This is a genomic window from Thiomicrorhabdus heinhorstiae, assembly GCF_013391765.2.
Classification (GTDB): Bacteria; Pseudomonadota; Gammaproteobacteria; order Thiomicrospirales; family Thiomicrospiraceae; genus Thiomicrorhabdus; species Thiomicrorhabdus heinhorstiae.
The window spans coordinates 1-45,799 of sequence record NZ_JACBGI020000018.1 but is presented as its reverse complement, the minus strand read 5'-3'; the positions used below and the strand labels follow the sequence as shown (position 1 = coordinate 45,799).

At 47.2% G+C, this 45,799-nt stretch carries 42 protein-coding genes; 17 read left to right on the top strand and 25 right to left on the bottom strand.

Annotated features, from left to right (window positions below; translation table 11 throughout):
• The 4 genes from H8792_RS12610 to H8792_RS08980 all read left to right on the top strand — a co-directional run.
• On the top strand, window positions 1-219 hold a 219-nt coding region (locus tag H8792_RS12610; protein WP_228767046.1), incomplete at its 5' end, for a hypothetical protein.
• A 34-nt stretch (window positions 220-253) separates the two neighbouring features.
• Window positions 254-811, top strand: a complete 558-nt coding sequence (locus H8792_RS08990; RefSeq protein ID WP_185978620.1) for a DUF2058 domain-containing protein — start codon at window positions 254-256, stop codon at window positions 809-811.
• 143 nt (window positions 812-954) lie between these two features.
• Complete coding sequence (locus tag H8792_RS08985) at window positions 955-2,592, top strand: SulP family inorganic anion transporter (RefSeq protein WP_185978619.1); 1,638 nt, start codon at window positions 955-957, stop codon at window positions 2,590-2,592.
• Window positions 2,593-2,775: 183 nt separating this feature from the next.
• The gene (locus H8792_RS08980) at window positions 2,776-3,945 is read left to right on the top strand and encodes a DEAD/DEAH box helicase (RefSeq protein ID WP_185978618.1); all 1,170 of its coding nucleotides are present in this window, start codon (window positions 2,776-2,778) and stop codon (window positions 3,943-3,945) included.
• Between the two features lie 132 nt (window positions 3,946-4,077).
• Here the strand turns inward: H8792_RS08980 and H8792_RS08975 are convergent, their stop codons facing one another.
• The 8 genes from H8792_RS08975 to H8792_RS08940 form a co-directional block, all read right to left on the bottom strand.
• Window positions 4,078-4,308, bottom strand: coding sequence for a DUF3820 family protein (locus H8792_RS08975; RefSeq protein ID WP_185978617.1), 231 nt, complete (start codon window positions 4,306-4,308; stop codon window positions 4,078-4,080).
• Between the two features lie 57 nt (window positions 4,309-4,365).
• Window positions 4,366-5,937 carry an ORC-CDC6 family AAA ATPase gene (locus tag H8792_RS08970; RefSeq protein ID WP_185978616.1) on the bottom strand — a complete coding sequence of 524 codons (1,572 nt, stop codon included), beginning with the start codon at window positions 5,935-5,937 and terminating at the stop codon, window positions 4,366-4,368.
• 125 nt (window positions 5,938-6,062) lie between these two features.
• The gene (locus H8792_RS08965) at window positions 6,063-6,335 is read right to left on the bottom strand and encodes an addiction module antidote protein (protein ID WP_185978615.1); all 273 of its coding nucleotides are present in this window, start codon (window positions 6,333-6,335) and stop codon (window positions 6,063-6,065) included.
• Entirely contained in the window at window positions 6,332-6,628 is a 297-nt protein-coding gene (locus tag H8792_RS08960) for a type II toxin-antitoxin system RelE/ParE family toxin (RefSeq protein ID WP_185978614.1), read from the bottom strand. The genes H8792_RS08965 and H8792_RS08960 overlap by 4 nt, the downstream gene beginning before the upstream one ends.
• A gap of 96 nt (window positions 6,629-6,724) precedes the next feature.
• Complete coding sequence (gene lpdA / locus H8792_RS08955) at window positions 6,725-8,503, bottom strand: dihydrolipoyl dehydrogenase (RefSeq protein WP_185978613.1); 1,779 nt, start codon at window positions 8,501-8,503, stop codon at window positions 6,725-6,727.
• A 10-nt stretch (window positions 8,504-8,513) separates the two neighbouring features.
• A complete protein-coding gene (gene aceF / locus H8792_RS08950) occupies window positions 8,514-9,836 on the bottom strand; it encodes a dihydrolipoyllysine-residue acetyltransferase (RefSeq protein WP_185978612.1) in 1,323 nt (440 codons plus the stop codon).
• Between the two features lie 24 nt (window positions 9,837-9,860).
• Complete coding sequence (gene aceE / locus H8792_RS08945; RefSeq protein ID WP_185978611.1) at window positions 9,861-12,521, bottom strand: pyruvate dehydrogenase (acetyl-transferring), homodimeric type; 2,661 nt, start codon at window positions 12,519-12,521, stop codon at window positions 9,861-9,863.
• A gap of 454 nt (window positions 12,522-12,975) precedes the next feature.
• Window positions 12,976-13,464, bottom strand: coding sequence for an RNA pyrophosphohydrolase (locus H8792_RS08940; protein WP_185978610.1), 489 nt, complete (start codon window positions 13,462-13,464; stop codon window positions 12,976-12,978).
• A 288-nt stretch (window positions 13,465-13,752) separates the two neighbouring features.
• On the opposite strand from H8792_RS08940, the gene H8792_RS08935 reads away from it, so the two are divergent.
• The gene (locus tag H8792_RS08935) at window positions 13,753-14,406 is read left to right on the top strand and encodes a histidinol-phosphatase (protein WP_185978609.1); all 654 of its coding nucleotides are present in this window, start codon (window positions 13,753-13,755) and stop codon (window positions 14,404-14,406) included.
• Between the two features lie 107 nt (window positions 14,407-14,513).
• Here the strand turns inward: H8792_RS08935 and H8792_RS08930 are convergent, their stop codons facing one another.
• Together H8792_RS08930 and ampD are read right to left on the bottom strand one after the other, a co-directional pair.
• Complete coding sequence (locus tag H8792_RS08930; RefSeq protein WP_185978608.1) at window positions 14,514-15,029, bottom strand: flavodoxin; 516 nt, start codon at window positions 15,027-15,029, stop codon at window positions 14,514-14,516.
• 530 nt (window positions 15,030-15,559) lie between these two features.
• Window positions 15,560-16,156, bottom strand: coding sequence for a 1,6-anhydro-N-acetylmuramyl-L-alanine amidase AmpD (gene ampD / locus H8792_RS08925; protein ID WP_185978606.1), 597 nt, complete (start codon window positions 16,154-16,156; stop codon window positions 15,560-15,562).
• 226 nt (window positions 16,157-16,382) lie between these two features.
• Between ampD and nadC the strand changes: the two genes are divergently transcribed.
• Together nadC and H8792_RS08915 are read left to right on the top strand one after the other, a co-directional pair.
• Window positions 16,383-17,228, top strand: coding sequence for a carboxylating nicotinate-nucleotide diphosphorylase (nadC, locus tag H8792_RS08920; RefSeq protein ID WP_185978605.1), 846 nt, complete (start codon window positions 16,383-16,385; stop codon window positions 17,226-17,228).
• Window positions 17,229-17,299: 71 nt separating this feature from the next.
• On the top strand, window positions 17,300-19,330 hold the full coding sequence (locus tag H8792_RS08915) for a cation:proton antiporter (RefSeq protein ID WP_185978604.1): 2,031 nt from the start codon (window positions 17,300-17,302) through the stop codon (window positions 19,328-19,330).
• Here the strand turns inward: H8792_RS08915 and pgeF are convergent.
• Window positions 19,300-20,070: a peptidoglycan editing factor PgeF gene (pgeF, locus tag H8792_RS08910; RefSeq protein WP_185978603.1), complete on the bottom strand. Its 771-nt coding sequence runs from the start codon at window positions 20,068-20,070 to the stop codon at window positions 19,300-19,302. The genes H8792_RS08915 and pgeF overlap by 31 nt on opposite strands.
• 10 nt (window positions 20,071-20,080) lie before the next feature.
• Complete coding sequence (gene rluD, locus H8792_RS08905; protein ID WP_185978602.1) at window positions 20,081-21,133, bottom strand: 23S rRNA pseudouridine(1911/1915/1917) synthase RluD; 1,053 nt, start codon at window positions 21,131-21,133, stop codon at window positions 20,081-20,083.
• A gap of 148 nt (window positions 21,134-21,281) precedes the next feature.
• On the opposite strand from rluD, the gene H8792_RS08900 reads away from it, so the two are divergent.
• On the top strand, window positions 21,282-22,034 hold the full coding sequence (locus tag H8792_RS08900; protein ID WP_185978601.1) for an outer membrane protein assembly factor BamD: 753 nt from the start codon (window positions 21,282-21,284) through the stop codon (window positions 22,032-22,034).
• Between the two features lie 81 nt (window positions 22,035-22,115).
• On the opposite strand, the gene H8792_RS08895 is transcribed toward H8792_RS08900, so the two are convergent.
• Genes H8792_RS08895 through sucC form a run of 3 tightly spaced genes read right to left on the bottom strand, consistent with a single transcriptional unit; the run spans window position 22,116 to window position 25,870 of the window.
• Complete coding sequence (locus tag H8792_RS08895; RefSeq protein ID WP_185978600.1) at window positions 22,116-23,744, bottom strand: NAD+ synthase; 1,629 nt, start codon at window positions 23,742-23,744, stop codon at window positions 22,116-22,118.
• Window positions 23,745-23,797: 53 nt separating this feature from the next.
• Window positions 23,798-24,685, bottom strand: a complete 888-nt coding sequence (sucD, locus tag H8792_RS08890) for a succinate--CoA ligase subunit alpha (RefSeq protein ID WP_185978599.1) — start codon at window positions 24,683-24,685, stop codon at window positions 23,798-23,800.
• 21 nt (window positions 24,686-24,706) lie between these two features.
• Window positions 24,707-25,870 (bottom strand): ADP-forming succinate--CoA ligase subunit beta, encoded by a 1,164-nt coding sequence (gene sucC, locus H8792_RS08885; RefSeq protein ID WP_185978598.1) that lies wholly within the window; start codon window positions 25,868-25,870, stop codon window positions 24,707-24,709.
• Window positions 25,871-26,034: 164 nt separating this feature from the next.
• Between sucC and H8792_RS08880 the strand changes: the two genes are divergently transcribed.
• Window positions 26,035-26,283: a PP0621 family protein gene (locus H8792_RS08880; protein WP_185978597.1), complete on the top strand. Its 249-nt coding sequence runs from the start codon at window positions 26,035-26,037 to the stop codon at window positions 26,281-26,283.
• A 29-nt stretch (window positions 26,284-26,312) separates the two neighbouring features.
• On the opposite strand, the gene H8792_RS08875 is transcribed toward H8792_RS08880, so the two are convergent.
• From H8792_RS08875 to H8792_RS08860, 4 genes are all read right to left on the bottom strand, one after another.
• Complete coding sequence (locus tag H8792_RS08875) at window positions 26,313-26,771, bottom strand: FKBP-type peptidyl-prolyl cis-trans isomerase (RefSeq protein WP_185978596.1); 459 nt, start codon at window positions 26,769-26,771, stop codon at window positions 26,313-26,315.
• Between the two features lie 100 nt (window positions 26,772-26,871).
• Window positions 26,872-27,309, bottom strand: a complete 438-nt coding sequence (locus H8792_RS08870) for a hypothetical protein (RefSeq protein ID WP_185978595.1) — start codon at window positions 27,307-27,309, stop codon at window positions 26,872-26,874.
• Between the two features lie 93 nt (window positions 27,310-27,402).
• Complete coding sequence (locus tag H8792_RS08865) at window positions 27,403-27,714, bottom strand: DUF5052 family protein (protein ID WP_228767045.1); 312 nt, start codon at window positions 27,712-27,714, stop codon at window positions 27,403-27,405.
• A 4-nt stretch (window positions 27,715-27,718) separates the two neighbouring features.
• The gene (locus H8792_RS08860) at window positions 27,719-28,012 is read right to left on the bottom strand and encodes a hypothetical protein (RefSeq protein WP_185978594.1); all 294 of its coding nucleotides are present in this window, start codon (window positions 28,010-28,012) and stop codon (window positions 27,719-27,721) included.
• 183 nt (window positions 28,013-28,195) lie between these two features.
• On the opposite strand from H8792_RS08860, the gene H8792_RS08855 reads away from it, so the two are divergent.
• Complete coding sequence (locus tag H8792_RS08855) at window positions 28,196-29,491, top strand: glycosyltransferase (RefSeq protein ID WP_185978593.1); 1,296 nt, start codon at window positions 28,196-28,198, stop codon at window positions 29,489-29,491.
• Window positions 29,492-29,582: 91 nt separating this feature from the next.
• Here H8792_RS08855 and H8792_RS08850 read toward each other — a convergent pair whose 3' ends face one another.
• Both H8792_RS08850 and hrpA read right to left on the bottom strand, forming a co-directional pair.
• Complete coding sequence (locus H8792_RS08850) at window positions 29,583-30,125, bottom strand: c-type cytochrome (RefSeq protein WP_228767044.1); 543 nt, start codon at window positions 30,123-30,125, stop codon at window positions 29,583-29,585.
• Window positions 30,126-30,300: 175 nt separating this feature from the next.
• On the bottom strand, window positions 30,301-34,278 hold the full coding sequence (hrpA, locus tag H8792_RS08845) for an ATP-dependent RNA helicase HrpA (protein ID WP_185978592.1): 3,978 nt from the start codon (window positions 34,276-34,278) through the stop codon (window positions 30,301-30,303).
• A 118-nt stretch (window positions 34,279-34,396) separates the two neighbouring features.
• Between hrpA and H8792_RS08840 the strand changes: the two genes are divergently transcribed.
• Complete coding sequence (locus tag H8792_RS08840; protein WP_185978591.1) at window positions 34,397-35,101, top strand: MBL fold metallo-hydrolase; 705 nt, start codon at window positions 34,397-34,399, stop codon at window positions 35,099-35,101.
• Between the two features lie 105 nt (window positions 35,102-35,206).
• On the opposite strand, the gene H8792_RS08835 is transcribed toward H8792_RS08840, so the two are convergent.
• Complete coding sequence (locus H8792_RS08835; protein WP_185978590.1) at window positions 35,207-35,632, bottom strand: FKBP-type peptidyl-prolyl cis-trans isomerase; 426 nt, start codon at window positions 35,630-35,632, stop codon at window positions 35,207-35,209.
• A 73-nt stretch (window positions 35,633-35,705) separates the two neighbouring features.
• Here H8792_RS08835 and dnaQ point away from each other — a divergent pair, with 73 nt between their 5' ends.
• Window positions 35,706-36,410 (top strand): DNA polymerase III subunit epsilon, encoded by a 705-nt coding sequence (gene dnaQ, locus H8792_RS08830; protein ID WP_185978589.1) that lies wholly within the window; start codon window positions 35,706-35,708, stop codon window positions 36,408-36,410.
• A gap of 16 nt (window positions 36,411-36,426) precedes the next feature.
• Here dnaQ and rnhA read toward each other — a convergent pair whose 3' ends face one another.
• Together rnhA and H8792_RS08820 are read right to left on the bottom strand one after the other, a co-directional pair.
• Window positions 36,427-36,876: a ribonuclease HI gene (rnhA, locus tag H8792_RS08825; protein ID WP_185978588.1), complete on the bottom strand. Its 450-nt coding sequence runs from the start codon at window positions 36,874-36,876 to the stop codon at window positions 36,427-36,429.
• Window positions 36,877-36,892: 16 nt separating this feature from the next.
• Window positions 36,893-37,702, bottom strand: a complete 810-nt coding sequence (locus H8792_RS08820; RefSeq protein ID WP_185978587.1) for a class I SAM-dependent methyltransferase — start codon at window positions 37,700-37,702, stop codon at window positions 36,893-36,895.
• Between the two features lie 69 nt (window positions 37,703-37,771).
• Between H8792_RS08820 and gloB the strand changes: the two genes are divergently transcribed.
• Genes gloB through H8792_RS08805 form a run of 3 tightly spaced genes read left to right on the top strand, consistent with a single transcriptional unit; the run spans window position 37,772 to window position 42,624 of the window.
• Window positions 37,772-38,548: a hydroxyacylglutathione hydrolase gene (gloB, locus tag H8792_RS08815; RefSeq protein WP_185978586.1), complete on the top strand. Its 777-nt coding sequence runs from the start codon at window positions 37,772-37,774 to the stop codon at window positions 38,546-38,548.
• 60 nt (window positions 38,549-38,608) lie between these two features.
• On the top strand, window positions 38,609-40,642 hold the full coding sequence (locus tag H8792_RS08810) for a LysM peptidoglycan-binding domain-containing protein (protein ID WP_185978585.1): 2,034 nt from the start codon (window positions 38,609-38,611) through the stop codon (window positions 40,640-40,642).
• Between the two features lie 14 nt (window positions 40,643-40,656).
• Window positions 40,657-42,624, top strand: a complete 1,968-nt coding sequence (locus H8792_RS08805; RefSeq protein ID WP_185978584.1) for a transglycosylase SLT domain-containing protein — start codon at window positions 40,657-40,659, stop codon at window positions 42,622-42,624.
• Between the two features lie 340 nt (window positions 42,625-42,964).
• Here H8792_RS08805 and cysS read toward each other — a convergent pair whose 3' ends face one another.
• The gene (gene cysS, locus H8792_RS08800) at window positions 42,965-44,332 is read right to left on the bottom strand and encodes a cysteine--tRNA ligase (protein ID WP_185978583.1); all 1,368 of its coding nucleotides are present in this window, start codon (window positions 44,330-44,332) and stop codon (window positions 42,965-42,967) included.
• A gap of 221 nt (window positions 44,333-44,553) precedes the next feature.
• On the opposite strand from cysS, the gene H8792_RS08795 reads away from it, so the two are divergent.
• Both H8792_RS08795 and H8792_RS08790 read left to right on the top strand, forming a co-directional pair.
• Entirely contained in the window at window positions 44,554-45,141 is a 588-nt protein-coding gene (locus H8792_RS08795) for a peptidylprolyl isomerase (RefSeq protein WP_185978582.1), read from the top strand.
• Between the two features lie 26 nt (window positions 45,142-45,167).
• Window positions 45,168-45,671, top strand: a complete 504-nt coding sequence (locus H8792_RS08790; protein ID WP_185978581.1) for a peptidylprolyl isomerase — start codon at window positions 45,168-45,170, stop codon at window positions 45,669-45,671.
• The last annotated feature ends 128 nt before the right edge of the window (window positions 45,672-45,799 follow it).

Genomic DNA, 45,799 nt, shown 5'->3' with positions numbered 1-45,799 from the left:
AACCAAAACCGACAACCGACAAATAAAACCTCAAAAACCCGCATTATGCGGGTTTTCCCTGTCGTACTTTATCCTTTTCAATCAATACATTCAGACACAGATTTCGTTTTATTCCTCTCTTCTTCCCGTTCTGCAAAACTCAATATTAGAATGCGGCGGTTTAAAGTTGTTTTTACCCTCACAGAAATCAGGCAAAACGACAAAATTCACGTACAATGAGCGCCCTTAAAAAATAACTTAGGAAAGCATTCAGATGGCGGGTTCTCTTTTTGACCAATTAAAAAAATCCGGTTTGGTAAACGATAAGAAGGCCAAACAGCTTCAGCGCGAAAAACAGCAACAAGCCAAGCAGAAAAATGCCAACAAGGCCAAGAAAGGCGAACGCCAGCAAAACGATGCAACCCTCCTCGCCGCCAAAGCCGCAGAGGAAAAAGCGCAGCGCGACCGTGAGCTGAACCAACAGCGCCAGCAGCAACAGGCTGAAAAAGCCAAAAAAGCCGAACTGAAACAGATTATCGAAAGTAATCAGCTAAAAGGTTATGAAGGCGATATCACCTATAACTTTGCCGATGACAGTTCCGTAAAAACCCTGAACGTCAATGCTGCGACGCAAAAAGGACTCTCCAACGACCAGATTCATATCGTGCGTTTTAACAACGGCTACACTCTGGTCAAAGCGGAACTGCTGGATAAAATCGAACAACGCGATGCTTCGGTGATTGTCCGCAATCAAAATTTGGAAACCAAGCTATCCAAAGAAGACGAAGAGTATTATTCTAAATTTGCAATCCCTGATGATTTAGTTTGGTAAAAGGAAATTGATTGAAACCGCATTCCCGCGCAAAAGCAGGGATACGAGATAAATTCAAAAATATCATCTCGTCCAATCCCTTAGCTTCCCCGACATCATCGCAAAGCGACGGAGCCATCGGCTCCCAGCTTCGGGGGGCGTTTGTGTCTGCGATTATCGCACTGCCAATCGGCTTGGCGTTGGGGATTGCCTCTGGCCTTGGGATTCAAGCAGGTATCTTCTCTGCGGTGCTGGCCGGTGCGGTTTCCGCCATTTTTGGCGGCACTCCCGGACAATATTCGGGTCCGACCGGCGCTGTCGCCGTCACCCTGGCACTCAGTCTGGCGCACTTAAGCTTACTCTATCCAAACTCCAGCCTCACGGTACTCACGCTCGGCTTAATCATTGTCGTTCTCGCGGGCCTTTTTCAAATTCTTTTCGGCTTGATGAAATGGGGCCAACTCATTGAATATCTGCCCCATTCAGTTATCTCCGGACTGCTCTCAGCGATTGGCTTGATGCTCATGCTTGAACAGTTGCCGCTTCTTTTTGGCGGTCAAATGCTCGCCAGGCCACTGGATAGCCTGTTGTCTCTGCCGGATATTCTGCAACAACCGAATTGGCTCGCCCTCGCCTTCGGTGCAACCAGTTTCATGCTGATGGTGATTTGGCCCAAATATCTGCCAAAGGTGAACCGCATTCTCCCTGCACCTGTACTGATATTAGTCTTGGGAACAGCATTGGCCTACGGATTAAGTCTGGGGGAAATGACCTATCAAGGACAAGGCTGGCAAGCCGCGGGACTGAGTATTATTGGCCCGATCACCTTTGCCTGGCCGGAATGGATTATGCCACCATTGGAAGGTTTGCCATTAGCCTTTATTGTGCAATCCGCTTTTGCCCTCGCATTGATCGGCTCGCTGGTTTCTCTACTCGGTTCTCTGGTCGCCGAACGCTTAACGCGTAAAACGCACAACCCTGATCAAGAACTGATCGGACAAGGCTTGGGCAACATCGCCAGCGGCTTAGTCGGCGGTATGCCGAGCACCGGGGCACCGATGCGAACCAATGTCGCCTTTAAATATGGCGCGCGGGATCGGTGGACTTCAATCGTTCACAGTTGTGTGATTGGAATAGTCGCTTTCAGCCTGAGTGATTTAATTTCGTTTATTCCGCTTGCGGTGTTTGGCGGCCTATTGCTGAAAATCGGCTTGGATCAAGTTGACTGGGACTATCTACGCCGCTGGTCTTCTATTCCAAAATCCGGACGAACCATGATGCTGTCGGTGATTTTCAGCGCCCTGCTGCTCGATTTAATGACCGCCTTATGGATCGGCATTTTACTGGCTAGTATCGTCTTGATGAAGCGCATGAAAGCCCTGCAAATCAAGTCGCTTATTCTCGGACGGGATTCATCCAGCCTTGGACGACTGTGGTTAACGGCGGAAGAAAAACGCCTGCTGGACGATGCGAAAGGCAAGCTGGCTTTGCTGTATTTGGATGTGCCCATGAGCTTTGGAGCGGCAAAAACCATTTCGCGTAGAATTCTCGATACCGATGCTCAGGCGTTTGTTCTTGATTTACGCTCGGTACCTTATATCGACTTCTCATCCGCAATGGTTTTGGAAGATCTGATTTACCGGCTACAAATCCAAAACAAAGAAGTCTGGCTACTGCTGATGGTTGGCGATGTACAAGACAGCCTGCAAAAACATGGTGTCCTCAAACGACTCAATCAACGAATCCTGTTTGATCGGGCAGAAGCACTTAAACAGGCAAACGACAGTCTAGTCAGTCAATAGATAAAGCGCAGAGCAATTAGAGCTGAAAAGCCTCCTGCGCGAAAGCGTAGGAATCAGACAATAAACAGGAACACCGGCTAGCATCATATAATCTAAACTGATCAGAAATCTCGCCGCTTTTTGATTACTATACACAGCATGGTGCCTTGAGCGCCCAGCAAAATTTTCCAACCTGAGGTTGCTATGTCATTTGCTAAACTCGGATTATCCGATCCCATTCTTAAAGCTCTGTCCGATTCCGGCTATCAAACGCCGACTGAAATTCAGAAAAAAGCGATTCCGCTGATTTTAAAAGGCGAAGATATTATCGCCTCAGCACAGACAGGAACCGGAAAAACCGCCAGTTTTGTTCTGCCGATTTTACAAAAGCTAAATAACGGCGAAACCGTGCGTGGTCGTTCTATTCGCGCGCTCATTCTCGTGCCAACACGCGAATTGGCGATTCAGGTTGAAAAAAGCATTCTGAACTACGGCAAACACCTCAAGCTGAGTTCGCTTGCCATCTACGGCGGAACCGATATTGAAGAAAACAAACAGCGTTTGGCAGACGGCATCGACATTCTGGTCGCCACGCCCGGCCGCCTGCTCGATATGGCCTATCAACGCGCCCTGTTTTTTAATGATCTGGAATTTCTGGTGCTGGATGAAGCCGACCGAATGCTCGATATGGGCTTTATCGACGACCTGAACAAAATTATTGACCGCCTGCCAGCCAATCGCCAGAGCATGCTGTTTTCGGCAACCTTAAATGACAAGGTTCGCTATCTGGCGGATACCGTCTATGACGACGCTGTTGAGATTAGGATCGCGCCAAAAGACAAAACCGCCAAGATTGAACAATGGATGATTGCCGTCGATAAAGACACCAAATCCGCCTTACTCAGCCATTTAATCAAAGAAAACCAATGGGATCAGGCGTTGATTTTCGTCGAGAAGAAACACTCCGCAGCCAAGCTGGTCGAACAACTTGGCAAACGCGGCATTATTGCCGACTCAATTCACGCCGGCCGTAGTCAGGCACAGCGCGAAAAAGTCTGGGATGAATTTAAAACAGGTAAACTGCAATTCCTTGTCGCGACAGGTGTTGCTGCGCGCGGTTTGGATATGCAAAACCTGAGTCGTGTCATCAACTACGATCTGCCATACCCTGCCGAAGAATACGTTCACCGCATTGGTCGAACTGGTCGTGCCGGAAACTCCGGCGAAGCCATCTCTCTGGTATCAAAAGACGACTTTAAAAACCTCTGCATGATCGAAAGCCTGCTCAACCAACTACTCGAACGCCGTGAAGTTGCAGAATTCCCTGTCCGCAAACCAGTCCCCATTTCGATTCTCAACTACCACCGCAAATAGCAAAAAACCGCCAAATGGCGGTTTTTTAAATCTAGCTAATTTCCCCGTATGCTTCAAGGGCTTGAAAAATTCTATAAGATTTACATTCTACATTTCGCAGTATTATTTCCGTAACACCTCGTCCTGCAGTATCTAAGATCCACCAGTATTTATCTCTTTTCTTAATGGGTCAAGAAGCTGTTTTAAACCATTGTGATCAAGCTCATGCATCAGAGCCAACAACTGCCCTAAATTACCCGCGGGAAAGCCTTTACTTGCAAACCAATTAAGGTAGTTTCCCGGCAAATCAGCAATTACACGCCCCTTGTATTTGCCATAAGGCATAGTCACTTCAACAAGCTTTTTTAAGTTCTCTGCATTCATAAGTTATTCACAAAAAAGGGCTGCGTCCTCTTTTCCCTCATATATGACTCCATTGATTCACCCCATTGATTCGCTGAGTATATTCTCATCCATTACTATTCTTCTAATACTTCTCTTATCATCAAATGGAACAATAAAGTCCAGTCCTGCACGATCCTCTTCTAGATCCAATTCAGGCTGTCTTGATGTCCCCAACAAATCGACATAAGTTCCATAGTCAATGGCATAAATATTATAACGAACACCTGGGTTATCTTTATCAGCATAACCCCGTTGCATATGATGTAGAACTCTTGCATCAAACATTTTTTGAATAACTTCATTCTTTTCTAAATGCCGAGGAAGCATAAATGACCTTGCTTGGCGTTTTCCTATCACTTCATCTACTATCCGTCTTAAGACACTCTGTAATAGATCATCAAGGTATTGAGCCTTATCCTGCTCGAACCATTGCTGTGCAGATTCAATTACAGCTTGCTTATCAATACTCGTTCGATTTCGGCGTTGAGCATTAAAAAAGGCTTTTGTGAATATATTTATCAAATCCCGCATAACGCCTTCAGATGCACGAGCTAATTCTGAACAAATTTTTCTTTCAGTAAATAAGCGGGAAGCAAGTTGATTTGGAGTAGAAATAGAAAATTTATCTGATAAATAATTTTCAGGCAGTTCTGCTAATAGATGCTTAAGTAATACTTCAGAATAGATGTCTGTTATTTGTTCTGGATTACGATCGTAAACAAAATAATCATCTAGATCAGGAGCTGTTGCGATATCTGCACCAAGCTCAAACCCTACTAAATTTCCAGACTTAACCTCAACAAAACGACAGCGATACTCCAATGCAGATATCTTCAACGTAGCTGCTGTTATTGGAAGAACTCCTTTTTTCAAAAACTCAGCCAAGTACGGTTGAATATCTTGAGGAATAGATGACCATTCATCTATCAAAACATAAAGTCTAGTCTCTGCAGACTTCAGAACCGAACTTAACACTCGGTGAAGCTCTGGAAAAACTATTTTATCCTCATAATCAACAGAATACTCCTTCTTCGTGCTTTCAGCGTTTGCTTCAGAGTGTTTACCATTAAAGTCCATAGTCGGCACCATACCCTTAAGCTTTGCACCTGCTCCATATTCATTTGTGAAAGATGCCTGAGCCTCAACAGAGACATGTTCTGCTTTGAGTTTTTCTAGTGGCTCAGTAATTAAAGAAGCAAGTCCTTCAACCTCATCTCGAGCTGTATTTGCATTTTTAGATGGACATTCAACTATATGTTCGAAAAGCTCATGATGAATGTTCAACAAAATATCTCTAAACAATGATAGACAACGTCTTGACATCGGTAAATCTGTGTTCGAAAACTGCGATGTGCTTCCAAGTGTTCTGCAATCTATATAAACAACCGTGTTATTCATTCCCTCACGCAACTTCGACTCTAAAACTTTCATAACATGGGTTTTACCTGTACCACGTCTTCCATAAAAAATTTGATGATTCTCGTTATTTAACTGTGGCAACAAACCTATATCAACATACGTACCCATAAGTTTCTGTACATCTTCTTGTCGCTCTGAACGTTGAATTATTTTTGACACTGCTGCCATTAATTTTGGATCTTGCAACATTGTAAATTCCTTTTTTGGTTTTTTAGAGCTTTATAACTACGTCAAAAATAACCCCGTAGATGATGCTTTCTAACTTTAAAAATAAAAGCGGGTCAGAAATAAAAGCGGGTCAGAGTAAAATTAAATCAAACCAACCGAAAATTAAGCCCCAAAGCACTCACAACTTTATAAACCGTCTCAAAACGAGGGTGTTTTCCAGTACCAAAAGACTTGTATAAGCTATGATAACCAAGGCCTGTCTTTTCTGATATTTCTTTCATTCCTTTAGAACGACTAACCACACCCAATGCATCAATAAAGAATTCTGCATCATTCTCATCTAGTGCAGCTTGTAAATATTCTTTAACATCTTCCGCTGTTTCCAAGTAGTCAGATGCATTAAATTCACTCGCTTTCATTTTATCCAACCTTTTACTTTTTCAATGTCCTTTGATTGAGTTGCTTTATTACCGGTTAAATAGAGCAAAACAAAATCATTACCTTGCTGTTGATAATAAACACGCCAACCTTTACCAACATCAATTCGTAATTCATATAAGTTACCTTCAATATTTTTGAAGTCGCCACGATTACCAAGCTCAAGTCTTCTTAACCTTGTTAAAATTCTGGCCCTAGCATGTTTATCTTTAATTTGGTTTAAGCTTTCATCAAACGGACAAAAACCATCTAACCAAAACTTCTGTATTTTCATTTTTATTTTATCTAATTGGATAATGAAAAGTAAAGTGCATAAAAAAACCCGCGTTCTAAGGCGCGGGTTTTATTTAAGCAAAATAAGTAACAATTACTATTTTTTCTTCTTAGGAGGCATTAGATCCGTAATCGTTCCTTCCGCCATCTCAGCCGCGAAGCAGATGGTTTCACTAAGCGTCGGATGTGGGTGTATGGTCAGACCGATATCTTGCATATCCGCGCCCATCTCAATCGCCAGCATCGCTTCGGCAACCAGTTCACCGGCGTTAGGACCGACAATACCGCAACCTAGCAGACGATGGGTTTCGGCACAGAACAGCGCTTTGGTCATCCCCTCATCACGACCCAGGCTCAAGCTACGACCGGAAGCGGCCCATGGGAAAGCACCCTTCTCGTATTCGATACCTTCGGCTTTAAGCTGCTCTTCGGTTTTACCTGCCCAGGCAACTTCCGGATCGGTATAAGCAACTGACGGAATCCCCATAGGAGTAAAGGCAGACGGCATACCGTTAATCACTTCAGCTGCGACCTTTCCTTCGTGAACTGCTTTGTGCGCCAGCATTGGCTGACCGACGATATCACCGATCGCGTAAATGTGATCGACATTGGTTTTCTGACGTTCGTCAACTTCGATGAAGCCCCAGTCGTTAACCATAACACCAGCTTTTTCAGCATCGATCAATTTGCCGTTCGGCGCACGGCCGACTGCTACAAGAATGCGGTCGAAAGTGTCTTTTTCAGGACATTTTTTGCCTTCAAACGTAACTTCCAAGCCATCTTCTTTGGCTTCGACATTGGTCACTTTCGAATTCAGATAGATGTTTTCATACTTCTTCTGAATCTGTTTCAGCAACGGCTTGGTAATGTCTTTATCGGCACCCGGGATAATGGTGTCGCCTAGCTCCACAACGGTGATATTGGCACCTAGAGAATCGTAAACCTGCGCCATTTCCAGACCAATGATTCCGCCACCGATAACCAACATGCGGTTTGGTACTTCTTCCAGTTCCAATGCATCGGTTGAATCCATCACGCGAGGATCGTCATGCGGAATAAATGGTAGTTTGATAACGCGAGAACCGGCCGCGATAATGGCGTTTTCAAAGGCGATGGTTTTAGTCGAACCATCCGCCATATCGACGGTAACCGTATGCGACGAGCTGAATTTACCGTAACCCTGCACGACTTCGACTTTACGCGCTTTCGCCAGACCGGCCAGACCACCGGTCAATTTACCGATAACACTGTCCTTATAGGCACGCATTTTATTGGTGTCGATTTCCGGCTCGGCAAAGGTAATACCGTGCGCACCCATTTCACGGGTTTCGTTCAGTACCACAGACATGTGCAGTAATGCTTTGGAAGGAATACAACCAACGTTCAAGCAGACACCACCGATGTTTTCGTAACGCTCGATCATCACCACTTTTTTGCCAAGGTCAGCGGCACGGAACGCGGCGGTGTAACCACCGGGACCGGAGCCCAGAACCAAGACTTCGCAGTGCATGTCGGCATCGATGCCTTCGGCAGAAACCGCTTGCGGAGCAGCTTTTTCTTCGGCTTTGGGTTCTTCAGCCGGAGCAGCAGACGCCGCAACCGAGGTTTCGACATTCGCGGCAACCGTATCGGTATTGGCGATTTCCATCTGACCGATAATTGAACCTTCGGAAACCTTATCGCCGACTTCGGCGGTTATAGAGACAACTTTACCTGCGAAAGGCGCCGGAATTTCCATCGTCGCCTTATCGGATTCCAAAGTGACTAATGAATCGTCCTGCGCGACTTCATCGCCGCCGGAAACCAATACTTCGATCACTTCGACTTCGGCGAAATCACCAATATCGGGAATAACAATATCCACCAATTTAGTCATCATCGGCTCCTTACAAAATTAGCTGACGAAGATCAGACAGGTAGTGTCCAACCGCGGTGGTGAAACGTACGCCTTCCGCACCGTCGATCGCACGGTGATCGTAAGAAACGCTGAACGGCATAATCAGACGAGGAGCGAATTCCTTACCATTCCAGACCGGCTGCATTTTCGCTTTCGACAAGCCCATAATCGCGACTTCAGGCGCATTGACGATCGGAGTAAACTGAGTACCGCCGATACCGCCCAGAGACGAGATTGTGAAGGAACCGCCGGACATATCCTTCGGTCCAAGCTTGCCGTCACGCGCTTTGGCAGAGATTTCCATCAGGTCTTTAGACAGCTCGTAAACGCCTTTCTTATCGACATCCTTAACGACCGGAACCACCAGACCGTTCGGCGTATCGACCGCGATACCGATGTTGTAGTATTGCTTGTAGATAATCGACTGACCGTCCTCCGACAGTGACGCATTGAAGCTTGGGAAGTCTTGCAAAGCTTTGACCACCGCTTTCATCACGAAAACCAGCGGAGTCAATTTAATGCCCTGCTTCTCGGCAGCCGCTTTCTGATCCTTACGGAACTGATCCATTTCGGTAATGTCGCACTCGTCGAACTGAGTAACGTGCGGTACGTTCAACCAGCTTGCATGCAGGAATTTACCGGAGATTTTCTTGATTCGTCCAAGCTCTTCAGTCGTGGTTTCACCAAACTGACTGAAATCCACACCCGGAATCGGAGGAATACCGGCGCCACCGGTAGCAGCTTGCCCCGGAGCCGCCGCCTGACCGGACATGACCGCCTTGATCGCCGCTTCAACGTCGGTCTGCTGGATACGGCCTTTCGGACCGCTTCCGCTGACTGAAGTTAGATCAACACCTAATTTACGCGCGAAAGCACGCACGGATGGCGAAGCGTGAAAAGCCGCACCCATCGCCTGTTGATTAACCGGTTTGGAAGCAGCCGATGCAGGCGCCGGTGCTGCCGGAGTCGCTTGTGGAGCAGCTGCCGCTTTAGGGGCTTCTGCAGCCGGTGCAGGTTTAGGCTCGGCCGGAGCGGCTTTTTCTTCTTTGGCTGGAGCCGGAGCTGCCGCACCGGCAGCAACTTCGATATCCAATACATAGGTGCCTTCGGAAACTTTCTCGCCAACCGAAACCGAAATCTTGGTTACGGTGCCTTTAAACGGCGAAGGAATTTCCATCGTGGCCTTGTCCGATTCAAGCGTTAGCAGAGAATCATCCACCTCTACGCTATCGCCTTCGGATACAAGAACTTCAATGACTTCAACGGCGTCGAAATCCCCGATATCCGGAATTTTAATTTGTTCAACTGACATCTTGTTCGTCCTTTTCGTTAAGACTTAAGCGTGAACCGGGAAGGTTTTCTCGCTGTCGATTCCGTATTTTTCCATCGCTTTGACAACGACATCGCTTGAGATTTCGCCCGCTTTTGCCAAAGCACTCAAAGCTTGTACCACTACGTAGTAGCGGTTCACTTCGAAGAACTTACGCAATTGCTCACGAGTATCCGAACGACCGAAACCGTCAGTACCCAGTACATGATAGTCACCAGGAACATAGGCACGGATACGCTCAGCGTAATCACGGATATAGTCAGTTGCAGCAATGAACGGACCTTGTGCACCTTGTAGAGTTTCGGTGACATAAGGAACTTTCGGCTCTTGAGTCGGATGCATCTCGTTCCAACGCGTGATTTCAATACCGTCACGACGCAACAGGTTGAAACTTGGAACACCCCAGATGTCGGCAGCAACATTCCATTCGCTTTCCAGCATTTCAGCGGCTGCAATGACTTCCAGGAAGATGGTACCGGAGCCCATCAGTTGAACTTTTTGTTTGTGTTTAGAGTCTGATTTCTTGAATGAGTACAGACCTTTCAGAATACCGTCCTCGGCACCTTCCGGCATAGCCGGGTGCGAGTAGTTTTCGTTCATACCGGTGATGTAGAAGTAAACGTCTTCCTTATCGTGGAACATGCGTTTAATACCATCACGGATAATCACGGCCATTTCGTAAGCGAAGGTCGGGTCGTACGAAATACAGTTCGGAACATGGTCAAACTGGATCAGGTTGTGACCGTCCTGGTGCTGCAAACCTTCCCCTTCCAGAGTGGTACGACCGGCAGTCCCACCAATCAGGAAACCGCGGGCGCGAGAATCACCAGCCGCCCAAGCCAAGTCACCGATACGCTGGTAACCGAACATTGAGTAGTAGATATAGAACGGGATCATGCTGACACCGTAGTTGGCGTAAGCGGTTGAAGCTGCGATCCAGTTCGCCATGGAACCGGCTTCGTTAATCCCTTCTTCGAATACCTGACCGTTGGCGGATTCTTTGTACCACATCAACTGATCGGAATCCATCGGCTGGTACAGCTGACCGGCCGGATCGTAGATACCGACCTGACGGAACAGACCTTCCATACCGAAGGTACGGGCTTCATCCGGAATGATCGGCACGACGCGAGGGCCTAACACCTTATCACGCAACAGAATCGAGATAATACGCACGAATGCCATAGTGGTCGACATTTCGCGATCAGCAGTCCCTTCTGTCAGCATTTTGAAGGTATCCAGACTTGGGACCGGAAGCGGTTCGGCATGGTCTTGACGAACCGGAAGTTCACCACCCAACTCCTGACGACGCGCTTTCATGTACTGCATGATGTCGGAGTTTTCGTCCGGACGATAGAACGGAATGTCTTTTTCCAACTCTTCGTCGGAAATCGGTACCGAGAAACGGTCGCGGAAGTATTTCAAACCTTCCTTATCCAGTTTCTTCTGCTGGTGAGCCGTGTTAGCCGCTTCACCGTAAGCACCCATACCGTAACCTTTGATGGTTTTCGCCAAAATAACATTCGGCTGACCTTTCGTCTCGGTCGCGCGCTTATAAGCATTGTAAATCTTGCGTGGCGAGTGACCACCGCGCGTCAATTTGAAAATTTCGTCGTCGGTCATGTCGGCAACCAACGCAGCCGTTTCCGGATATTTACCGAAGAAGTGTTCGCGTACAAAAGCACCGTCTTTGGCTTTATAAGCCTGGTACTCACCGTCCGGTACTTCGCCCATGCGTTCAACCAGCTTACCGGTGACGTCTTTCTGCAACAGGCGATCCCAACCTGAACCCCAGATAACCTTGATGACGTTCCAACCTGCGCCGCGGAACATCCCTTCCAATTCCTGGATGATGCTGTCGTTACCGCGAACCGGGCCGTCAAGACGCTGCAGGTTACAGTTGATAACAAAGATCAGGTTGTCCAGTTTTTCGCGTTTTGCCAACTGGATCGCACCACGTGATTCCGGTTCATCCATTTCACCGTCACCCAAGAACGCCCATACTTTACGTCCTTCCGTTTCTGCCAGACCACGCGCTTGCATGTATTTCATGAAACGAGCTTGATAGATTGCCATCAAAGGCCCAAGACCCATAGATACGGTCGGGAATTGCCAGTAGTCGCTCATCAACCAAGGGTGCGGATAGGAAGAAAGACCATTACCGTCTACTTCCTGACGGTAGTTGCGCAACTGATCGGCTTCCAGACGCCCTTCCATATAAGAACGTGCATACATACCCGGAGCGGTATGCCCCTGGAAGAAGACCATATCGGCGCCTTGTTCGTGTTTCGGGCCTTTGAAGAAGTGGTTCATCCCTACTTCATAGAGGGTACAACTTGATGCGTAAGAAGCAATGTGCCCGCCAACTTTCGTGTATTTATTGGCGCGGGAAACCATCGCCATCGCGTTCCAGCGTAACAGAGCGCGGAGTTTCTTCTCGATGGAAGTATCACCGGGATAGTTAGCTTGTTCTTCTGGTGAGATGGTGTTGATGTAAGGCGTGTTGGCCGAATACGGAATATCGATACCGTGAACACGCGCTTTTTCGATTAGGCTAGCGATAATGTGCTGCGCTTTGTCAGTCCCTTCGAAAGAAACGACTGCTTCAAGCGCATCAATCCACTCTTGTGTTTCTTGTGGATCATTGTCTACAAACTTTTCGCTCATAATAAATTGTACCTCTATGGGTTGGATCTATTTGCTTCAGGCGCTGGGTATACCTGAAGGTGAATCAGCATGAATAGGTCTTATCCTTGCCGCCAACAACTCGTCCGTTTTGGGTTCCAGCTACTTAGTATTCCAAAACGTTTACCTCGAACAGCCGTCGACAAGTTCTGAACGAGGAACTTCACGACCTTTTGCGACCGTTTAAGGCATTTAAAAGTTGATGCATAATACCATTTTTTAAGGGAAATTACAGTGAAAGCATGGTGACAGAGCGCTTGGGCACCATAACGAGAAAGAGAAGATTCGACTAAGTTTTTGATATTTTTCCAAAAGCCAAATTCAGCTCAAAGCAGACGACAGAGAAAATATTCATCATATTCCCCTTCTGCCCCTTAATAATAACCTTTCAACTTAATGAAAGTGGGTAAAAATTATTGCTCTGCAACCGGCCCGGTTAGCTACCGAGCCAAAAAATATGCAAAGCCTGTTCAAGCTCCGTTAGAGCTTGATGATAAACGGATTGTTTAAAACTTACCACTTCCTGAACCGGACGCCAATAGTCAACCCAATCCCAATCTTCAAATTCCGGCGATTCGTGCAAGTTCAGATTGATTTTACTCGGATCACCGTCAAACCCCAGCATAAACCAGATCTGCTTTTGGCCAATACACAAAGGCTGGCTGTGGTGACGAATCAGATGTTTCGGCAGATCATAGCTGATCCAATCCTGAGTTCGGCCGAGAACACGCACATCCGAAGGTTCCAGGCCGACTTCTTCTTTCAATTCGCGAAAAACGGCTTGTTGCGGTGTTTCATTGGAACGAATTCCCCCTTGGGGAAATTGCCACGCATCTTGTTGAATTCGTTTACCCCAGAACAGCTTCCCTTCTTTATTGACAATGATAATGCCGACATTTGGCCGATAGCCATCTTTATCGATCATAAAAACCTTAAATACAAAAACTACATTCAATTGTTTAATAGTGCCTAAAATCGCCATTTTTTTCAATTTAAAAAAGCGAAATAACCCGAAAAATTACGGATTATTGCGCGATTTAATTATCAAGCGGCCATTTGGAAAATCTCCGCCCACTGCAATAAAAGCACCGGAAAGAGAATATCGAACTTGTACAGTGTAATACTTTGATTTAGGATGTCTGTTTTTTCAAACCCTTGCAGATTCAAGTCTTTATCAGAATTTGAAATTATTTTAATTTAGGAAAACGTTTCAATGGCCTTAGCAATTTTCGATCTGGATAACACTCTGATTGCCGGAGACAGCGACTATCTTTGGGGAGAATTTCTGGTGCAAAAAGGCTACGTGGACGCCGATTCCTTTGCGGAAACCAACGCCGGGTTCTATGAAGACTATAAAAAGGGTTGCCTGGACATCTATGCCTACCAAAGGTTTGCTCTCAAACCCTTAAGCGAACAGACGATGGAAACGCTCAACGAGTGGCATCAGCAATTTATGGTCGAGTTTATCGAGCCGATTATTCTGCCGAAAGCGCTGGAACTGGTCGAAAAACACAAACAGCAAGGCGATGACATTATGATTGTCACCGCAACCAATACCTTTATCACTCGCCCTATCGGTTTGCGCTTCGGCATCGAAACTCTCCTCGGAACCGAAGGAGAAATCAAGGACGGCCGTTATACCGGTGAAATCGCCGGAACCCCTACCTTTCAAGAAGGCAAGGTGATCCGTCTGAATGAATGGCTCAGGGAAAATGGTAAAACGCTTAGCGGCAGCTATTTTTACTCCGACTCGCACAATGATCTGCCGTTGCTAAAGCTGGTTGACTACCCGATTGTTGTCGACGGTGACGACAAACTTTTAGCCTATGCCGAGTCAAATAACTGGCCTGCGATGTCTTTGAGATAAATATGATGGTTTAAAATCGTTATGTTCGACAATCGTTCTATCAGACATTAAAAAAGCCGCTTTTAAGCGGCTTTTTTAATTGTGTAATGGAATCGTTCAAGGATTCATTACAGTTCAAACTCTTCCTTGACCTGCGCAACCCAGTCCGTGACACGCTTTTCGGTCAGTTCCGGTTGCTGATCTTCATCGATTCCCAAACCGACAAAAAACTCACCGTCTTCCGTCACAGCTTTGGATTCATCGAATTCAAAGCCTTCGGTCGACATATAACCGGCCGGAGTCGCGCCGTTCTCGACGGCGATATCGTGCATCATACCCATGGCATCCAAAAAGTATTCCGAATAATCCGCCTGATCACCCAATCCGAAACAGGCAACGGTTTTACCGGTAAAATCGATACCTTTAAAATCATCCCAGAAGTCATCCCAGCTGCTTTGCAGCTCTCCGTAATACCAGGTCGGCTGACCTAAAATAATCTTGTCATACTGGGCAAAATCCGTGGCGCTTGCCGTTGCAACATCATGAACCTCTACAAGGTCCGCGCCCATTTTCTCTTTGATCATGTCTGCGACACGTTCAGTGTTTCCGGTATCCGTTCCGTAGAATAGGCCAACTTTGCTCATTTTCATTCCTTTATTTCAATCCGGCCTAATAAATATAGGCTGTCATAACTTGTATGAGTTCTTTTTACCAAAAAATCATTGCAGTTTAAACCGCCTCAATATATCGATTTAAGCTTTTGTTATCTACGTCAACCGGTTACATTCTTAACTTAGCTCAAGAAATTCACTGGATGCGGAGCGGGCAAACTACGAATTTTCAGCAATTTTATTATCAAAAGATTTGGGGTTAAAATTTGTGTGCCGATATTACCACAGTCGTTTCCGGCGGCCATTCACTAAATTTTATAACGCAAGATGAAAAAAACTGATTCAATCGACTGCTTCAAATGCAAGCATTTCTTCGTCACCTGGGACCAGAACGCTCCGCGCGGTTGCAAAGCTTTCAGCTTTAAAACCCGCCGTTTGCCGAGCGAGGTGGTACTTGAAAGCTCCGGAGAACCCTGCTTGAAATTTCAGCCCAAAAACACGCCTCCGGAAAACACCTCCGGTAAAAAAGGCGGCTGGGTCGCTTAATTCGCTCTTCGAAAGAATTAAACGATTGTTTTTTCCCAATTCAATAGACGCTCCATTGCCGACCAGACAAAGCATGGGCCGGGATCGGTTTTACGCCCCGGAGCAATCTCGCTGTGGCCGACGACATGTCGATTACGCAAGCTCGGGTAAACACGCCATAAACTTTTAATCAATTTTGCCAGACTGTGGTACTGGCTGGCAGTGTAACAGTGGCGATCGGTCCCTTCCAACTCAATGCCAATCGAAAAATCGTTACAAGCCTGACGACCATTAAATAGTGAAACGCCGGCATGCCATGCCCTCTTATGAAAAGGCACAAACTGAATAATCGAACCGTCGCGGCGAATCAATACATGCGCCGAAACCCTCAAATCTTTGATCTTTTCAAAATAAGGATCTTCTTTCGGATTGAGCTGATTCGTAAACAGTTGGCTAATCGCCTCACCGCCGAATTGATCAGGAGGAAGACTGATGCCGTGCACGACGATCAATTCCAAATCACTGTCCACCGGACGCTCATCGAAATTCGGGCTGGGAATCCATTCCACATGTTCGATGATGCCGCTGCACGGATCAATTGTATAAGTGCTGTCAATATCTGCTTGCTGTGTCATGAGTCTGGCTTGAAATGCCCCTCTTGAGTTTATAAACGCATCCGTTCGGCTATAATAAAGCACATTTAAAATATCACACTTCGAAATATTTTACCTTGTACCGCAATTTTGTAACTCTCTTTATCCATTCTGCATTAAAGTTGCTTAAGGTACTTTAAAAATCCGCAGTCCATTTAGATAGCCAATAGACAAACAATAGAATCCCACTTCGACAGTAATTAAAACTATGAAAAACATCAACTACTTTGACAAACTGGAACAGACCGTAACAACCGCTCTGGCCGAAGATATTGGCAACGGCGACTTGACCGCTAGCCTGATTAACGAGCAAACTCAGGCGACTGCAGACATTGTATGCCGCGAAAACGCCGTAATTTGCGGGCGCCCGTGGTTTGACGAAGTCTTCCGCCAAGTCGATCCGCAAATTCATGTTGAATGGCTGTGCGAAGAAGGTTCGCAAGTTGCAGCCGATGCCACGATTTGTCGTCTGTCGGGAAGCGCGCGGAATATTCTGACCGCCGAACGCAGCGCCTTAAACTTTTTACAGACGCTGTCGGCTACCGCGACCGTCAGTGCACTTTACGCCAAACAGCTGGCGCATTGCCATACCCGCATGCTGGACACACGAAAAACCATACCCGGTCTGCGATTGGCGCAGAAATATGCTGTCTACTGTGGCGGAGCCGATAACCACCGTATCGGTCTGTATGATGCTATTCTTATTAAAGAAAACCACATTATGTCTGCCGGCGGTATTGCCGAAGCCGTTGCCACGGCAAAACAACTTTATCCTGACGTAACCATCGAAGTCGAGACGGAAAACCTTGATGAAGTACAGCAAGCATTGGATGCCGGAGCGGATATTATCATGCTCGATAATTTTAGCCTGCAAATGATGCATGAGGCGGTTGCATTAGTAGATGGAAACGCTAAACTGGAAGTGTCCGGAAATGTCGAATTGGAGCAACTTTCCGAACTGGCTAAAACCGGCGTTGATTATATTTCCAGCGGCGCTCTGACCAAACATGTTAAAGCGATTGATCTGTCGATGCGTTTTAAAATGGAAACTTAAATTTGAAAAGCTAATCACTTAATTCAAAACGGATTTTTGTTCTAAAAATTCGCAGTAACACGGAAACCATTGTGCAAGACCATCTGTTATTCCATATTGTTCTTCTTCTCGTTATAGCGGTGGTAGTGGTATCGATTTCCCGTCGTATGCATTTCCCGCCGATTCTCGGTTATATCTTTGTCGGTATGATCGTCGGACCTTACGGTTTCGGCTGGATTCAGAAAGAAGAAAATATTTCACTACTGGCCGAATTCGGGATCGTCTTCCTGCTGTTTGCAATCGGGCTGGAATTTTCGATGTCGCAGATGCTCAGTATGCGGCGTCAAGTCTTCGGACTCGGCAGTCTTCAGGTATTAGCCACCGCACTGCTGATCTTTTTCCTCGGCTGGCTTGCCGGGCTGGACAACAATACCGGAATCGTCATTGCCGGGGCTTTTGCACTTTCCTCGACCGCAATCGTTATCAAACAGCTGACGGAGCAGTCCGAGATCCATTCCCGGCATGGCCGCTCCATTCTGGGCATCCTGATCTTTCAGGATATTATGGCAATCCCGCTACTGATTCTGATCCCGACCTTGGCCATGAACAACGGCAATGATTCCGCTCTGGCTCTGTCGATGGCCATCGCTTTCTTGAAAGGTGTCGCAGCAGTCGTCGTCATGCATCTGCTGGGGCGTTACCTGCTTCGTCCGCTGTTCCATGAAGTCGCCTCGTCAAAATCGCAGGAACTGTTTACTCTGACGGTTCTGACCGTTGCTCTCTCCGCTGCCGCCCTGACCGAAGAGATGGGACTTTCTATGACACTGGGCGCCTTCCTTGCCGGGATGATGCTTAGCGAAACCGAATACCGTCACCAGATTGAATCCGATATCCGCCCTTTTCAGGATATCCTGCTCGGCCTGTTTTTCGTCACCGTCGGGATGCTGATTTCCATTGACTTGATCATTCAGCACTTCTGGATTATTCTGGCCCTAACGGTGGTTATCTTCGCCGTCAAAGGCGTGGTCATCTACTGGTCGGCTCGCCTGTTCCAGAAAGAGCCTGGCGTCGCCGCACGAATCTCTCTTTCTCTGGCTCAGGTCGGTGAATTCGGTCTGGTACTGATGACTCTGGCATTCACTTACGACCTGTTACCGGAAGAAGAAGGTAACATCCTCCTGACCGCGGCAGTTTTGACTATGGTTATCGCGCCATTTATGGTCAAATTCAACGGAAAAATCGCCAAGATACTGCACAGAACCAGTTACCGGGATAACACCGAAAACGAAGAGACCATCAAATCGCATAATCCGCACCTGTCCAATCATGTCATTCTGTGCGGTTTCGGGCGTGTCGGTCAAACGGTCGGACGTTTCCTGCACAATGCCAACGAGAATTTTATCGCGCTAGATATGGACATTTTGCGTGTCAACGAAGCGCGTGCCGCCGGGGAAAACGTGTTTTACGGCGATTCGTCCAAACAGACAATTCTGCAATCTTCGGCAATCGATAAGGCGAAAATAGTCATGATCACTTTTAGCGACTATCACGGAGCTTTGAAAGTATTGAAAACCATTCGCCATCTCAACTCGGAAATTCCGGTACTGGTTCGCAGCCTGGACGACAAACACGTCAACGAATTAATCGCTGCCGGCGCCAATGAGGTTATTCCGGACACTTTCGAATCCAGTATCATGCTCTCATCCCACCTGTTGTTATTGATCGGTAAGTCACCGCGTCAGGTCCTGAAACAAACGCGAGATATCCGTCGCGACCGTTACCGACTTCTGGAAAGCTTCTATCCTGGTGAAGACGATACGTCTTCTCTTCAGGAGCACCAGTTAATGAAAGGGGTTATCCACAGTGTCGCGCTTGGCGAGGAAGCTTATGCAATAGGGAAACGACTTGGAGACATTCCGCTGGCAAGTTTTGAAGTGCAGGTCGACGCGATTAAACGCGGGCATGTTAGAGGGGAAAATCCTTCTGAGGAAACCCGTTTGCGTCAAGAAGACCATGTCATTCTTTCTGGACTGCCGGAAGCCATCGATGAAGCAGAACGCTATCTATTGACCGGACGCATGCCGAAAAAACTTCAAGAAAGCGAGGCTGCCGAGGCTTCCTGATCCAACCAGATAATCGAAGCCATTCGTCCGCTTTGCCCGTCCCGGCGATAGGAAAAGAAGCGCTTCTTATCTGCGTAGGAGCACATATCACCGCCGTAAATCGCTTTGCAGCCGGATTCAAACAGCTGCTGCTTGGCGATTCCGATAAGGTCGGCAAAATACTTGTTCGCGCTTAGCTCGGATACTTTGAAATAAACAGCATTGTTCGGATCAAGATCACAGAAGGCCTGATACACGTCCTCTCCCACTTCAAAATATTTCTGGTGAATCGCCGGGCCGATCCAGGCGATAAACTGATCGGATTCGAAGCCGGCTTCGCGCACACTTTTATCGATAATACGCTGATGAACCCCTCGCCAGCCAGCGTGCACCGCCGCCACTTTCGTACCCAGCAGATCACACAGCAGAATCGGTAGACAGTCGGCAGTCATAACCGTGCACAACTGCTCCGGCTGGTTACTCCACGCAGCATCGGCAACCGGCACTTTTTCACCGTCATACGGCAGTTGAATACAGACATCTGTATGCTGTTGATCCATCCAGAAAGGCTCCTGCGGCAACTCTACCGCTTCCTTCAGAAGCTTTCGATTACGCTTAACGGCTTCCGCATCATCTCCGACATGTCCGGCCAGGTTCCAGCTATGATAGGACTCAACGCTGGCACCACCCTGTCGAGTCGTACATAAAGCCTTAACATTGCGTGGAGCCGGCCATCCCGGCCGTAACCAAACAGGATTCATAATTCACCTTTCAATCAGGAATGTCTTCGTCGGTAACCCATTCGACTTCTACGCCGTAGTCTTCATAGTCGAACTCGTCGTAACCCAGCTGCTGTTCTTCGTATATTTCGACATCTTCACGCAGAATATCGATCAACTCCAGCATATCATCCGGCATCGGCGCTTTCCATTTCATGACTTTTCGACTGACCGGATGTGTCAAGCTTAAAGCCCCGGCATGCAGAGCCTGACGATGAAAATGTCGCAAATAATCGACGAAATCCGGCTCCATCTGGCGCGGAATACGGAAACGCGTTCCATACAGAGGATCTCCTACCAGGGGAAAACCTAGGTACGACATATGCACGCGGATTTGATGAGTACGGCCGGTTTCCAGTTTAACGCGAATACGGGTATGCTCCCTGAAGTGCTCCAGCACGCGATAATGGCTGACAGCCTCTTTTCCACCGACAGCGCGTACCGCCATTTTTTTGCGGTCACTCGGGTTACGTCCGATCGGCTTGTTGATGGTACCGCCGGAATTCATGCGTCCGACGACCACTGCATCATAAATTCGTTCGACTGCGTGGCGCTGTAATTGTTCAACCAGATGCGTCTGCGCAGGAATGGTTTTAGCAACCACCATCAGCCCGGTGGTATCTTTATCCAAACGGTGCACGATCCCCGCTCGTGGCACTTCACGCAAGGCCTCGTTGTAATATAGCAACGCATTCATCAAAGTACCGTCCGGATTGCCTGCTCCGGGATGAACGACCAAACCGGCCGGTTTATTGATAACCATGATCGCGTCATCTTCATAGACGACATTCAGCTCGATTTCCTGTGCAGGAATATCGGTTTCCGCCTGTAGCTCTACTTCCAATACAACCTGTTCACCGCCCAGCACACTGTGACGCGGTTTTGTATTTACCACTCCGTCCAGCCGGACTTTGCCATCTTTAATCCACTGTTGAATTCGGTTGCGCGAATAATCGGAAAAGAGCTGTGCCAAGGCGGCATCCAAGCGCTCTCCCATGCAAGAAAAAGGAATCGTCGCGGTTAAATTATGTTTGGATTGAGTCATTTATTTACTTTGTATTGAATGTTTAAGTAGAGAGAAGGTTACTGCACGATGTTAATGCCGATTTAATCTCATTTAGGCTAACCGGTTCGGTACGGAATTATGTTACAATCGTTGCTTATTTATTTTCGCCATATTGTAACCTAAGCCTATGAAAAAAACGCTGCTAACCGCCCTTTTCATTACCAGTTTTAGCTTAACCGGCTGTTCTACACTGAATTCGTTGATCGAAAAACCGGACGCCGAAAAGAGCGTTGAAGATTTCTATAGCGCCGCAACGCTTGCCTTTAAAAACAAAGAATGGGATGTTGCGATAGACAACTACGAAAAACTGAAAGCGTATTTCCCTTACGGTTCCTATGCAGAACAGTCTTATCTGGAATTGGCCTATGCCTATTACAAATACGACGAACCTAAATCGGCGATTCGCGAGCTGGAAGAATTCATCCGTCTTTATCCCCGTCATAAAGAAATGCCGTACGCCTACTACTTACGTGCTCTGGCAGCCGATTCGGTTACTCGCAGCTGGCTGGACAAATTCATCACCGATCCGGCGACACGCGACAAGGTTTCAGCAGAAAATGCTTATAATTTCTATAGCGAGCTGATCAACCGTTTCCCGCAAAGCCGTTACGCCACTGCCGCCAGTGAGCGTTTAATCGCACTGCGAAATCAAATGGCGCGTAATGAGTTGAAAGTGGCCCGCTTCTATTATTCCAAACAAGCTTTTTTGGCCAGCGCCAACCGTGCCGAATATATTCTGCAGAACTATCCTCGTGCGGTAGTAACTGCCGAAGCACTGGAGCTGTTAACAGACTCATACCAGAAAATGGGCATGGACGTAAACGAGTCACACGCCCGCGAAGTTTACCAGCTGAACCAAGGGCGTCTGCAGTCAAATTAAGATCACTGCACATTCGTCATCTATAAAAAACGGGCCTTTAAGCCCGTTTTTTATTTTGCACAACCCGTTTAAAAAATCGCTTTATTCGCAATAGCGGCTGGTAATAGGGTAACGACGGTCACGACCGAAAGCACGATGAGTGATTTTCACTCCAGGAGCAGCCTGACGACGTTTGTATTCGCTACGATCGATCAGCCGGATTACACGACGAACTTCTGTTTCATCATAACCCATAGCGGCAATTTCTTGCGGCGACTTATCCAACTTGACGTAAGCACGCATAATCTCATCCAGAGTATCGTAATCCGGCAAAGAATCCTGATCAGTCTGATCCGGACGCAATTCTGCCGATGGCGGACGGGTAATCACTCGATCCGGAATAACTTCCCCAAACGTATTGCGGTATTTAGCCAGACGATAAACCAAGGTTTTCGGCACATCTTTCAAAGGAGAAAAACCTCCGACCATATCGCCGTACAGCGTTGAATAACCTACCGCGACTTCACTTTTATTGCTGGTGGCTAACACCATTTTGCCGGTTTTATTGGAAATCGCCATTAACAAGGTGCCGCGAATTCGCGCTTGCAGATTCTCTTCGGTAATATCCGGCTCCGTCCCCGCCAGAGTCGCGTGCAAGGTTTTTTCCAATGCCTCGTACGCCTCTTCGATCGGCAAAACCTGATAAGCTACACCCATGGTTTTGGCCTGTTCGGCCGCGTCGTCCTGACTGATCTGCGCGGTATAGCGAAACGGCATCATCACCGCTTCGACCCGCTCGGCACCGAGTGCATCGACGGCAATTGCTAATGTCAACGCCGAGTCGATCCCTCCTGATAAACCTAAAACCACTCCCGGAAAACCGTTTTTATTGACATAGTCACGCACACCGGTCTTGATGGCTTCGTACACTCTTGCTTCGTCTGCATACAATTCGGCACTGATACCCGGCAACATAATGACCGAGTCAGCCTGCTTCAACAAACGCACAGGCGACAAATCGTCTTTGAATTCCGGCGACTGGACACACACTTCACCATCTGCGCTCATCGCAAAAGAACCGCCGTCAAAGACCAGTTCGTCCTGACCGCCGATTTGATTGACATAGATAATCGGCCGCCGATTTTCTTCAACCCGTTTTTGCAGAGTCTTAATACGGTCTTGATGTTTTTCCAATGAAAACGGCGAAGCATTCAAGGTCAATAGAACTTCCGCTCCGGCTTCTTTTGCCTGAGCCGCAGGAGAGATCTTCCAGATATCTTCACAGATGAGCAGGCCAAATTGAATGCCTTTAAACTCGACCACACAGGGTTGGTTGCCGGCACTGAAATAACGCTGTTCGTCAAAAACACTGTAGTTGGGCAAATTTTGCTTGATATAACTCGCGCGAATAGTTCCCTCGTCAATCCAGGCAGCCATATTAAAGCGCTCGCCAAGCTCATCGATCATCGGATAACCGACCACGCAGGCAATATTCTGAATTTCCGAAGCAATTTTCAACAACGCCTGTTCGACTTGTGGATAGAGTCCCTCGCGCAACAGAACGTCCTCCGGCGGATAGCCGGTCAACGTCATTTCCGGAAAAACCACCAAATCAGCAGAAAAACGTTCCTTGGCCTGCTGCGCAGCTTGAATAATCAAGTCCGTATTCCCTGACAAATCGCCAACGATCGGATTAATTTGCGCCATTACCACCGTTACGCTTTGCGTCATAAAATCTCTTCTATTGTCTTTTTGTAATTATATATTTGTATTGTATAGCAATTTCAAGCAGTCTGAAGCTGTTCGAACATCGCTTGCCCCAAATCGGCCGGAGAATCGACCACTCGAACACCTGCGGCTTTCAAAGCGGCAAACTTGGCTTCCGCAGTTCCTTTACCGCCTGAGACGATGGCCCCGGCATGCCCCATACGCTTCCCTGCGGGCGCCGTAACACCGGCAATATAGGCAACAACCGGTTTGGAGACATGAGCCTGAATGAATTCAGCCGCATCCTCTTCCGCCTGGCCGCCGATTTCTCCGACCATAATAATCCCTTCAGTAAGCGGGTCTTGCTCAAATAACTCCAGACAATCGATGAAATTCATTCCCTGAATCGGGTCACCACCGATCCCGACACAGGTCGACTGACCCAAACCGTTCTGCGTGGTTTGATGAACTGCTTCATAAGTCAGAGTTCCGGAACGGGAAACGATACCGATTTTCCCGGGCAAGTGAATATGCCCAGGCATAATGCCGATTTTACAGCCGTTACCCTGAGCACCCGGCGTAATCAGTCCAGGACAGTTCGGTCCGATCAGATAAGCGTCCGACTTATCCAAAACCGCACGCACTTTCAACATATCCGCGACTGGAATCCCTTCGGTAATACAGGTAATGACTTTAATACCGGCAGCAACCGCTTCGATAATCGAGTCTGCAGCAAACGCTGGAGGAACATAGATCATGCTCGCCTCCGCCCCCGCTTCTTCAACCGCTTCTCTGACAGTGTTGAAAACCGGTAATCCCAAATGCGTCTGGCCACCTTTGCCGGGAGTCACTCCACCAACCATTTTGGTTCCGTAGGCGATCGCCTGTTCAGAATGGAAAGTCCCCTGCTTTCCGGTGAAACCCTGGCAAATTACTTTTGTATCGGCGTTAATCAAAATGCTCATTCTTTTCTTCTCTCCAATCTCTTAAGCTTTTGCCACTTCAACCACTTTTTTAGCCGCATCGGCCAAACCATCCGCGGAAATAATGCTCAAACCGCTCTGAGCTAATTTTTCGCGTCCCAGTTCGACATTGGTTCCTTCCAGACGGACTACTACCGGAATGTTTAAACCAACTTCCTGCACCGCCTGAATAATACCGTCGGCAATCAGATCGCAACGCACGATTCCACCGAAAATATTCACCAGAATCGATTTAACTTCTTTTGAAGAGAGAATCAGTTTAAAAGCTTCCGCCACACGCTCCGGTGTGGCGCCGCCGCCGACATCCAGAAAGTTAGCCGGACTGCCGCCGTTTAGTTTGATCAAGTCCATGGTTGCCATCGCCAGACCGGCACCGTTTACCATGCAGCCGATATCACCATCCAAAGCAATATAGTTCAATTGATGCTCCGAAGCCTTGGCTTCGCGTTCGTCTTCCTGAGTGAAGTCGCGCATCGCTACCAAGCCCGGCTGACGATACAAGGCATTCGAATCGATGTTCACCTTGGCATCCAAAGCAACCAACTGGTTTTCCGCAGTGCGAATCAGCGGGTTAATCTCCAATTGGGAGACATCTTTATCCAGAGCCAGCTTGTAGAATGCCTGCATCATCTGACCCAACTGCTTGAAAGCCTCTCCTTTCAATCCCAGAGCAAATGCAACCTCGCGACATTGGTATGGCATCACACCGACTGTCGGATCAACCGACACACTAAAAATTTTTTCCGGAGACGTTTCCGCAACATCTTCAATATCCATTCCGCCTGCAGCAGAAATCACAAAGGTGTGGCAGCGATTCACGCGATCAACCAACAAACTCAAATACAACTCTTCTTCGATTTGCAAAGTTTCTTCGATCAACAGGGAGTGAATCGGCAAAGCCTTACCTGCAGTCTGAATTGTCGCCAACTCGCTGCCAAGCAAACTTTGCGAAACCTGCATCGCTTCTTCACCGCTTTTGACCAGCTTTACGCCGCCCGCCTTACCGCGAGCGCCGGCATGGATCTGCGCCTTAACAACCCACGCGTCACCGCCGACCTGTTGCATGGCGGCATCCAACTCGGATAACTCGGTAATCAATTGCCCTTTCGGGATAGCGATGCCGTAATCGGCAAAAAGAGATTTGGCTTGATATTCGTGTAAATTCATTGAAAGAAATGTCTCCGGAAGTGCTTTTAGTCGCTAGCATTCAACTTTTGCGAAACACGTGTATATGACTCAAAAAATTGCATTTATTGTATGTTTTTTGGACAATGAATGCACCTCAAATCACGGCTCGATGCCGAAACTAGATACATTCAAAGGATCCCTCATTGAGAACCCTGCTACTGCTTGCCCTCGTTATCGTTTTATTTATTTTGGTTCGCTTTACTCTGAACCGGGTTATCGAAATCCGTAACAAGAGTTTGCAAGACGAAGAACCTCAGTCGCCAGCGGAAGAAAAAATCGTCGCCTGCCACCATTGCGGATTGCGCATTCCTGAAAGTGAAGCGCAGTTTGACGGCGAGCATTATTACTGCAGCCGCGAACATCTGGAAGCGGAACAGCATAAAAACGACTGATTTCCCTCACCGATTGATATTTTTAGCGCCTATTGCAGCGAATCGTGAATCGCTTCGATCTTCACCCTGAAGATCACCGTTTGGCCGGCCAGAGGATGATTAAAGTCCATCACCACTTCTTCGCCATCAAGCTGATGAACTCTGGCCGGAATTTCATCTCCGGTCGGTGTATTGAAGCCGATAACATGTCCCTCTTCCAACGGCATATCTTCGGGAAAATCGCTGCGCGCCATAGTGTGCAGGTTCTGCGGATCATGCTGTCCGAAGGCCCGATCCGGCGATAGAGTAAACTTGGCGCTGGTTCCCAGTTCCAAACCGATTAGCAGACTCTCCAGATTCGGCACAAAGGTTCCATCACCGATTTGAAACCTAAAAGGTTCGTCGGCATCGCTCTTTTCAATCAAAGTTCCGTCCGGAAAGCTTAATTCGAAACTGATGCTTAGATCGCTATGCTCCTGCACAATCGGCAAAGGGGATTGAATACTCATAAAAAATCCATTTGGAAGTTACACAAAAACGCGCCCGGAAGGCGCGATCTTAAAGACTGTACCGGAGAAGCCGGCACACTGGACTATCCGGATCAGAGCATCAAGTCTTACCGAACAACGAGAATGGCTCTTCCGGCACATCTTCACAACGAATACGCCATTCAAGCTTATAACTGCAATCCCCATCGGAACACTGCGTCAGAGAATTGGCAAATTCGCTTTGCTTTTGCGCCTGACGAGACAAATAAATATAACCGTCAGGACAGACCTCGCGCGCCTTGATTCTCATAGGCCAGCTGTCAAAACCGGTTACCGGGCCTCGTACATCGGTTGCCAGAAGAAATTCATCTTCGGTCAACGGCTTTGAAGAGACATCGACGGTATTCTTCTCCCACGTTTCGGCGAGGTTATAAACACCTTTACCGATAGATTCTACGCCACTACTGATGCTCGAGCACCCAGAGACGGAGAAAAGAACTGAACAAGTCAATAAAGAAAGGCCGAAGTGTTTTACTCGACGACTAGCTGGTTTTAACATTTTTAAATTCACGTCAGGCTAAATAAAGACAGTTTACAAGATTGCTGAATCATATCAGAAATTCACTGTAAAAACTGTTTTTCAACTAGATTTTCACTGATTAGAAGCCGGAATCGGCTCTTCCTTAATCCCTTTCTCGGCGATGACAAAACACAAATTGGTGTGCACTTTTTTGCCGTCGATTAAGAGAGACGTACCGTGAACATCTTCCGGATTCAAACGCACGTCGCCTTCGTAAACCTTGATCAACTTACCAGTCATGCAACTATACAATTCAACAGTTCGATTCAAACCGACCCAATCGGATTGCAGATTCTTGGCACTGTTAGCAACCTTTTCACAACCACTTAAACCAAACGTTAAGGGTAAAAGTCCCGCCGCTAACAGCAGCATTGATTTACGCATCGCTTTACTCCTTTTCCAAAACATTATCGGAAGCTTTCTTCGCCTCGTCCCAGGCTTTGACATAAGTCTCTTTTTCACCCAGTTTTTTTACTTCTTTGGCAGCATTGGAGTCGGCGGCTTCGTCGCGCCACTCAGAAACGGTTTCTTTAGTGGATTGCCAAGCTTTGGAAGAAGCATCCTTGGTTGCTTCCCACGCTTCCGACGCCCCCTCTTTGGTAGAATCCCACCAACCAGCCTGCGCCGTGGAAGTGACCGACAACAATACCAAAGCTGTAATGATCAGTTTTCGATTCAACATTTTATGCCTCCTGTTTCGCACAAGTTTGTACGCAGAGTTTTACCACAGAGTGTTGAAAAGCTAAACCTGAGACGGACGATTTTCACGCTTAAGCCATAGTTCACAGCCATTACTTAAAACAAATCGGTAAAATAAACACGCCTTTTCCATTTCCCATTACCGTCAGTATCGATCACCCGAAATATGAACCCATCCACCATTCACAAAATTCTGATTATCGGCCATGTGTGGCCCGAACCGAATTCGTCAGCGGCCGGCAGCCGAATGATGCAGCTGATTCAACAATTCTTAAACGCCGATATTGTAGTGACCTTCGCCACCGCGGCAGTCGATAGCCCACATGCGGTGGATTTGCAAGAATTAGGTATTCATACTGCACGCATCGAGCTGAACGACAGCAGCTTCGATGCTTTTTTAAAGAACCTAAAACCGGATGCGGTCCTTTTCGACCGTTTCATGATCGAAGAGCAGTTCGGATGGCGGGTGGAAAAAAATTGTCCAGATGCTGTACGCATTCTGAATACGGAAGACCTGCACAGCCTGAGACACGCTCGCCACCAGCTGGTAAAAAATGCCGACAAAACCGAATATAAACTGTCCCATCCCAAGAACCATAACCCGCTGGAAATTCAGGTTTTGATGGGCGGAGATGAATTGACCAAGAGGGAAATCGCCGCCATTTTTCGCAGTGATTTAAGCCTGATGGTATCAACTTTTGAAATGCAGCTGTTACAGGAATATTTTCAAGTACCCGCCTCCCAGCTCTATTACATGCCACTGGTCTATGCCCCCAGAAATCACAACTGCCGCGGCTTTGCCGAACGCCACCACTTTATCAGCATCGGTAACTTTCGCCATCAGCCCAATTGGGATGCCGTTCTACAACTTAAACAACATATCTGGCCGCAACTCCGGCGACTGACTCCCAACGCCGAACTGCATATTTACGGCGCCTATCCACCACCCAAAGCAACCGCACTACACTCGGAGAAAGACGGTTTTCTGGTCAAAGGCTGGGCACAAAATGCTTTTGAGTCACTGGAAGCTTCCCGAGTACTTTTGGCACCGTTACGATTCGGCGCTGGAATAAAAGGCAAACTGGCTGAAGCAATGCTCTGCGGCACCCCCAGCGTGACAACACCGATCGGCAGTGAAGCTATGCAGTTATCCACTGATTGGGGTGGTGCCGTTGTTGAGAATTATGCGAGTTTTATTGAAGCGGCAGCCGAGCTATACCGAAATCAACAGCAATGGGAATCTGCGCAGCAACGCGGATTCAAGCTATTCGACCGACACTTCAGTCAACCGCACACTGCTTTCGAAAACTGGATCGATAAACTGAATGACTACCGAAGCCGGCTTGATGAATATCGTAGACGGCATTTTATCGGCTCTCTATTAAATCATCACCAACATAAAAGCACTCAATATATGAGCCAGTGGATTGAAGCCAAAAACCGCGTTAAAGATGTCATCTGAGCTGTTCCGGCAAACACACAAGCATAAAAAAACCGGTAGCTTCTTTGGAACTACCGGTTTCGATTTAAATGGAACAGAAGTCGTTTGCGACTTATTTCAACGTCACCACATATTCAGCAACTGCTTGCATATCCTCTTCGGATAAACCGGCTGCCATTGGTGCCATCACTCCAGTCATAGGTCCCATCTGCTCACCGGCCTTATACTTTTTCAGCTTGGCGACAATATCTGCCGGAGTCTGACTGCTCAGATTCGGGCCCATTCCGCCTTCACCCTTAGCACCGTGACAACCGACACAAGTTGCATAAACGGTTGCCCCGGCCGGTGCAGCTTCGGCAACTTGCTTTTCGACTTCTTGCTTCACTTCTTCTTTAGCAGTACTGATCGTTTCAGCCGCTTTGGCAGCCGTGTCTTCAGTTTGTTGCTGTAGAGTCGGTTGCGGTGCCGGTTTTGGCTCCGGCTGTTTCACATCCATCGCATTCTGCGCGGCCGGTTTTTCCGTTTCAGCCGTTGATTGCGGCGCTTCGTCATTTGAACAGGCGCTCAACGCAAACATTGCCGAAAATAACATCGTCAATGCCAGCGGTTTGGCGACCGCATGAAATTTAGTTTGGTTCGTTGCTTGGTTTTTCATAATGCCCTCCTGAAAAGAAAACCTTTCCTATCCTAGATCTTTCTAATTTCCGTACTCATATTTATAAAAGGACGGAAGTTGGTAATACTGCCCCCATCTTATCAATCGTCGAAAAGTCGAGACAAGCTTTTACGCTGTAAATTTCAGACTATATTCAAAGTATGTGGCAGACTTTTTACATTTCATGTAATTTTTTCTGTAAACGCGCAATCGAAACCGGTTGCAAAGTTTTCAGCGGCTGGGAAAACAGCGAAATTCTTAACTCCTCAAGCAGCCAGCGCAATTCGATAAAATCAGGGTGCTGACGGCTGATCGGATCCGCGGCTCGCTTGGCATATTGATCCAATAAAGGTTGCAACTCGCGAATGGTTTTTTGGTCTTTAGACGGATCCAGATCGATTTTCTCTAAGCGCAGCTCAAGCGCCTGCAAATAACGCGGAATCTGTTTAAACCATTTTTGCGGCGTATCGCGAACAAAATCGGCGGCGATTAAATCATCCAGCTGACTGCGAATATCTGCAATCGACGCCAGCCAGCGAGGATTGACTTTTCCCTTCACTCGTTTGGCAATCGACTGGTGACGGCTAAGAATATCGTCAACCTGCGCGGCAACTTCCTGAGCCTGTTCAATCCAATGCAATCGAACCTTTTCCAGCAGCTGTTCAAAATCCTGCTGTTTGCGAACTGCTTCCGGATTCATTACTAATTCGTCAAGCGCTCGATCCACAACCTGCCCGGTCAAATCCTGGCAAGTACCGTAAGGCGCATAACAGAGACATGCTCGTTTCAAAGGTAATTTTTTAAGCAGATACTGACATTTATCATGCAGTTCTTTTTTGATTAAACTCAGCACCGCCCGCGCATGTTCACGGTGGGCCAGATCCTCATCGCCACTCATTTGCATACTGAAGGTTCCATCGTATTTCAGATACGGATAGACCACCATTTCCGCACCACGATCTTTAAGCGTTTTCCTCTCGTCCAGATCACCGAAATCCCAATGCTCCAGCGTCGTTTGAGCATGTTCTTTGACGCCGCTATGCTTCTGAATTTTACGTTCGATCAAATGCAGATAATCGGTTTTCAAGCGTTCCAGATCATCGCTCTGCGCCAAAATCTTGCCATAGTCATCTTCAAGCACAAAGGACGGCAACAGATAATCCGGCAGTTGCACACCGTCAAAATCCTGCTCGCCGACTTTTTGCGTAGCCCGCCGGTTCAGAGCCCACACCAGCTGATGCAAAAACGGCATCGACTGCCCGGAAGCAGATTTTTTCCCAACCGCCATTTCACTTAAAGCCAAGTCGCAATAGTGCGGTACCGGAACAAACTGCTTACGCAGTGTTTTCGGCAAACTCTTAATATAGTAAGCCACTTTCTCCTTAAGCAATCCCGGAGAGAGCCATTCAAAGTCCTGCGCATTGACCAGGTTAAGATGCGCCAAGGGAATATGAAAGATCAAACCGTCACGTTTTTTGCCAGGTTCAAAACAGTAATCCACATTCAATTTCAGTTGATTGCGCAATTCGATCTGATCGGGATAATCCTTAAGCCACTCACCCTCCACCTCTTGCCTCAAGAGGTCTTTGCGACTTAAAAACAGTTTTTCCAACTCTTGCGGATTATTCTTGGCGGTTTTTTTCCACCATCGTTCAAATGCGGGCTTGCTGTAAATTTGCGACGGAATTTTCGATTCGTAAAAGCGGTAGATTACCTCATCGTCAACCAGAAAATCCGGACGGCGGAATTTGCTTTCCAATGATTTAATCTCTTCGACCAGCAAACGATTGTGCTGCAAAAATTCGGCTTTGGAATCCATCTCCCCCTGCACCAGAGCATGGCGCAAAAAGATTTTATGCGACTCTTTCGGGTCCACCGGACCGTAGTTACAAGCCCGACGATTTACAATCGGCAAACCGTATAAGGTAATCGATTCATAGGCGCCGACCTGACCGGCACGCTTTTGCCAGTGCGGATCGCTATAGCGTTTTTTAATCAAATGCCCTGCCAGAGACTCCAGCCAGGTAACATCAATTTCGGCATTATTTCGTGCATACAGTTTACTGGTTTCGACCAGTTCGGCACTCAACATCCATTTCGGCTTACGCTTGAACAGCACCGAACTCGGGTGAATAAACAGCTTGGTATTCCGCGCACCTAAAAAGGAGTTGTCTTCATCGCGCAGACTGATGTTTCCGAGCAGACCGGATAGCAGAGAACGGTGTACGGCAATACTGTGTAAGTCACTGAGGCGTTCAACAACCTGATTACCCTGTTTAACCTCTTCATATAAATGCAGCTCGCCAACCTGCATGCCGATGCGTTTCAAACTCTGTTCCAGCTGAACCGTCAGTTCATGCCACTCTTTCATTCTTAAGAAGGAGAGAAAGTTGGTTTTACAAAGTTTGCGCAATTTGTTCTGCGAGAGATGGCGGCGCTGATTTTCATAAAAACGCCATAGGTTCAAGAAAAACAGAAAATCCGAACGCTCATCTTCAAACGCCTTATGGACTTTGCGTGCCGCTTGCATATTGGCTTCGTTTAAATCTCGCGGATCCTGAATGCTCAAAGCAGCGGCAATAATAATCACCTCGGCAAGCACAGCATTCTTTTCCGCCTCGATAACCATCTTTGCGACACTCGGATCGATCGGTAATTTCGCCAGACGTTTCCCTTCCGGAGTCAAACGACGGTTTTCGTCCAAAGCGCCAAGCTCATGCAACTGTCTGAAACCGTCGTTGATCGCCTTATCGGTCGGGGCTTCAATAAACGGAAAATGCGCTACCTCTCCAAGAGACAACTCCGTCATACTCAAAATAACTGAAGCCAGAGAAGTGCGGTGAATTTCCGGATCGGTAAATTGTGGGCGCGCATTAAAATCGTCTTCATCGTACAGACGGATACAGATGCCCTCGCTGACACGACCACAACGACCTTTTCTCTGGTTGGCTGACGCTTGAGAAATCTTCTCTACCGGCAGCCTCTGCACCTTGGAACGCACACTGTAACGACTGATGCGAACCAGTCCGGGGTCGATCACATACTTGATTCCCGGCACAGTCAAAGAGGTTTCCGCAACGTTGGTACTCAGAATAATCCGCCGCTTTTGCGAGGTCTGAAAAACCTTCTGCTGATCGCTCAATGACAAGCGTGCATATAACGGAACAATCTCGGTATTTTTAAGATTACGCTTTTTGAGCGCTTCGGAGGTTTCTTTGATATCACGCTCGCCGACCTGAAATACCAACACATCGCCGAACGGGTCTTCATGACTTAATTCCTCAACCGCATCAACAATTGCGGTTTCCATATCCTGTTCGATCAGATTACCGGCATCGTCTTCATAACTGCTCAAGGGACGATAACGCACTTCAACCGGATAGGTACGACCGGAAACTTCAATTACCGGCGGTCGTTTATCCCCGACTTCAAAATGATCGGCAAAACGCTGGGTATCGATGGTTGCCGAAGTAATGATCACCTTCAGATCGGGACGTTTAGGTAAAAGTTGCTTGAGAATACCAAGCAGAAAATCAATATTGACGCTACGCTCGTGCGCCTCGTCGATAATGATTGTGTCGTATTGATTTAAATAGCGGTCGTTTTGTACCTCTGCCAAGAGAATCCCGTCTGTCATGACCTTAATCAGGCTCTGTTCGGCAACATGGTCCATGAAACGCACCTGATAACCGACTTTATCACCAATTCGGCTATGCAACTCTTCGGCCAAACGTTCCGCGACACTGCGCGCAGCCAAGCGTCTTGGCTGGGTACAGCCTATCCGCCCGAAAATGCCTCGACCCGCTTCCAGACAGATTTTTGGAATCTGCGTGGTTTTCCCCGATCCGGTCTCACCGGCAATGACGACCACCTGGTTTTCACGAATCAATTCAACCAAGAGATCTTTTTTGGCCGCTATCGGTAAAAAATTATCGTATTCAATTTGCGGCACGGCCTGTCGTCTAAGCTCGGCCTGCTCGATAGATTTTTCCAATCGCGCCAGCCATTCTTTCCGTTTGCTATCAGTACTTTCAAGATTTTGTAATTTATTTCTTTTATAAAAACTTGATAGTTTATACCTATCTTTAATCAAGCATTTATCGAGTAATTGCAAATCCGAACTCGAGTTTTTTTGCGGCAATTTCAATGACATAGTTGACTTAAGCCCTCTAAGACTCGATAATAGAGTCTATAATCTTATACGGCCATTAATTAAATTAATCATATTAATAAAGGCTTATTATAACAAACCTCTTTACAAGGCAGAGTCTATGAAAATTCGTCAGTTATTCGATTATGATACTTGGACCTATACTTATTTGGTATGGGATGAAGAAACCAAAGAGGCAGCAGTCATCGATTCGGTTATCGAACAAGTTGATCGCGATATGCAGCATATCGAAGAGCTTGGCCTGAAGGTAAAATACCTTCTGGAAACCCATATTCATGCCGACCATATTACTGGTGCCGGCCCTCTAAGAAAACGTACCGGTGCGGAAATTGTCGTTCATAAGAATTCCGGCTCGGCTTGTGCCGACGTACTGGCTATTGAAGGCGACAAGTTCACACTTGGAAATCAAGAAATCAGTGTATTGCACACGCCAGGTCACACCAACAACGATATCACTTATCTGATCGATGGTGCAGCCTTCACCGGTGATACTTTGCTGGTTCGCGACTGCGGGCGTACCGATTTCCAACTTGGCAGTAACGAAGAGATGTACAACTCTCTGACTGAAAAACTATTTAAACTGCCTGCAGAAACCATGGTATTCCCTGCTCACGATTACAAAGGCTTCACTCAATCAACGATTGGTGAAGAGCAAGAATATAATGTGCGTGCCGGTTCAGGTAAGTCGTTTGAAGACTTCTCAACCATTATGGACAACCTGAATCTACCAAACCCTAAACGTTTGGATATCTCGGTTCCAGGCAACCTGAAATGCGGAAACATCAGCGACGACAGCGCCGCTTAATTTCATAACGCTTTTCAAGCGCATATAAAAAACCCCGATTGTTCAGGCAATCGGGGTTTTTTATTGCAAATCCGCAAACCTTATCGTGATTAAGGAATCTTATCCTTAATGGACTTCCAGCACTTCTACACGATAGTCCAGAGTTTGTCCTGCCAGAGGATGGTTACCGTCCAGATAAACTTTATCCTCATCGATATCGATGATTCTGAAAATAACCGTGTTACCGTCCGGGTCTTCCGTTTCCACTTCCGAACCGATCACGATTTCAACGTTGTCATCAAAGTTTTCAGGTCCCGCATAGACAATCAATTCATCGTTAACCGGTCCGTAGGCTTTTTCCGCTTCAATCGTCACCTTTGCTTCAAAACCAGGCTCTTCGCCTTCCATAAACTCTTCCAAACCCTCAATAATTTCACCTTCGCCCTGAATATAGACAACCGGATCACCGTCAAAAGTGGAGTCGATTACTTTTCCGGATTCATCCTTCAATTCGTAATGAAACGAAACGCGGCTACCCTTTTTAATTCTCATACTAGTCCTTCGCTCCCCTTATTGAGAGATTTGCTTTAAAATGTGTGCTTATTCTACCGTAAAGGCAAGCAGAATGCGTCAGATATTATTGGATACGGAAACCACCGGTTTCGACCCCCTAACCGGCGATAGAATCATTGAAATCGGGGCGGTGGAACTGGTTAAACGCCGCCTGACAAACCGTCATTATCATCAATACATTTTCCCGGAAAGAAGCGTGCCGCAAGAGGCAATTGAAGTTCACGGGATAACCGACGATTTTCTGAAAGACAAGCCTATTTTTTCGCAGATTGCCGACGACTTTATGAGCTTCGTCGACGGCGCCGAACTGATCATTCACAATGCCCCCTTCGACGTCGGTTTCATTAACCATGAGTTATCGCTTTTACCGAACAACACCTGGGGAAAAATCGAAGATCACTGTACCATTACCGACTCGTTGAGACTGGCGCGCAAGATGTATCCGGGGCAAAGAAACTCTCTGGATGCACTCTGCAAACGTCTGTATATCGATAACAGTAACCGAGCGCTTCACGGCGCTTTACTCGACTCGGAAATCCTGGCAGATGTCTATCTTGCCATGACAGGCGGCCAGACCGATTTGATGCTTGGTCACGAGAATTCGGCAGCAAACGAGTCAATCAACACCGAGTCCATTATCAGAAAAGCGGGAAATCACAAATTAAAAGTACTGTATGCCAGTGAAGAAGAGCTTGGACTGCATCGGGCCAAACTACAGCAGATAGAAAAGAAATCGGGACAAACCCTTGACTGGTGAACGGTGGTAAACGGAATCACGCCTTCGACTGAATTTCATCCATTGCCAGATTAGCCAGCTCATCCACCCGTTCGTTTTCCGTATGACCTGAATGCCCTTTGACCCAATGCCATTCCACTTCGTGCGTCTCTAATGCCTTTTCCAATCGCTGCCATAACTCCTGATTTTTCACCGGTTTGTTAGCGGCGGTTTTCCAGCCTTTCTTTTTCCATCCCGGCAACCATAAAGTAATGCCGTTTTTAACATACTGAGAATCGGTCGTCAGCCGAACTTTGCATGGCCGCGTTAACGCTTCCAAAGCACGAATCGCCGCCATCAATTCCATTTGATTATTAGTCGTATGAGCTTCGCCGCCTTTTAGCTCTTTAAGGTGTTCGCCATATTTTAAAATCGCTCCCCAACCGCCGGGGCCCGGATTGCCGCGGCAACCGCCATCCGTATAAATTTCAACCACTTGTTGTGCCAAAGATTGCTCCCAATACTTAAGTTTTTAGCCGGCTTACTCGTTTCAAACCGGTTGCAGTCTGCTTACGACGCAAAGAAACCTGCGTGCCGGAGCGAAAACGCCAGCGCGGCATGCGCCATTTCAAACCAACCAGTTTTGGAGCATCGACACGTTTTTTTGCAACCAGACAATAGATATTGCCGAACTCCAAGCCCACTTTTCGAAAACCGTTTTCAAACCATTCGATTCCCTTTACAGTTACCGGGTGACGCTCTTTACCGCTAAAACAGCTCACTGCACTGTAATCGTAAGCGACGACATCATACCCTAAAACACTCAGCCACTCTTTCAATCTTCTCAAGGAATCAAGTCTTGCCTGACGGAACAACATCTCCCCGCTCAGCCAACGATGGCGCATAACGGCGCAGCCGATCGGATTAAAACCGGTAATAACAATGTGCCCTTCAGGAATCAACATTGAATCGACCTGACGCAACAAAAAATGCGGGTCGGCGGCAAATTCGAGTGTATGGGGCAACAAAATCAGATCGGCCACTTCTTTTCCGACCGGCAGATAATCCAGATCTGCTTGTACGAACTGCAACCCCTGCTGCTTTTTCAGGTTATCATCCAACTCTGCATCAAGCAGAATCTTGCAATTAACACGGCTGTTCTGCACGATATTTTCCGTGGAGATGCAGCCCAATTGCACAAGATAGTAACCGAACAGATTATCCAGAGCCGAATCCAAAAGCTGGCGCTCCTGCTCATAGAAATAATGCCCGGCTTGGGATTGATACCATGATTTTAATGCCGGCTGAAAACCGTGCTCTATCGGCTTGCTCATAACCATAAACCCGCAGGCTTAAATTTGCTAAAATAGGCTCTCATTATAGCAATACACTTTAGAACATCTATGCAAATCCACGGTATCCCTGCCCTTGTCGGCACTTATGACAACTATATTTGGGTCCTTTCCAAAGGCAAGGACGCATGGGTAGTCGATCCCGGCGAATCCCAACAGGTACTTGATTTTCTTAAAGAGAACCAGTTGCAGCTCCGAGCGATTCTGGTGACTCATCGTCATTTCGATCATGTTGACGGCATTGCTGCAATCAAAAACGCGTATCCCGATGCCACGGTTTTCGGCCCGGAAAAAACGCCAGTAGCGATCATCGAAAAACGTTTGAAAGAAGGTGACCGGGTTCAGCTGAATCCCGATTACTATCTGAATGTCCTCGACACCCCGGGGCATACTGAAGACCATATCAGCTTCTACAACCAACGAGATCTGTTCTGCGGCGATACCATTTTTACAGCCGGTTGCGGAAGAATTCTCGGAGGAACCGTCGAAGAATTCGCAGATTCGCTCCTTAAATTACGCGACCTGCCGGATGATCTAAACATCTATTGCGGGCACGAGTACACCATCGACAACCTGAAATTTGCCCAGCTGGTTGAGGAGCAGAATCCGGATTTGCAGCAACGGGTCGAAGAAGTTCAAATCAACTATCCAAGCATCTTATCGACACCTCAATCAACGCTTGGATTAGAGAAAAAAACCAACCCTTTCCTGCGTTTTGATGTTGCTTCGGTTGCAGACCAATTGCGAGAATTAGGTGCAGACGATACTCCGGCAGAACTTTTCAAGGCATTGCGTAACTGGAAAGATCGTTACGACCGGGCAAATTAAAAATCCAATTTATTTATGAGCGAAACAAACCGGAACGGCAGTTGAACGGATAACAATAAGATGATGAAGAACTTGCAAACTACCTTTCTTAAACCTCTTACCGCGATTACTCTGGGAATTTCCCTTACCGCGTGTAGTCAACTAAAAACTCAGGACGACGGTAGTACCGACAGCCTCTCCAGCCGATCGGCCGACCACAGTTTGACACCAAACAGTTCGATAAAACCGAGAATGTCATCGGCCCAGCAAACGGCGAAGAATTCACCGGTTGATCAACAAACGGACGCTAATGAACGCAATAATTCCGTCCAAGCCACCGCGACAATTGACTTTGACCACAATGATTTATGGCAGGTACTTAGCCATAATTTCCGCTTAACCGATCAAAATCAGGGCAAATTCGATTCATTCATCGATCGTTACGCAAAACAGACTCTGCACCTGGAAACCCTGTCCGCTCGAGCCAAGCCTTTTTTGCACTATATTTTCTTTGAAGTTAACAAACGCAAAATGCCATTGGAAATTGCACTGCTACCAATGGTCGAAAGTGGCTTCCGCAGTCACGCCCACTCTTCGAGCTCCGCCAGCGGTTTGTGGCAATTCATGCCTAGTACGGCAAATATCTACGAACTCAAGCAAGACTGGTGGTACGACGGTCGCAGAGATTTAATCAGCAGCACTCAGGCAGCCCTTGATTACTTAACCAGATTAAACAACATTCAGGAAGGCGATTGGCTGTTGGCACTGGCATCCTATAATGCCGGAATGGGAACCGTAGCGCGTGCCAAAGCCGCTTACCGCAAGCAAATCGGTGATCCGGATGCCGAAGTCGATTTCTGGAAAATTCAATCCTACCTGCCTAAAGAAACCCAGGATTATGTACCCAAACTTTTGGCCTATTCCTACCTGATTGAACATGCAGAAAATTTTGGAATTCAACTGGAACCAATTGAAAACAAATCTTTTTTCAATGTCGTCAAACTGGACAATCCAACAGCGATTCCTCTGAAAAAAATCGCTGAAGTTTCCGACACCCCGGATGAATTACTGGCGCTGCTGAATGCTTGCTACTTGCGTCCGTTGACACCTCCGAAGAACAGTCATCACTTCCTGCTTCCGAAGGAAAACAGTCATCTGTTAATCGAAGCCATGCAAAAAGACCCGCAACTTTTTAACTTCGCGATGCAGACGCACAAGGTATCGCGCGGTGAAACCCTCTCGGGAATCGCGCAAAAATATCGTCTGGATAAATCGGTCATTAAAAAATTCAACCGCCTGGGTGGTAACCGCTTAAAAGCCGGACAGAACCTGGTCCTACCGATCCCAAGGGACTTTGCCCTGCCGGGTAATGAAACTTTTTTTGCCGACGATAACGAATTTCACCGAGTTAAACCCGGCGAATCCTTGTGGCTGATCGCCCAGCATTACAACACCAGCAGCCACGCTTTAGCGCAAATGAACGGCATCCGTCTGAATGCGACCATCCGCAGCGGCCAGCTGTTAAGAGTTCGTGCGGAGAATCCTCAGCAGACACAACAGACATCCGTGAAACGAAAAGTGAAACAACATCACGTCGTTAAAGGCGACTCGCTGTGGAACCTTGCCAACCTATACAAAACCAACATTGCCGAATTGCGCGACCTGAATAATTTAAAACCCAATACGATTTTGAAATTGGGGCAAATTTTAAAAGTTCCGGGTGAAAACCTGGATTCTATAGCGACCGCAGAAACACCGAAGAAGGTGCATGCCGCCCTTCCCGAAACCTACGAAGTCAAGTCCGGTGATAGCTTGTGGAATCTGGCAAAACGTTTCGATACCGATGTCAAAAGTCTCCTCGCCTTGAACCCCCAGCTTGGTGACGGTCGTAAATTGCGTCCCGGCATGGAGCTTAAAGTCGCAAAAACGCAACAAAAGCCGACTGTCCAACATTATCGAGTTAAAAAAGGGGATAATTTATGGAGTATCGCTCAAGGTTACAAGGTGTCAATGCAAGAGCTGGCGCATAAAAACAACTTGTCTCTCAATACACCTTTAAGTCCGGGCCAGTTGCTTTATGTTCCTCTAGCAGAGGCTACGCAATCCACTTTCTAATCAGGGCCTAACCAATGTTTAAAAGCCGTGCTCTCATTCTTCTGTATTTCCTGAGCGCTCTACTCCCGTGGCAGCAGGCTTTCGCACAAAACGAAAAAGCCTTAAGCCGCGAGCAACAAGCTTTTTTAGATGCCTACGATGCCGTTCGCGCTAACGACCGTCAGGCAATCGCCTCTTACAAGCGACAACTAAAAAACTACCCTCTCTACCCTTATATCCTGTACCACGACTACCGTCTGCATCTCAAGAGTACTCCGACATCGGAATTAGAGAGATTCCTGCGTAATTATAAAGGCACCTACATGGCTGACCAGTTGAACACTCGCTGGTTGAAACTGATCGCTCAGAAAAAAGAGTGGCAGCGTTACCTCAAAGTCTATAAACCACAGAAAAGTACCGATCTGCAGTGTCTGAACGTACAGGCACTCGCCAATAGCAAACATACCACCGAAGCCCTGAAGCTCGCTAAACCGCTATGGAACAAGCAGATTAAACTGTCGAGCAGCTGCGCACCTCTGGAACCGCTTCTCCTCAAGCACCACCGCTTGAGCGGTAGTATGATCTGGCAAAAAATCGAAGATGCAATGAGCAAGCGCCAGATCACAGAAGCCAAAAGGTTGAGCAAGTATTTATCTAATAAGGATCAAGCCAGTTTTAAAAAATGGCTTGATGTGTATTCAAAACCGTCTTCGGTCACAGAACTGAAAAATCAGAAGATGGATCGCCACATCAAACGGGTGATTTTTAAACAGGCGGTCAAACGCCTTGCCCGCAAAGACACACAAGGTGCAAAATCCCTGCTTGATGATTTATCCGGGAAATTTTATTTAACCAAAGGCGACGTCAACGAGCTAAACCGATATGTTGCTTTGCGTACCGCCTATCGCTACGCCCCCGAAGCCAAAGCCTTGTTGGAAGAGGTAAACCACAACGGAGCACCGACCGAGGACTCTCTGCGCTGGCAAGCGCAAATTAACATTAAAAATTCGGAATGGCTTGACCTGCTCGATACCATCGACCTAATGCCGGCCGAGGAACAGAACGATAAACAATGGCGTTACTGGAAAGCGCGCGCATTGGAAAATACCGGACAGAAAACCCAAGCTACGCAAATCTATAACGGCTTGGCCAATTCCCGAAGTTATTACGGCTTTATGGCCGCCGATCGCCTAAATCGTGCTTATCAGTTCAATCCGAATCCGGTCAAAGTCGAAAAGCCTGAAAAACTTATCCAGAAATACCCTGCACTACGTCGAATTCAGGAATTGATGGCCATTGACTGGATTAATACCAGTCAGACAGAATGGCGTTATTTATTACCTCAAGTCAAACGAGATGAACTTCAGGCAATCGCAGTACTGGCCCATAAATGGCAGCAGCACCCTCAGGTAATCCGCACACTGGCAATTGCCAAAAAATGGGACGATATTCAATTACGTTTTCCGACACCGCACAAGCAACCGGTAATGCAAAATGCGGAGAAAAACAGTCTGGATCCTGCGTGGATTTACGGCATTATCCGCCGGGAGAGCGCCTTCTCGGAAAGCGTGCAATCTTCAGCCGGCGCGGTTGGTTTAATGCAACTGATGCCGAGTACCGCCCGTTACATCGGGCGTAAGATCGGTGCCGGAAAAGTGAACACCTCCGCACTTAAAGATCCGGAGCGAAATATTCAACTGGGCAGTGCCTACTTGAGCTATTTAAAAGAAAAATACGGCGGCAATTTAATTTTAGCGACGGCGGCTTATAATGCCGGTCCTAAAAGAGTCGATTCCTGGATTCCGGAAAACGGCACCCTCAGCGCCGACCAGTGGATCGATTCCATTCCCTTTACCGAAACGCGTAATTACGTTAAGGCCGTAATGGAATACAAAACAATTTTTAAATCACTGCTTAACAAGCGCTACGACCGTTTAAGTAACCTGATGACTGCTATCGGGCAAAACAATATCGCCCGAGCCACCGATTCTCAACATCCTTGAACGTTTTGACTCTGGTCCTGAACCTGAAAACCAGAGTCCTATCTTTCTAGCTCCTACCGATAAAGCCCATAAAACACCACGACAAAACACAGGCAAAAAAAAACCCCAGTCAATGGACTGGGGTTCAAAATATTATCTCATTAGAAATAATCAGAGGAGGATACTCATGAAGAAACATGAATGAGTCAAAGTATATTAGCGTTTCCTAATCTTGTCAATCATTAACCGCATAAATATCTCATTAATTATTTCTATCAGCTTGATAGTTTTTTAGAAGTTTCAATCACTTACAAAAACTAGGGTTAATTAAAGCCCGCGGTTTCCGGGCTATTCCCAGCTTCTAAACACGGCGCCAAGTCGTGCCCTGTGGCGAATCCAACAGCTCGATTCCCTGCTCTTTCAGAGAGTCGCGAATCTCATCGGAACGCGCAAAATCTTTATTCGCACGCGCTTGCTTACGCTCCTCGATCAAAGCTTCAATCGCCGCATCGTCCAATTCGGAGTCTGAAGGCTGGGATTTAAAGAATTGCTCGGCATCCTGCTCCAGCAAACCGATTTGATTAGCCAGCTTGACCAGTAAACCCGCCAATCCGGAATCCTTGCTCTTGTTTACCTCTTTCGCCAGTTCAAATAAAACCGCAATCGCTCTTGGCGTATTAAAGTCATCGTTCATTACGCCCATAAATTCGGCTTCAAAGGCGGTATCAGCAGCCGGCACTCCAATTTCAACACCTTCCAAAGCCGAGTACAGTCGACCGACACTGGCTTTGGCAGATTGTAGATTTTCCTGCGAATAATTGACCGGACTGCGGTAATGACTGGAAAGCAGGAAATAACGAATGACTTCCGGATGGTAGACCTTAAGCACTTCACGGATCGTAAAGAAATTATTCAGTGACTTGGACATCTTTTCGTCATCAACACGCACGAAACCGCAGTGCATCCAGGTATTCACATAGTGTTCGCCGGTTGCACATTCTGATTGAGCGATTTCATTCTCATGGTGCGGGAAGGTCAAATCCATTCCACCGCCGTGAATATCGAAGTGGTTACCTAAACATTTGGTCGACATCGCCGAACATTCAATATGCCAGCCTGGACGACCTCCACCCCAGCTTGAATCCCATGACGGCTCATTCTCTTTAGAAGCCTTCCACAGTACAAAATCCATCGGATCCTGTTTAACTTCGTTTACATCGACGCGTGCACCGACTTCCAGCTCATCCAGATTCTTACCCGATAGACGCCCGTATTCTTTAAACGCCTTCACTTTAAAATAGACGTCGCCATTCGCCGCCGGGTAGGCAAAACCTTTGTCGATCAAACTCTGGATCATGCCGCGAATTTCATCCATATGCTCGGTGGCACGCGGTTCCATATCCGGACGCAACACATTCATAGCCGCTTCATCGGTATGCATTTCATCGATCATCCGCGAAGTCAAAGACTGGATCGATTCGTTGTTTTCCAGCGCGCGCTTAATAATTTTGTCGTCGATATCGGTGATATTACGGACGTAAGTCACGTCATAGCCTAGCGCACGTAAATGACGTACAACCGTATCGAACACCACCATGACTCGGGCATGACCGATATGACACAGATCGTAAACCGTAACGCCGCATACGTAGATGCCGACCTTGTTATCGTGAATTGGAACGAAGGTCTGTTTTTGTCGTGTTTCGGTATTAAAAATCTGTAAACTCATCGAAGCGTCCTTAAATCATAAGTCGAAATCTCACCAAGCCTGTAGACACCCTGTCTAAAGAGTGACCCTTCACGGATCTAGATTGCATCGAAAATGCCGCTTTTTTACAATCTCAGAATCACAAACGGCTTTTTTAGCGCCGCTCGGTTTAGCTGGATGCACCTTGGTGATAGAATGCGCTTATTGTAACTGAAACCAATCAATAATTTTGGAGTGAATCCATGAAGAGACGTCTGTTTTTATCCTTATTTTCCGGGCTGGTCGGCCTGATGTTTATGAGCTCAACCTGGGCGGAAACAACAAGCAAAAATCCACAAGTGCTGCTGGAAACCAACAAGGGCAATATACTGATTGAACTCTATCCTGACAAAGCCCCAAAAACGGTCGAAAACTTCCTGCGTTATGTTAACGAAGGGTTTTACGACGGAACCATTTTCCACCGCGTAATCCCCAACTTCATGATTCAGGGGGGAGGATTTACTCCCGATCTTCAGAAGAAACCGACCCACGATCCGATTATGAACGAAGCCGATAACGGCTTGAGAAACCGCATCGGAACCGTTGCCATGGCAAGAACCAGCGATCCGCACTCTGCCAGCGCGCAGTTTTTTATCAACGTCGCTCAAAACAGCTTTCTGGACTTTCGTGAAAAAACGCCTCGTGCTTGGGGTTACGCAGTATTTGGTCGTGTCATCCAAGGGATGAAAACCGTTAATAAAATTCGCGTCGAAAAAACCGGATACCGTAACGGCATGGGGGATGTTCCGGCTGAAACCGTCGAAATCGTTAAAGCGCGTCAAGTACAATAAAATCGCAAATCAATAAGGAAAATAAAATGTCAAAAGTGATTATTTCCACCACTATGGGTGATATCACCGTTCAACTGGACGACGAAAAAGCACCGATCGGTGCGGAAAACTTCATTCACTATGTAATGGAAGGCTTTTACAACGGCACCTTGTTCCACCGCATTATCCCGAATTTTATGGTTCAAGGCGGCGGTATGCTTCCTGGCATGGAAGATAAGCCTTCCGGCGAGCCGATTGAAAACGAAGCCGATAATGGTTTGAAAAACATCCGCGGCAGCCTTTCCTACGCGCGTACGATGGATCCACACTCAGCAACGACCCAGTTTTTCATTAATCTGAAAGACAACAGTTTTCTGGATCATAGCGGCAAAAACATGCAAGGCTGGGGTTATGCAGTTTTCGGTCAGGTTGTCGACGGTATGGACGTGGTTGACGCCATGGCTCAAGTCGAAACGACCAACCGTCGTGGTCATCAGGACGTTCCGGTAGAAGATATCCTGATCACAAAAACGACTTTGATTGAAGATTAATTCCGATCCGGAATTTCTTCTCTGGATAAAAATAAACCCCGACTCTCGGGGTTTATTTTTATCTTCTTTGCAATAACCGCAGATATTTCCCCACATAGCTCCTCTCCTCTCCGCTTCACACCACTATC

Coding starts and splice junctions, on each gene's coding strand:
- H8792_RS08990 (WP_185978620.1), top strand. CDS start 254: ATGGCGGGTTCTCTTTTTGACCAATTAAAAAAATCCGGTTTGGTAAAC.
- H8792_RS08980 (WP_185978618.1), top strand. CDS start 2,776: ATGTCATTTGCTAAACTCGGATTATCCGATCCCATTCTTAAAGCTCTG.
- H8792_RS08975 (WP_185978617.1), bottom strand. CDS start 4,308: ATGAATGCAGAGAACTTAAAAAAGCTTGTTGAAGTGACTATGCCTTAT.
- H8792_RS08970 (WP_185978616.1), bottom strand. CDS start 5,937: ATGTTGCAAGATCCAAAATTAATGGCAGCAGTGTCAAAAATAATTCAA.
- H8792_RS08965 (WP_185978615.1), bottom strand. CDS start 6,335: ATGAAAGCGAGTGAATTTAATGCATCTGACTACTTGGAAACAGCGGAA.
- H8792_RS08960 (WP_185978614.1), bottom strand. CDS start 6,628: ATGAAAATACAGAAGTTTTGGTTAGATGGTTTTTGTCCGTTTGATGAA.
- lpdA (WP_185978613.1), bottom strand. CDS start 8,503: ATGACTAAATTGGTGGATATTGTTATTCCCGATATTGGTGATTTCGCC.
- aceF (WP_185978612.1), bottom strand. CDS start 9,836: ATGTCAGTTGAACAAATTAAAATTCCGGATATCGGGGATTTCGACGCC.
- aceE (WP_185978611.1), bottom strand. CDS start 12,521: ATGAGCGAAAAGTTTGTAGACAATGATCCACAAGAAACACAAGAGTGG.
- H8792_RS08940 (WP_185978610.1), bottom strand. CDS start 13,464: ATGATCGATAAAGATGGCTATCGGCCAAATGTCGGCATTATCATTGTC.
- H8792_RS08935 (WP_185978609.1), top strand. CDS start 13,753: ATGGCCTTAGCAATTTTCGATCTGGATAACACTCTGATTGCCGGAGAC.
- H8792_RS08930 (WP_185978608.1), bottom strand. CDS start 15,029: ATGAGCAAAGTTGGCCTATTCTACGGAACGGATACCGGAAACACTGAA.
- ampD (WP_185978606.1), bottom strand. CDS start 16,156: ATGACACAGCAAGCAGATATTGACAGCACTTATACAATTGATCCGTGC.
- nadC (WP_185978605.1), top strand. CDS start 16,383: ATGAAAAACATCAACTACTTTGACAAACTGGAACAGACCGTAACAACC.
- pgeF (WP_185978603.1), bottom strand. CDS start 20,070: ATGAATCCTGTTTGGTTACGGCCGGGATGGCCGGCTCCACGCAATGTT.
- rluD (WP_185978602.1), bottom strand. CDS start 21,133: ATGACTCAATCCAAACATAATTTAACCGCGACGATTCCTTTTTCTTGC.
- H8792_RS08900 (WP_185978601.1), top strand. CDS start 21,282: ATGAAAAAAACGCTGCTAACCGCCCTTTTCATTACCAGTTTTAGCTTA.
- H8792_RS08895 (WP_185978600.1), bottom strand. CDS start 23,744: ATGACGCAAAGCGTAACGGTGGTAATGGCGCAAATTAATCCGATCGTT.
- sucD (WP_185978599.1), bottom strand. CDS start 24,685: ATGAGCATTTTGATTAACGCCGATACAAAAGTAATTTGCCAGGGTTTC.
- sucC (WP_185978598.1), bottom strand. CDS start 25,870: ATGAATTTACACGAATATCAAGCCAAATCTCTTTTTGCCGATTACGGC.
- H8792_RS08875 (WP_185978596.1), bottom strand. CDS start 26,771: ATGAGTATTCAATCCCCTTTGCCGATTGTGCAGGAGCATAGCGATCTA.
- H8792_RS08870 (WP_185978595.1), bottom strand. CDS start 27,309: ATGTTAAAACCAGCTAGTCGTCGAGTAAAACACTTCGGCCTTTCTTTA.
- H8792_RS08865 (WP_228767045.1), bottom strand. CDS start 27,714: ATGCGTAAATCAATGCTGCTGTTAGCGGCGGGACTTTTACCCTTAACG.
- H8792_RS08860 (WP_185978594.1), bottom strand. CDS start 28,012: ATGTTGAATCGAAAACTGATCATTACAGCTTTGGTATTGTTGTCGGTC.
- H8792_RS08855 (WP_185978593.1), top strand. CDS start 28,196: ATGAACCCATCCACCATTCACAAAATTCTGATTATCGGCCATGTGTGG.
- H8792_RS08850 (WP_228767044.1), bottom strand. CDS start 30,125: ATGAAAAACCAAGCAACGAACCAAACTAAATTTCATGCGGTCGCCAAA.
- hrpA (WP_185978592.1), bottom strand. CDS start 34,278: ATGTCATTGAAATTGCCGCAAAAAAACTCGAGTTCGGATTTGCAATTA.
- H8792_RS08840 (WP_185978591.1), top strand. CDS start 34,397: ATGAAAATTCGTCAGTTATTCGATTATGATACTTGGACCTATACTTAT.
- H8792_RS08835 (WP_185978590.1), bottom strand. CDS start 35,632: ATGAGAATTAAAAAGGGTAGCCGCGTTTCGTTTCATTACGAATTGAAG.
- dnaQ (WP_185978589.1), top strand. CDS start 35,706: ATGCGTCAGATATTATTGGATACGGAAACCACCGGTTTCGACCCCCTA.
- H8792_RS08820 (WP_185978587.1), bottom strand. CDS start 37,702: ATGAGCAAGCCGATAGAGCACGGTTTTCAGCCGGCATTAAAATCATGG.
- gloB (WP_185978586.1), top strand. CDS start 37,772: ATGCAAATCCACGGTATCCCTGCCCTTGTCGGCACTTATGACAACTAT.
- H8792_RS08810 (WP_185978585.1), top strand. CDS start 38,609: ATGATGAAGAACTTGCAAACTACCTTTCTTAAACCTCTTACCGCGATT.
- H8792_RS08805 (WP_185978584.1), top strand. CDS start 40,657: ATGTTTAAAAGCCGTGCTCTCATTCTTCTGTATTTCCTGAGCGCTCTA.
- cysS (WP_185978583.1), bottom strand. CDS start 44,332: ATGAGTTTACAGATTTTTAATACCGAAACACGACAAAAACAGACCTTC.
- H8792_RS08795 (WP_185978582.1), top strand. CDS start 44,554: ATGAAGAGACGTCTGTTTTTATCCTTATTTTCCGGGCTGGTCGGCCTG.
- H8792_RS08790 (WP_185978581.1), top strand. CDS start 45,168: ATGTCAAAAGTGATTATTTCCACCACTATGGGTGATATCACCGTTCAA.